This window comes from Pseudomonas sp. MF4836, assembly GCF_002018875.1.
Classification (GTDB): Bacteria; Pseudomonadota; Gammaproteobacteria; order Pseudomonadales; family Pseudomonadaceae; genus Aquipseudomonas.
In genome coordinates this window covers 113,337-171,007 of sequence record NZ_MVOL01000015.1, presented here as the reverse complement: position 1 = coordinate 171,007, position 57,671 = coordinate 113,337, and the positions used below count along the sequence as shown (strand labels likewise).

At 62.2% G+C, this 57,671-nt stretch carries 49 protein-coding genes (2 of these 49 cut by a window edge); 21 read left to right on the top strand and 28 right to left on the bottom strand.

What is annotated here, in order from left to right; all coding sequences use genetic code 11:
* Together hrpA and aceK are read right to left on the bottom strand one after the other, a co-directional pair.
* Positions 1-2,421 carry the 5' portion of an ATP-dependent RNA helicase HrpA gene (gene hrpA, locus MF4836_RS28995; RefSeq protein WP_078473240.1) on the bottom strand. Its footprint begins 1,476 nt before the window's first position, so only the first 2,421 of its 3,897 coding nucleotides appear in the window; its start codon is at positions 2,419-2,421; its stop codon lies off the left edge, out of view.
* A gap of 86 nt (positions 2,422-2,507) precedes the next feature.
* The gene (gene aceK / locus MF4836_RS28990) at positions 2,508-4,226 is read right to left on the bottom strand and encodes a bifunctional isocitrate dehydrogenase kinase/phosphatase (RefSeq protein ID WP_078473239.1); all 1,719 of its coding nucleotides are present in this window, start codon (positions 4,224-4,226) and stop codon (positions 2,508-2,510) included.
* Positions 4,227-4,621: 395 nt separating this feature from the next.
* Between aceK and MF4836_RS28985 the strand changes: the two genes are divergently transcribed.
* Both MF4836_RS28985 and MF4836_RS28980 read left to right on the top strand, forming a co-directional pair.
* Entirely contained in the window at positions 4,622-6,265 is a 1,644-nt protein-coding gene (locus MF4836_RS28985; protein ID WP_443217478.1) for a methyl-accepting chemotaxis protein, read from the top strand.
* 72 nt (positions 6,266-6,337) lie between these two features.
* The gene (locus MF4836_RS28980) at positions 6,338-7,231 is read left to right on the top strand and encodes a DMT family transporter (RefSeq protein WP_078473237.1); all 894 of its coding nucleotides are present in this window, start codon (positions 6,338-6,340) and stop codon (positions 7,229-7,231) included.
* A gap of 45 nt (positions 7,232-7,276) precedes the next feature.
* Here MF4836_RS28980 and MF4836_RS28975 read toward each other — a convergent pair whose 3' ends face one another.
* Together MF4836_RS28975 and MF4836_RS28970 are read right to left on the bottom strand one after the other, a co-directional pair.
* The gene (locus MF4836_RS28975) at positions 7,277-8,452 is read right to left on the bottom strand and encodes an L-rhamnonate dehydratase (protein ID WP_078473236.1); all 1,176 of its coding nucleotides are present in this window, start codon (positions 8,450-8,452) and stop codon (positions 7,277-7,279) included.
* Positions 8,453-8,485: 33 nt separating this feature from the next.
* Positions 8,486-9,811: an MFS transporter gene (locus MF4836_RS28970; RefSeq protein ID WP_078473235.1), complete on the bottom strand. Its 1,326-nt coding sequence runs from the start codon at positions 9,809-9,811 to the stop codon at positions 8,486-8,488.
* Positions 9,812-10,110: 299 nt separating this feature from the next.
* Between MF4836_RS28970 and MF4836_RS28965 the strand changes: the two genes are divergently transcribed.
* The gene (locus tag MF4836_RS28965) at positions 10,111-11,055 is read left to right on the top strand and encodes a LysR family transcriptional regulator (protein WP_078473234.1); all 945 of its coding nucleotides are present in this window, start codon (positions 10,111-10,113) and stop codon (positions 11,053-11,055) included.
* A 37-nt stretch (positions 11,056-11,092) separates the two neighbouring features.
* Here the strand turns inward: MF4836_RS28965 and MF4836_RS28960 are convergent, their stop codons facing one another.
* The 4 genes from MF4836_RS28960 to cysK all read right to left on the bottom strand — a co-directional run bounded on the left by MF4836_RS28960 (position 11,093) and on the right by cysK (position 15,021).
* Complete coding sequence (locus MF4836_RS28960) at positions 11,093-11,488, bottom strand: type 1 fimbrial protein (protein ID WP_078473233.1); 396 nt, start codon at positions 11,486-11,488, stop codon at positions 11,093-11,095.
* A 173-nt stretch (positions 11,489-11,661) separates the two neighbouring features.
* The gene (locus MF4836_RS28955) at positions 11,662-12,525 is read right to left on the bottom strand and encodes a DMT family transporter (RefSeq protein WP_078473232.1); all 864 of its coding nucleotides are present in this window, start codon (positions 12,523-12,525) and stop codon (positions 11,662-11,664) included.
* 346 nt (positions 12,526-12,871) lie between these two features.
* A complete protein-coding gene (locus tag MF4836_RS28950) occupies positions 12,872-13,810 on the bottom strand; it encodes an aspartyl/asparaginyl beta-hydroxylase domain-containing protein (protein ID WP_020300531.1) in 939 nt (312 codons plus the stop codon).
* 236 nt (positions 13,811-14,046) lie between these two features.
* Complete coding sequence (gene cysK / locus MF4836_RS28945) at positions 14,047-15,021, bottom strand: cysteine synthase A (protein ID WP_020300530.1); 975 nt, start codon at positions 15,019-15,021, stop codon at positions 14,047-14,049.
* 222 nt (positions 15,022-15,243) lie between these two features.
* Between cysK and MF4836_RS28940 the strand changes: the two genes are divergently transcribed.
* The 3 genes from MF4836_RS28940 to MF4836_RS28930 are packed head-to-tail and all read left to right on the top strand — an operon-like array spanning position 15,244 to position 18,437.
* Positions 15,244-16,401, top strand: a complete 1,158-nt coding sequence (locus tag MF4836_RS28940; protein WP_078473231.1) for a M20 aminoacylase family protein — start codon at positions 15,244-15,246, stop codon at positions 16,399-16,401.
* Positions 16,402-16,451: 50 nt separating this feature from the next.
* Positions 16,452-18,101 (top strand): sodium:solute symporter family transporter, encoded by a 1,650-nt coding sequence (locus MF4836_RS28935; protein ID WP_078473230.1) that lies wholly within the window; start codon positions 16,452-16,454, stop codon positions 18,099-18,101.
* 27 nt (positions 18,102-18,128) lie between these two features.
* Entirely contained in the window at positions 18,129-18,437 is a 309-nt protein-coding gene (locus MF4836_RS28930) for a DUF485 domain-containing protein (RefSeq protein ID WP_078473229.1), read from the top strand.
* Here MF4836_RS28930 and MF4836_RS28925 read toward each other — a convergent pair whose 3' ends face one another.
* Entirely contained in the window at positions 18,438-19,358 is a 921-nt protein-coding gene (locus MF4836_RS28925; protein WP_078473228.1) for a LysR family transcriptional regulator, read from the bottom strand. It lies immediately after the preceding gene.
* Between the two features lie 147 nt (positions 19,359-19,505).
* On the opposite strand from MF4836_RS28925, the gene MF4836_RS28920 reads away from it, so the two are divergent.
* The 3 genes from MF4836_RS28920 to MF4836_RS28910 all read left to right on the top strand — a co-directional run bounded on the left by MF4836_RS28920 (position 19,506) and on the right by MF4836_RS28910 (position 22,775).
* Positions 19,506-20,582 carry a DUF748 domain-containing protein gene (locus tag MF4836_RS28920; protein WP_078473227.1) on the top strand — a complete coding sequence of 359 codons (1,077 nt, stop codon included), beginning with the start codon at positions 19,506-19,508 and terminating at the stop codon, positions 20,580-20,582.
* Between the two features lie 156 nt (positions 20,583-20,738).
* Positions 20,739-21,584, top strand: coding sequence for an AAA family ATPase (locus tag MF4836_RS28915; RefSeq protein ID WP_078473226.1), 846 nt, complete (start codon positions 20,739-20,741; stop codon positions 21,582-21,584).
* A gap of 12 nt (positions 21,585-21,596) precedes the next feature.
* Positions 21,597-22,775, top strand: coding sequence for a vWA domain-containing protein (locus MF4836_RS28910; RefSeq protein WP_020300523.1), 1,179 nt, complete (start codon positions 21,597-21,599; stop codon positions 22,773-22,775).
* Between the two features lie 156 nt (positions 22,776-22,931).
* Here the strand turns inward: MF4836_RS28910 and MF4836_RS28905 are convergent, their stop codons facing one another.
* Genes MF4836_RS28905 through MF4836_RS28895 form a run of 3 tightly spaced genes read right to left on the bottom strand, consistent with a single transcriptional unit; the run spans position 22,932 to position 25,305 of the window.
* Positions 22,932-23,855: a biotin-dependent carboxyltransferase family protein gene (locus MF4836_RS28905; protein WP_078473225.1), complete on the bottom strand. Its 924-nt coding sequence runs from the start codon at positions 23,853-23,855 to the stop codon at positions 22,932-22,934.
* Positions 23,852-24,556: a 5-oxoprolinase subunit B family protein gene (locus MF4836_RS28900; protein WP_078473224.1), complete on the bottom strand. Its 705-nt coding sequence runs from the start codon at positions 24,554-24,556 to the stop codon at positions 23,852-23,854. The genes MF4836_RS28905 and MF4836_RS28900 overlap by 4 nt, the downstream gene beginning before the upstream one ends.
* Positions 24,553-25,305, bottom strand: a complete 753-nt coding sequence (locus tag MF4836_RS28895) for a 5-oxoprolinase subunit PxpA (protein WP_078473223.1) — start codon at positions 25,303-25,305, stop codon at positions 24,553-24,555. Before MF4836_RS28895 ends, MF4836_RS28900 begins: the two co-directional genes overlap by 4 nt.
* Positions 25,306-25,591: 286 nt before the next feature.
* Here MF4836_RS28895 and MF4836_RS28890 point away from each other — a divergent pair, with 286 nt between their 5' ends.
* The gene (locus tag MF4836_RS28890) at positions 25,592-26,506 is read left to right on the top strand and encodes a LysR family transcriptional regulator (protein WP_078473222.1); all 915 of its coding nucleotides are present in this window, start codon (positions 25,592-25,594) and stop codon (positions 26,504-26,506) included.
* 36 nt (positions 26,507-26,542) lie between these two features.
* Here MF4836_RS28890 and MF4836_RS28885 read toward each other — a convergent pair whose 3' ends face one another.
* The 3 genes from MF4836_RS28885 to MF4836_RS28875 are packed head-to-tail and all read right to left on the bottom strand — an operon-like array spanning position 26,543 to position 28,403.
* Positions 26,543-27,085: a DUF2937 family protein gene (locus tag MF4836_RS28885; RefSeq protein WP_078473221.1), complete on the bottom strand. Its 543-nt coding sequence runs from the start codon at positions 27,083-27,085 to the stop codon at positions 26,543-26,545.
* 11 nt (positions 27,086-27,096) lie between these two features.
* Positions 27,097-27,873 carry a class II glutamine amidotransferase gene (locus MF4836_RS28880; protein ID WP_078473220.1) on the bottom strand — a complete coding sequence of 259 codons (777 nt, stop codon included), beginning with the start codon at positions 27,871-27,873 and terminating at the stop codon, positions 27,097-27,099.
* 32 nt (positions 27,874-27,905) lie between these two features.
* A complete protein-coding gene (locus MF4836_RS28875) occupies positions 27,906-28,403 on the bottom strand; it encodes an MFS transporter (protein ID WP_078473219.1) in 498 nt (165 codons plus the stop codon).
* A 99-nt stretch (positions 28,404-28,502) separates the two neighbouring features.
* Between MF4836_RS28875 and MF4836_RS28870 the strand changes: the two genes are divergently transcribed.
* On the top strand, positions 28,503-30,557 hold the full coding sequence (locus tag MF4836_RS28870) for a S9 family peptidase (protein WP_078473218.1): 2,055 nt from the start codon (positions 28,503-28,505) through the stop codon (positions 30,555-30,557).
* Between the two features lie 102 nt (positions 30,558-30,659).
* Positions 30,660-31,133 (top strand): cyclic nucleotide-binding domain-containing protein, encoded by a 474-nt coding sequence (locus MF4836_RS28865; RefSeq protein ID WP_020300514.1) that lies wholly within the window; start codon positions 30,660-30,662, stop codon positions 31,131-31,133.
* Here the strand turns inward: MF4836_RS28865 and MF4836_RS28860 are convergent.
* Positions 31,130-31,435 (bottom strand): hypothetical protein, encoded by a 306-nt coding sequence (locus MF4836_RS28860; RefSeq protein ID WP_020300513.1) that lies wholly within the window; start codon positions 31,433-31,435, stop codon positions 31,130-31,132. The genes MF4836_RS28865 and MF4836_RS28860 overlap by 4 nt on opposite strands.
* A gap of 76 nt (positions 31,436-31,511) precedes the next feature.
* Here MF4836_RS28860 and MF4836_RS28855 point away from each other — a divergent pair, with 76 nt between their 5' ends.
* The 4 genes from MF4836_RS28855 (at position 31,512) to MF4836_RS28840 (ending at position 33,672) form a co-directional block, all read left to right on the top strand.
* On the top strand, positions 31,512-32,198 hold the full coding sequence (locus tag MF4836_RS28855) for a spermidine synthase (RefSeq protein ID WP_020300512.1): 687 nt from the start codon (positions 31,512-31,514) through the stop codon (positions 32,196-32,198).
* Positions 32,199-32,249: 51 nt separating this feature from the next.
* Positions 32,250-32,612 carry a YajD family HNH nuclease gene (locus tag MF4836_RS28850; RefSeq protein ID WP_020300511.1) on the top strand — a complete coding sequence of 121 codons (363 nt, stop codon included), beginning with the start codon at positions 32,250-32,252 and terminating at the stop codon, positions 32,610-32,612.
* A 133-nt stretch (positions 32,613-32,745) separates the two neighbouring features.
* Positions 32,746-33,213 (top strand): RNA methyltransferase, encoded by a 468-nt coding sequence (locus tag MF4836_RS28845; RefSeq protein WP_007926908.1) that lies wholly within the window; start codon positions 32,746-32,748, stop codon positions 33,211-33,213.
* 81 nt (positions 33,214-33,294) lie between these two features.
* On the top strand, positions 33,295-33,672 hold the full coding sequence (locus tag MF4836_RS28840; RefSeq protein ID WP_020300509.1) for a YgaP family membrane protein: 378 nt from the start codon (positions 33,295-33,297) through the stop codon (positions 33,670-33,672).
* 65 nt (positions 33,673-33,737) lie between these two features.
* Here MF4836_RS28840 and MF4836_RS28835 read toward each other — a convergent pair whose 3' ends face one another.
* Together MF4836_RS28835 and MF4836_RS28830 are read right to left on the bottom strand one after the other, a co-directional pair.
* Positions 33,738-34,976: a hypothetical protein gene (locus tag MF4836_RS28835; RefSeq protein ID WP_078473217.1), complete on the bottom strand. Its 1,239-nt coding sequence runs from the start codon at positions 34,974-34,976 to the stop codon at positions 33,738-33,740.
* Between the two features lie 54 nt (positions 34,977-35,030).
* Complete coding sequence (locus MF4836_RS28830) at positions 35,031-35,480, bottom strand: YcgN family cysteine cluster protein (RefSeq protein WP_020300507.1); 450 nt, start codon at positions 35,478-35,480, stop codon at positions 35,031-35,033.
* Between the two features lie 277 nt (positions 35,481-35,757).
* Between MF4836_RS28830 and MF4836_RS28825 the strand changes: the two genes are divergently transcribed.
* On the top strand, positions 35,758-36,351 hold the full coding sequence (locus MF4836_RS28825) for a nitroreductase family protein (RefSeq protein WP_020300506.1): 594 nt from the start codon (positions 35,758-35,760) through the stop codon (positions 36,349-36,351).
* Positions 36,352-36,511: 160 nt separating this feature from the next.
* Here the strand turns inward: MF4836_RS28825 and MF4836_RS28820 are convergent, their stop codons facing one another.
* From MF4836_RS28820 to MF4836_RS28800, 5 genes are all read right to left on the bottom strand, one after another.
* A complete protein-coding gene (locus tag MF4836_RS28820) occupies positions 36,512-37,444 on the bottom strand; it encodes a D-2-hydroxyacid dehydrogenase (RefSeq protein ID WP_078473216.1) in 933 nt (310 codons plus the stop codon).
* A 126-nt stretch (positions 37,445-37,570) separates the two neighbouring features.
* Positions 37,571-37,864 (bottom strand): YcgL domain-containing protein, encoded by a 294-nt coding sequence (locus tag MF4836_RS28815; protein WP_078473215.1) that lies wholly within the window; start codon positions 37,862-37,864, stop codon positions 37,571-37,573.
* On the bottom strand, positions 37,861-38,994 hold the full coding sequence (rnd, locus tag MF4836_RS28810; RefSeq protein ID WP_078473214.1) for a ribonuclease D: 1,134 nt from the start codon (positions 38,992-38,994) through the stop codon (positions 37,861-37,863). The genes MF4836_RS28815 and rnd overlap by 4 nt, the downstream gene beginning before the upstream one ends.
* A 122-nt stretch (positions 38,995-39,116) precedes the next feature.
* Positions 39,117-39,797, bottom strand: a complete 681-nt coding sequence (locus tag MF4836_RS28805) for a class I SAM-dependent methyltransferase (RefSeq protein ID WP_078473213.1) — start codon at positions 39,795-39,797, stop codon at positions 39,117-39,119.
* Between the two features lie 82 nt (positions 39,798-39,879).
* On the bottom strand, positions 39,880-41,259 hold the full coding sequence (locus MF4836_RS28800) for a glutamine synthetase family protein (RefSeq protein WP_421547798.1): 1,380 nt from the start codon (positions 41,257-41,259) through the stop codon (positions 39,880-39,882).
* Between the two features lie 487 nt (positions 41,260-41,746).
* On the opposite strand from MF4836_RS28800, the gene MF4836_RS28790 reads away from it, so the two are divergent.
* The 4 genes from MF4836_RS28790 to MF4836_RS28775 all read left to right on the top strand — a co-directional run bounded on the left by MF4836_RS28790 (position 41,747) and on the right by MF4836_RS28775 (position 45,912).
* Entirely contained in the window at positions 41,747-42,523 is a 777-nt protein-coding gene (locus MF4836_RS28790; protein WP_078473210.1) for a transporter substrate-binding domain-containing protein, read from the top strand.
* A gap of 171 nt (positions 42,524-42,694) precedes the next feature.
* The gene (locus tag MF4836_RS28785; RefSeq protein ID WP_078473209.1) at positions 42,695-43,879 is read left to right on the top strand and encodes a cyanate transporter; all 1,185 of its coding nucleotides are present in this window, start codon (positions 42,695-42,697) and stop codon (positions 43,877-43,879) included.
* Between the two features lie 16 nt (positions 43,880-43,895).
* Positions 43,896-44,807: a DMT family transporter gene (locus MF4836_RS28780; RefSeq protein WP_078473208.1), complete on the top strand. Its 912-nt coding sequence runs from the start codon at positions 43,896-43,898 to the stop codon at positions 44,805-44,807.
* Positions 44,808-44,973: 166 nt separating this feature from the next.
* Positions 44,974-45,912: a LysR family transcriptional regulator gene (locus MF4836_RS28775; RefSeq protein ID WP_078473254.1), complete on the top strand. Its 939-nt coding sequence runs from the start codon at positions 44,974-44,976 to the stop codon at positions 45,910-45,912.
* 110 nt (positions 45,913-46,022) lie between these two features.
* Here MF4836_RS28775 and MF4836_RS28770 read toward each other — a convergent pair whose 3' ends face one another.
* From MF4836_RS28770 to MF4836_RS28750, 5 genes are all read right to left on the bottom strand, one after another.
* Positions 46,023-48,899, bottom strand: a complete 2,877-nt coding sequence (locus tag MF4836_RS28770) for a two-partner secretion domain-containing protein (protein WP_078473207.1) — start codon at positions 48,897-48,899, stop codon at positions 46,023-46,025.
* A 351-nt stretch (positions 48,900-49,250) separates the two neighbouring features.
* The gene (locus tag MF4836_RS28765) at positions 49,251-52,283 is read right to left on the bottom strand and encodes a two-partner secretion domain-containing protein (protein ID WP_078473206.1); all 3,033 of its coding nucleotides are present in this window, start codon (positions 52,281-52,283) and stop codon (positions 49,251-49,253) included.
* Positions 52,284-52,358: 75 nt separating this feature from the next.
* Positions 52,359-54,002, bottom strand: a complete 1,644-nt coding sequence (locus MF4836_RS28760; RefSeq protein WP_078473205.1) for a ShlB/FhaC/HecB family hemolysin secretion/activation protein — start codon at positions 54,000-54,002, stop codon at positions 52,359-52,361.
* A 1,369-nt stretch (positions 54,003-55,371) separates the two neighbouring features.
* Positions 55,372-56,397 carry a hypothetical protein gene (locus tag MF4836_RS35900; RefSeq protein WP_238596229.1) on the bottom strand — a complete coding sequence of 342 codons (1,026 nt, stop codon included), beginning with the start codon at positions 56,395-56,397 and terminating at the stop codon, positions 55,372-55,374.
* 384 nt (positions 56,398-56,781) lie between these two features.
* Positions 56,782-57,671, bottom strand: the 3' portion of a protein-coding gene (locus tag MF4836_RS28750; RefSeq protein ID WP_078473204.1) for a low temperature requirement protein A. 301 nt of this gene lie beyond the right edge of the window; 890 of the gene's 1,191 nt are visible here — the last part of the coding sequence; the start codon falls outside the window, past its right edge; its stop codon occupies positions 56,782-56,784.

Sequence of the window (57,671 nt, the reverse complement as noted above, 5' to 3'; positions counted from 1 at the left end):
CGCGGTCTGGTGGATTTCCGCCGGCAGCCGCGCATCGTAGAAGGCAAACAGGGTTTCTTCGTCGGCCAGGATGTCGCGGCGCCGGGCCTTGGCTTCCAGTTCGTCGAGCTGCTCCAACAGGCGGGTGTTGGCCGCCAGGCACTTGGCCCGGGACTGGATTTCACCCCGCACCAGGCCTTCACGGATAAACAGCTCGCGCGACACCACCGGGTCCACCGGGCCGTAATGCACCGGACGCCGGCCCACCACAATCAGCCCGAACAGGGTGATTTGCTCGTAGGCCACCACCTGCCCGCGCTTCTTCTCCCAATGGGGTTCGAAGTGGTTTTTCTTGATCAGGTGCCCGGCTAGAGGCTCGATCCAGTCGGGGTCGATCTTGGCCACCATGCGCGCGTACAGCTTGGTGGTTTCTACCAGCTCAGCGGTCATCAGCCATTGCGGACGCTTCTTGCCCAGGCCCGACGACGGGTGAATCCAGAATCGGCGCTGACGGGCGCCGAGGTAATCGCCGTCCTCGGTCTTCTGGCCGATCTGGCTCAGCAGGCCGACCAATACTGCCTTGTGCAGTTTCGGGTAATCGGCCGGCTCTTTATTGAGGCTCAGTTGCAGGTCGCGACAAATCAGGCTCAGTTGCCGATGGGAGTCGCGCCACTCGCGCAGGCGCAAGTAGTTGAGGAAGTTCTTGCGGCACCAGTTGCGCAGCGGGCTGGCGGTCAGGGCCTGGCGCTGCTCTTCGAAACCGCGCCACAGATTGACCAGCCCGGCGAAGTCCGAGTCCACGTCCTTCCATTGCGCATGGGCCTGGTCGGCCGCTTGCTGACGCTCCGGCGGCCGCTCGCGCGGGTCCTGGATCGACATGGCGCTGGCAACGATCAGCACTTCCTGCAAGCTGCCGAGCTTGGCCGCTTCCAGCAGCATGCGGCCCATGCGCGGGTCCACCGGCAAGCGCGCCAGTTGCCGGCCCAACGGCGTCAGCTGGCTGTTGCGGTCGACGGCCGAGAGTTCTTGCAGCAGGTTGAAACCATCGCTGATGGCCTTGCCATCCGGCGGCTCGATAAACGGGAAGTCGGTGATTTCCCCCAGGCGCAGGTGCAGCATCTGCAGGATCACCGCCGCGAGGTTGGTGCGCAGGATCTCCGGGTCGGTAAATTCCGGACGCCCGATAAAGTCTTCTTCGCTGTACAAGCGGATGCAGATACCCGGCTCAACTCGACCGCAACGGCCTTTGCGCTGGTTGGCGCTGGCCTGGGAAATAGCTTCGATCGGCAGGCGCTGGACCTTGGCCCGATAGCTGTAGCGGCTGATGCGTGCGGTGCCGCTGTCGATCACATAGCGGATGCCGGGCACCGTCAGCGAGGTCTCGGCAACGTTGGTCGCCAGCACCACACGCCGCCCCGGGTGCGACTGGAAAATCCGCTGCTGCTCGGCCGGTGACAGCCGCGCATACAAGGGCAGGATTTCAGTGTGCTTGAGCTGGGCCTTGCGCAGCATTTCGGCGGCGTCGCGGATCTCCCGTTCGCCGGGCAGGAACACCAGCACATCCCCGGGGCTGCGGCGCTCGCTGCGCTCATAGGCGGCAATTTCATCCAGGGTGGCGAGAATTGCCTGATCCACCGTCAGGTCGTCTTCGACCCGGTTGCCCTCTTCGTCCTGCTCCAGGGTCAGGGGGCGGTACCAGGTGTCCACCGGGAACGTGCGCCCGGACACCTCGACAATCGGCGCCTTGTCGAAATGCTCGGAGAAGCGCTCCAGGTCGATGGTGGCCGAGGTGATGATGACTTTCAGGTCGGGACGACGCGGCAGCAGGGTCTTCAGGTAGCCCAGCAGGAAGTCGATGTTCAGGCTGCGTTCGTGGGCTTCGTCGACGATGATCGTGTCGTAGCGTTCCAGGTAGCGGTCGTTCTGGGTTTCCGCGAGCAGGATGCCGTCGGTCATCAGTTTGATCAGGGTGTTGGAATCACTCTGGTCCTCGAACCGCACCTGATAACCCACCAGCGACCCCAGGGGCGTGGCCAGTTCTTCGGCGACCCGGCTGGCAACACTGCGCGCCGCGATCCGCCGCGGCTGGGTGTGGCCGATCATGCCGTGCTGGCCGCGGCCGATTTCCAGGCAGATTTTCGGCAACTGGGTGGTTTTGCCCGAGCCGGTTTCGCCGGCGATGATCAACACCTGGTGCTTGAGCAGCGCCGCCTTGATTTCATCGCGCTTGGCGGCAATCGGCAGGCTGTCGTCATAGCGAATCACCGGCAGGCTGGCGCGCCGCGCCGTGACCTGGGCGCAAGACGCCTGCATGCGCTCGACCCACTGCGCGAGCTTGGCCTCGTCGGGCTTCTTGCGCAGCTCGAGCAATTGCCGCCGCAGCCGTTGGCGGTCGGCGAGCATGGCGTGGTCGAGGTTTTTCAGCAGGTGGTCAATAGTCATAGAGCAGCGGCTAGCTTCAAGCGAAAAGCGGCAAGATTAACGCAACGGCCCACTTTTAGCTTGCCGCTTGCAGCGTGTCGCTGACCCTATTCCTCCGCGCCTTTGCGCCGGTAAGGAAAGACATCGATGATTTTTCCGGCACGAATCGCCTCTTGCAGGCCTTTCCAGTAATCGGCGTTGTACAGCTCGCCGTGCAACTGATCGAACAGCTTGCGCTGCGCGAAGTCGGCGAACAGGAACGGCGGGAACTCCTCGGGGAACACGTCCAGCGGGCCGATGGAGTACCAGGGCTCGGAGGCCATCTCGTCTTCCGGGGTGCGCGGGGCCGGGATGTGGCGGAAGTTGGCTTCGGTGAGAAAGCAGATCTCGTCGTAGTCGTAGAACACCACCCGGCCATGGCGGGTCACGCCAAAGTTTTTCAGCAGCATGTCGCCGGGGAAGATATTGGCCGCCGCCAGTTGCTTGATCGCCAGCCCGTAATCTTCGAGGGCCTCGTGCACCTGGGCTTCGTTGGCGTTTTCCAGGTAGAGGTTGAGCGGGGTCATGCGCCGCTCGGTCCAGCAGTGGCGAATCAGCACCGTATCGCCCTCCACCGCCACCGTCGACGCTGCCACTTCCAGCAGTTCGGCGAGGCACGCCGGGTCGAACTTGCTCAGGGGGAAGCGGAAATCGGCGAACTCCTGGGTGTCGGCCATGCGCCCCACGCGGTCGACGCTTTTCACCAGCCGGTACTTCTCGATCACCGTGGCGCGGTCGACGTTCTTCGACGGCGAAAAACGGTCCTTGATGATTTTGAACACCGTGTTGAAACCCGGCAGGGTGAACACGCTCATGACCATGCCGCGCACGCCGGGGGCCATGATGAATTGGTCGTCGGTGTTGGCCAGGTGGTTGATCAGCGCCCGGTAGAACTCCGACTTGCCGTGCTTGTAGAAGCCGATCGAAGTGTAGAGCTCGGCGATGTGCTTGCCCGGCAGGATGCGCTTGAGAAAGCCGATGAACTCTGCCGGCACCGGCACGTCGACCATGAAGTAGGAACGGGTGAAGGAAAAGATGATCGACACATCGGCTTCGTCGGTGATCAACGCGTCGATCTGAATCCCCCGCCCTTCGCGGTGCAGCAGTGGAATCACCAGCGGCCACTGCTCATCCTGGGTGTAGATGCGGCCCACCAGGTACGCGCCTTTATTGCGGTACAGCACCGATGAAAACAGCTCGACCGCCAGCTGCGGGTCCTTGCACACCCAGTCCGGCAGGTTTTCGCGCAGTTGCGCTTGCAGGCGGTTGAGGTCCCCCGCCAGGTCGGCGTAGGGCTCGCTGAAGCTGTAGTCGACAAAGATCTGCTCGAGCATCGCCGACAGCTCGCCATCGGGCTTGTAGATACGGGTTTGCGCGGCCCGGGCCCGGCGCAGGGTGGGCCGGGTGGTGTGGATGAACATGCAGCCGTCGCTGATCAGGTCATGGCTGAACAGCCCGCAGAAGGTCGAGTTGTACCAAGTCTCGGACAGCTCATCGTCAAAGCGCAGGTCAATCAGGCTGATGTAGGCGCTTTTGACCAGGGGCCACTGGCTGACGTCGAGCAAGGCCTTGTCCGCGAAGGCCGCGTGCAGCCGGGCGACGGTTTCGGCGACCTTCTCCTCGTACAGGTTGATCCGTGCCGCCGAGGCCGTCTGTGCCTCCTGCCATTGCGCACGCTCGAAGCGGGCACGGGCGCCGTCGGTGATCTGGCGAAAATGCTCGCGGTAATCGTCGAAGCCCTCAAGGATCATTCGAGCGATATCGGCGGCGGGCCATGGCTGCGGCATAAAGGAGACCTCTGCGGGAATTTTCGAAGCCTGAGCTTAGCCAGTGAAGCCGGTGCAGAGAAGCGCAATTTTTGCGCGCCGAGGCCGGCATCGGTCGGTGATCGGCAACCTGCGCCGAAGTTTTTTTAATCGACCGTTCGGTCAATAAAAGCACCGATCAGTCACCCCTTTCGTGATTAATCGATTCATCTACAGCCCGCCTGCCACCTGCCCTGCGCGGCAAAAAAGTGACGTCAAATTATTCGAGCGCACTTTTCACCGACTTCCAGCCTTGCCCTTTTTGCCGCCTGGAGCGCTCTGCGCCGGCCTTACCAGAATGATGGCACTTTGATATACAGCGCGCCTTGAACCTCTAACAACAAGATCCGAACCGACAAGGGAACACTGTTTTTTCAATGACCAAGGAGCACGTTATGTCTATCAGGAACATCCGCATCGGCCTGCGCGCCAGCTTGAGCTTCGGGGTGCTGGCCAGCCTGTTGATCGTGGTCGGGATGTTTTGCCTGGGCCAGATGGCCGCCCTGCGCGAAAGTGCAAAAGTCATCGAGGAGTCGTGGATGCCAAGCATCGAAAACATCCACGACAGCGCGGCCAATATCGCCGCTATCCGCCTTGAAGCGGTGCGCCTGATCGCCAACGACCAGGCGGCCAGCCACGACAAAAGCAAAGGCATCATCGCCAGCGAGCGCCAGGAACTGCAAAAACGCCTCGTCGACCACCAGGCCCTGCTCAGCAACGACCAGGAGCAGGCCAAGCTCAATGCACTCAAGACCCTGGTCGGTCGCTACCTGCAGATCCTCGACCAGATCATCGCCGAGATCGACGCCGGCCAGTCCGAGCAGGCTTATAAACGCCTCAATAGCGAACTGGCGCCCCAGGGCACAGTGCTCGACCAGGGCCTGGAGGACTTGATCACCTTCAACCAGGAGGGCGCCGACCTGGCCGCCGACAACGCCGCCGCGATGTACGACCGTTCGCTGTGGATTGTCAGCCTGATCATTGGCATCGCCCTGGTTGGCACCCTGCTACTGGCGTGGATGCTGACCCGCAGCATCACCACCCCGCTGGCCCAGGCCCTGGCGGTGGCGCAGACCATCGCCGCCGGCGACTTGAGCCAACCCATCGGCAGCGACGGCACCGATGAACCCGCGCAATTGCTCACCGCCCTGGCCGGAATGCAGGCCAACCTGCGCTCGACCCTGCACGGCATCAGCGAATCGTCGCAGCAACTGGCTTCCGCCGCCGAAGAAATGAGTTCGGTGATGGAGCAGAGCACCCGGGGCCTGCAACTGCAGAACGATGAAATCGAACAGGCCGCCACCGCCGTCACCGAAATGAGCGCGGCAGTGGATGAAGTGGCCGGCAACGCGGTGTCCAGCGCCGAGGCCTCGCAAGCCTCGGACGAGGACAGCAAGCACGGCCATTACCAGGTCAGTGAAACCATCAGTTCGATCCAGCAACTGGTGGACGAAGTGCTCGGTGCCTCGGCCCAGGCCCAGGGCCTGGCGTTGCAAGCCCAGGACATCAGCAAGGTGCTGGAGGTGATTCGCGGCATCGCCGGACAGACCAACCTGCTGGCACTCAACGCCGCCATCGAAGCGGCGCGGGCCGGGGAAGCCGGGCGCGGCTTTGCGGTCGTGGCCGACGAGGTACGCTCGCTGGCCCAGCGCACCCAGGACTCCACCGAAGAAATCGAACAGATGATCACCCGCATCCAGCAAGGCACCGACGCCACGGTCGGCGCCCTGCAAAGCAGCGCCGAGCAGGCCGGGCACACCCTGCAACGGGCCAATAGCGCGGGCAGTGCCCTGGAGAAAATCACCAGCGCGATCTCTCAGATCAGCCAGCGCAACCTGGTGATCGCCAGCGCCGCCGAGCAGCAGGCCCTGGTGGCCCGCGACGTCGACCGCAGCCTGGTGAACATCCGCGACCTCTCGACCCAGACCGCCGCCGGCGCCACCCAGACCTCCGCCGCCAGCCAGGAGCTGTCGCGCCTGGCCATCGACCTCAACGGCCTGGTGACGCGTTTCGTGCTGTAAAAGACCGATTAGGGTTTGCAAGGCCAGGGGCCTCTCGGCACACTCTCGCCCCCATTAGGTGAGAAGTTTGCCGTGAGCCCTGTCGATATCCTGCGCCTGCTGTCATTAGCTGCCATCTGGGGCGCGAGCTTCCTGTTTATGCGAATCATCGCGCCCGTGCTGGGCACGGTGCCCACCGCGTTTTTTCGGGTCTCGATCGCCGCCGGTGGGTTGCTGGTAATCCTGACGCTGATGCGCATCAGCTGGGATTTTCGCGGCAAGTTCAAAATCGTCCTGCTGCTCGGGATGATCAACTCGGGCATCCCCGCCACCATGTATTCAGTGGCCGCCCAGGTGCTGCCGGCCGGTTACTCGGCCATTTTCAACGCCACCACGCCGTTGATGGGCGTGTTGATCGGTGGCCTGTTCTTCCATGAAAAACTCAGCCTGGCGAAGATCGCCGGGGTCTGCCTGGGACTGTTCGGGGTCGGCATCCTGACCCGCGCCGGGCCCATGGCCTTTGACCTGCAACTGTTGCTGGGCGCCCTGTCCTGCCTGCTGGCCACCACCTGCTACGGTTTTGCCGGCTTTCTGGCACGGCGCTGGCTGGACCAGGCCGGTGGCCTCGACAGCCGCCTTGCCGCCCTGGGCAGCATGCTCGGCGCCACCTTGTTGCTGCTGCCGTTGTTCGCCTACAGCACCTTTACCCAACCGCCCGCCAGCTGGGGCGGCTGGAGCGTGTGGCTGTCGCTGCTGGGCCTGGGCCTGGTGTGCACGGCGCTGGCCTACATTCTTTACTTCCGCCTGCTGAGTTCGGTGGGGCCGGTCAAGTCGATGACCGTGACCTTCATGATTCCGCTGTTCGGGGTGTTGTGGGGGGCGTTGCTGCTGGATGAACCGCTGTCCATGGCCCACCTCTATGGCGGGGCGCTGATTGGCGCGGCGTTGTGGCTGGTGTTGCAGCCCACGGTGCTGAGAAAGCCCTGAACCTGCCGCCCTGGGCGCGGCGACAGGTGTCCACGAACGGGCGGCCTACTCGATGATGTTGAAATCACCGAGGTAGTCGTCGGAGATTTCCAGGCCCAGGCCCGGCTTGTGATCGTCGAGCTGGATGTAACCGTTGACCGGCTGCGGCTCACCCTTGAACACGTAATAGAACAGCTCATTGCCGACTTCGACGTCGAACACCGGGAAGAACTCGGCCATTGGCGAAGCGGTGGTGGACATCGTCAGGTGGTAGTTGTGCATCTGCCCGGCATGGGGGATCACCGGCACCGACCAGGCTTCGGCCAGGGCGTTGATTTTACGTGCCGCGGTAATGCCGCCGACCCGGTTGGTGTCGTACTGGATCACGTCCACCGCACGCCGCTCCAGCAGGTCCTTGAAGCCATAGGAGGTGAACTCGTGCTCACCGCCGGAGATCGGCATGATGCCCATCTTCTTCAGTTCGATATAACCCTCGATGTCATCGGCGATCACTGGCTCTTCCAGCCAGCGCGGCTCGAACTCGGCCAGTTTGGGCAACATGCGGCGCGCGTATTCCAGGGTCCAGCCCATGTAGCACTCCAGCATGATGTCGATGTCCGGTCCGGCCAGCTCACGCAGGGCGCGCACTTGCTCGATGTTGCGACGCATGCCGGCCGGGCCGTCCTTGGGGCCGTAGCCGAAGCGCATTTTCAGCGCGGTGAAGCCCTGGTTCAGATAGCCCTGGGCCTCCTCGAGGAACAGGTCGAGGTTGTCGTTGGCGTACAGCTTGGAGGCGTAGGTCCAGATCTTTTCCTTGGTGCGCCCGCCCAGCAGCTTGAACACCGGCTTGTTCACCGCCTTGCCCATGATGTCCCAGATGGCGATATCGATGGCCGAGATCGCCGCCATGCCGATGCCCTTGCGGCCCCAGGCGTGACTCTGGCGGTACATCTTCTGCCAGATGTATTCGTTGTCGAACGGGTCTTCGCCGATTGCGATGGGTGCCAGGTAGGTGTCGATGATTTCCTTGGCCACCCGCGGTGCCAGGGCGCAGTTGCCTATACCGACGAGGCCGGTGTCGGTCTCGACTTCAACCACCAGCCAGCCGTGGAAACGGAACGAGCCCATGGCATCGCCACGCTCGAACAGGATGTCACTGGCGTTGGTGCAGAAGTGCGCCTGGGGCGGGACGACCTTGCCTTTCCACTCGAAAACGCGGGTACGGATCGCTTTGATTTTCATGGATACAGTTCCTTGCTAACGCTTGGGTAGAGTTCAGCCAACCTGGGCTGGTTTGAGCTGTTGGGGAGAGTTCGGGGTAGTGCCGGTGCGCAGTCGAGCCAGCAGGATGGCGCCGAGGATGCCCACCAGGGCCAGGGCAAACATGCCCGCGCGAGGGTCGGCAAACTGGCTTTCCATCACGGTTTTCAGGTTGGGGGCGACAAAGCCGCCCAGGTTGCCGATGGAGTTGATCAGGGCGATCCCGCCAGCGGCGGCGGCACCGCTCAGGTAACCGGTGGGGATGGTCCAGAACAGCGGCTGCACCGCGACGAATCCGGCGGCGGCAAAACAGAACGCCAGCACCACCGGCACCATGCTGTTGCCCAGGGCCGAGGCCGCGATGCCCAGTGCGGCCATGGTCAGCATGCACACCGCCATGCGCCGGTGCTGGCCGCTGCGGTCGGCATAGCGGGTGACCAGGCGCGTGACAACCAGGGCGCAGACCCAGGGGATCGCGGTAATCAGGCCGACACTGAGCCCGACATGGCCATCGAGCAGCCCGGCGATACGGGTCGGCAGGTAGAACACCACACCGTAGACACTCATCTGGATGGTGAAATAGGCCAGGCAGAATTGCAGCACCCGAGGGTTGCGCAAGGCGCTGAGGAAACCGTGGGGGCTGCTGTGTTGTTTCTGGGCGTCCTCTTCGGCCAGGGCGTCTTGCAGCGCCTGCTTCTGCTCAAGGCTCAACCAGCGGGCATCGGCCGGACGGTTGACCAGATAAAAGTAGGCGGCGATGCCAACCACCGAAGCCATCAGGCCTTCGACCACAAACAGCCATTGCCAGTTGGTCAGGCCTAACACGCCATGGAACTCCAGCAACCAGCCCGACAGCGGGCTGCCCAACACCAGCGCCAGCGGCAGGCCGAAATAGAACAGGCCCAGGGCCTGGCCACGGCTTTGCGCGGGGAACCAATAGGTGAGGTAAAGGATGATCCCCGGGAAGAAACCGGCTTCGGCCACCCCCAGCATGAAGCGCAGCACGTAAAAGGTTTCGGCGTTGTGGGCGAACATCATCGCCGCCGACACCAGGCCCCAGGTGACCATGATCCGGCACAGCCAGACCTTGGCGCCCAGGCGGTGCAGCATGTAATTGCTCGGCACCTCGAAGAACGCGTAACCGACGAAAAAGATGCTCGCGCCGAAGGCGAACGCCGCGTCGCCCAGACCGGTATCGGCCTGCAGCGCGGCTTTGGCGAAGCCGACATTGGAGCGATCGATAAACGCCAGGATGTACATCAGGATCAGGAACGGCAGCAAACGCAGCCGGCTTTTGGAGATGGCGCTGGACAACGCCAGGGCAGGATCTGGACGGGTCATTTGAGTGTTCCTTGAGACAGGCCCCGGGCAAGCGCCAGGGCTGGCTTTTTGTAGTTGTTGAGTCGCCCGAAGAAACGCCTCGGTGGCCGGTGCGTCTTGAGCGATGGCGCGACTTTAGCCAGCGCCCGACACAGCGGCTAATCACTTATGCATATCCACCGATAGCCTCAGGTGATAGCAGAAGGCGCTTCCTGCCCACTTAGGGTTATCGGGAGAAACCCCGAACCTGATCATGGTCGCTGGTAGCGCCTGGCATTTGTTGGCAGGCTTGCCGCTGTCCCTTTTGCGAGCCCGGCCCCATGACCCGAATTCCTGATGCCAACGTAATCCACAGTCGCCTGCGCCTGCGCCAATTGCGGCTGATGCTGGCGCTGCAGGAATTCGGCTCGTTGCGCCGGGCGGCCGACAATATCGGCATGACCCAGCCGGCGGCGACCAAGATGCTTCACGAAGCCGAAGACCTGCTGGGGGTCGAGCTGTTCGAGCGCCTGCCCCGAGGCATGCGCCCGACGCCGTTTGGCGAAACAGTGATTTATTACGCGCAGATGGTTTTCGCCGAAGTCAGCGGCATGCGCGAAGAACTGGTGGCCCTGGAGTCCGGCAACCTCGGACGGGTCGCCGTCGGCGCCATTCCGGCGCTGGCCTCGGGCTTGCTGACGCGAACCATCGCCACCTTGAAAAAGAGCCACCCACGCTTGTCCATGAGCATTCAGGTCGACACCAGCGACGTGCTGGTGCAGGCCTTGTTGCAGGATCAACTGGACATCGTGCTCGGCCGGATCCCCGCCGGTGCAAGGGCCGAGGAGCTGCTGTTCGACAGCCTGGGCGAGGAGGAATTGTGCGTGATCGCCGGTGCGCAGAATCCGCTGGCACACAGTACCCGACTGAGCTGGGCCGAGCTGCAGAACGAAACCTGGGTCCTGCAACAGCACCCCAGCCCCATGCGCGCGATCATCAATCAGGTGTTTCACAATGCCCGGGTCGACATCCCCAGCAGCATCGTCGAGACCACCTCGATCATGACCCTGCTGTCACTGGTGCAGCAGACCGACATGATTGGCGTGACCCCGGTCTCGGTGGTCGAGGACTACCCGGGGCGCGATCTGCTGGCGGTACTGCCGATCAGCTTCGAAACGCGCCTGCCGCCCTTTGGCCTGATTACCCGGCGCCATCGCATCCAGTCATCGGCCATGCAGGCGTTCATGCACTCGGTGCGGGTCGAGCAAGCCGGAGCGCGGCCCTAGGGCTTGGCGAAAACCTCCGGCTCATCATCGGCAGGGTTCAAGGCGACGTCAGGGTGATGATGTAGGCGCCGCTGTTGACTGCCTTCCCTGCGCCATCGACCAGGGCGTATTGCTGGCTGTAGTAGCGCTCGGACCGGCCGCTGTCGGCGACCAATTTGACCTTGACCGCCGAGGGCGACAGCGCCGCCGCCGTGGCGACGGGCTGCACGCTGCGCACGCTGAGCGAACCTGCGCGTGCGGCCTGCGGGCACCTGCTCAGGCTGAGGGTTGCACCGCTGTCCTGATGGGCTGAATGGGTATCAGGCGAGCAAGGAGATTCAACGATACTGCCGTAGAAGTGGATGACCCCTTGAGACAAGGGCGTTGCAGCGAAGGTCGGGCCAATGACCCCAAAAAACAACCCGACTGCTGCTGATAGGTGGTTTACGTTCATGCTGCGCCCTCCGTGTGTAGCCACTATGTCGTCAGCTTAGGCGGGCTCTTTAACTTTAAGGATTGTCTTATTTAATTTCATCGGAACGATGAAATCGATAATGCTTTCCGACACCGGGCGAACCCGCGACGCAACCTTGCCCATTGCAGGCAAGGAGCGTCATCGAATGGGTATCAGGTGTTTTTACGGAAGACGAACACCAGCCCGACAATGATCAGCAGCATGCCGAGGATGCTCAGGCTGGCCAGGCGATTGCCGAAGATCAGGTAATCCATGACCGCCGTTACCGCCGGTACCAGGTAAAACAGGCTGGTGACATTGACCAGGTTGCCGCGGGCGATCAGGCGATACAGCAACAGGGTCGCCAGCACCGAAACCACCAGGCCCATCCACAGCACCGGCACGAAAAAGCCCGTCGACTGCTCGAAGTGGAAAGGTTGAAACGGCACGAACACCCCGCACAACAGCAAGCCGGCCAGATACTGCACTGGCAGGGTGCCGAGGGGGTTGTCGGTGATGCGCTTCTGCATGATCGAACCCAGGGTCATGCTCGCCAGCGCCAGCAGGCCGAACAGCATCCCGGCCAGGGACATCCCCGCCAGGCCGATGCCCTGGTACACCACCATGATCAGGCCAGCCAGGCCCAGCGCCAGGCCGAACATCCGGCTCCAGGAGCGCTGGCGCTCCATCAGCACCACGGTGAGGATCGGTTGCACCCCCATGATGGTCGCCATGACCCCGGGGGTGACCTTCAAGTCCAGCGCCAGCAGGTAAAAGATCTGATAGGCCCCCAACAGCACCAGCCCGGTGGCCGCCGCGTACAGCATCGACTGCCGCCCACGGGGCAGCCTGAGTTTGAGCAGTGGAATCAACAGCACCAGCCCACACAGGGCGATGGCGAAACGCAGCAGCAGGAAGGCAAAGGGCGAGGCATGGGCCAGCCCCCATTTGGAGAAGATCGCGCCACTGCTCCAGAGCAGGACGAACAGGCTCGTGGAGGCCGCCGCAAGCGCGGACTTTTTCGAAATGACAAACATGGTGACCACCTGTAATCAGGCAAAAAGCCAACTCAGCCGAGGCTGAAATTCAGTAGTTTTTTCTGGCGGGTACAGGGCACAGCAGTGACTGCTGATCAGCCCCGGACAACAACGCCCGGCGGTGATACGACGGCGTACACCGGCGTGCTACTGACAGGTGGGGGGTAGTGACTGATCTGCGCAGGCTGCTGATTCCCGCACGGCACGACGCCAGCGTTGACCGCTGAATCGACTACCGCATTGATCGGGGAAAGGGGCATGTGCAGATCTTTCTTAAGAGGGAAGGTGAATCGTCTGATGCACCGAGCGCCGACTATAACCAGCGCTCGATAGCCTTTGCAACGCTTTATCCAAACAACCAGTAACCCAGGGCTGCCAGCACCACCACCGCCAGCACCGGACGCATGATCCGATACAGCTTGGGATTGCGGCGTTTCCATTGCTTGACCACGCCACTGAAGCGGTCGCTGAAGTTCTTGCTCCAGGCATAGGCCTGGTTAATCCCGCCGACGCGTTCGTCGTCGAGGTTCTGCGGCGCGGTGGCGCGCCCCAGCAGGCCACTGACCCAACGGTTGACGCGGGTCATCAGGCGGTTGCTCAGCGGACGCTCGATGTCGCAGAACAGGATCACCCGCGTCTGCTCGGTCTCGTTCTTCACCCAGTGCACGTAGGTTTCATCGAACATCACGTCTTCGCCATCGCGCCAGGCATATTCCTGGCCGTCGACGAAAATCCGGCAGGCGTCGGAGTTCGGCGTGGACAGGCCCAGGTGATAACGCAGGGAGCCGGCAAATGGGTCACGGTGCGGGTTGAGGTGGCTGCCGCCTGGCAACAGCGCGAACATCGCGCCCTTGACGTTGGGAATGCGGCTGACCAGCTCCACGGTCTTCGGGCACAGCGCTTCGGCCGAGGGCAGGGGTTTGTCGTACCACTTGAGGTAGAAACGCTTCCAGCCCTTCTTGAAGAACGAACCGAAGCCGGCGTCGTTGTTCTTTTCGGCGGCGCGAATATAACCCTCGTCGAACAGGTGCATGGCTTCGTCGCGGATCACCTGCCAGTTGTCCTTGAGCACGTCCAGTTCCGGGAACTTGCTGCGGTCCAGGTATGGCTTGGAAGGCACGCCGGAAAACAGATACATCAAGGCGTTGTAAGGGGCGAACAGCGCCGAATGGTTGACGAACTGGCGCAATACCGGCAGACGCGCCTTGCCGCGCAAATGCACGTAGAGGGTGCTGCCGATAAACACCAGCAGCACCCCGAACTTGGCAGCGAAGGAAAAGCTCATGCAACAACTCCTTGAAAATAGGCACTTGCGGGGTTGCGTTCACCCGACCTGGCAGCCGGCCATGATAAACACTCCTGGGCCTTGGAAAAACCCGCGCAACCGAACAATCAGCGTTAACGGTCGCGCAACAAAGCGTTAATTAGCATAAGGCCGCCATACCCCGGCTGATGTGGATCAGCACATTGGCAAGGCGGCTGGCCGGTTCGCGTCAGGTGCCGCACCCGGGAAGGCCGGAGTTACTGCTGGTTTTCCTGGTCGGTGAACAGGTCGCTGAACAGCATGCTCGACAGGTAGCGCTCGCCCGAGTCCGGCAGGATCACGACGATGGTCTTGCCCTGCATTTCCGGGGTTTCAGCCATGCGTACCGCCACCGCCATCGCCGCACCGCAGGAAATGCCGCACAAGATCCCCTCTTCCTGCATCAGGCGCAGGGCCATGGCCTTGGACTCTTCGTCGGTCACCAACTCGACCCGGTCGACCATCGACAAATCCAGGTTGCCCGGCACGAAACCGGCACCGATGCCCTGGATTTTGTGGGGGCTGGGCTTGATTTCTTCACCGGCGAGCTTCTGGGTAATCACCGGCGAACCCGCCGGCTCCACCGCCACCGAGATGATCGGCTTGCCCTGGGTCTTCTTGATGTAACGGGACACCCCGCTGATGGTGCCGCCCGTGCCCACGCCGGCCACCAGCACATCCACTGCGCCGTCGGTGTCGTTCCAGATTTCCGGGCCGGTGGTTTTCTCGTGGATTGCCGGGTTGGCCGGGTTATCGAACTGCTGGGGCATGAAGTACTTGGCCGGGTCGCTGGCAAGAATTTCCGCCGCCTTGTCGATTGCGCCTTTCATGCCCTTGGCCGGCTCGGTCAGCACCAGTTCGGCGCCCAGGGCCTTGAGCACCTTGCGCCGCTCGACACTCATGGAGGCCGGCATGGTCAGCATCAACTTGTAGCCCCGCGCCGCCGCGACAAACGCCAGGCCGATACCGGTGTTGCCCGACGTCGGCTCGACAATGGTCATGCCCGGCTTGAGTTTGCCCGAGCTTTCGGCGTCCCAGATCATGTTCGCGCCGATCCGGCACTTCACCGAGTAGCCCGGGTTGCGCCCTTCGATCTTGGCCAGAATGGTCACGCCACGGGGCGCGATGCGGTTGATCTGCACCAAGGGCGTATTACCGATGGAATGGGCGTTGTCAGCAAAAATGCGGCTCATGGCTGGGTCCTTATGCAGCATTGAAGAAGTGCTCAAGGGTATGCCTCGGGCCCATGAGCGTCCAGTCGTAGCCACAGGCCGCGCAAAACCCTGGCCGGGGCTATGCAAGAGACGCATAGCCGGGACTGAAGTTCGCATTGGTCGGGCCAATCGGGTCTGGGCCATGATGCCGCCCAAGAGTTGGCCAGCTCCCCTACCCGCCCCGTCAAAGGAATCATGCAGATGGCTATTGCCCCAGAAATCCAGTCCCTGGCCGACGACATGCGCGCCTGGCGCCAGCAGATCCACAGCCAGCCGGAAATCGCCTTCAACGAACACCAGACCGCCCACTTCGTCGCCACCCTGCTGCGCTCCTGGGGCATCGAAACCCATACCGGCATCGGCCAGACCGGGGTCGTGGGGGTGATTCACGGCGCCCTCGGCCCCGGCCCGAGCATCGCCTTTCGCGCCGACATGGACGCCCTGCCCATCATCGAGGAGGGCCAGCCCGCCTATCGCTCGCAGCATCACGGAGTGTTCCATGGCTGCGGCCACGACGGGCATACCAGCATCCTGCTGGGCACCGCCTGCCTGCTGGCCCGGCAGCGCCAGTTTCGCGGCCAGGTGGTGCTGATATTCCAGCCCGCCGAAGAAATCATCCAGGGCAGCCTGGCCATGCTCGAAGACGGTTTGTTGCAGCGTTTTCCCTTCGATGAGGTGTATTCCCTGCACAACCACCCGACCCTGGCGGCCGGCACCATTGGCGTGCGGGTCGGTGCCCAGCTGGCGTCGGTCGACTTCTTTTCGATCCGTATCACCGGGGTTGGCAGCCATGGCGGCATGCCGCATTTGAGTGTCGACCCGATCGTGATCGGCGCAGCCCTGGTCGGCGCCCTGCAAGGGATCGTCAGCCGCACCATCGACCCGCTGGAAAACGCAGTGATCAGCGTCTGCCGCTTCCAGGCCGGGGAAACCAACAATGTGATCCCCGAATTCGCCGTGCTCGACGGCACCATTCGCACCTTGTCCACCGCCGTTCGGCAACAGGTGGTCGAACGCATGGAGCAAGTCTGCCAGGGGCTGGCCCTGGCCCATGGCTGCCAGATCGACATGAGCCTGGCCAACAGCACCCCGCCGGTGGTCAATAGCCCGCAGCCGACCCGCTATGTGGTGCAGGCGGCGCAGCAGGTGGTGGGGCCGGAAAACCTGATTGAAAACGTGGCGCCGATCATGGCCGGGGACGATGTGTCGGTGTTTCTCCAGGCCCGTCCCGGCTGCCATTTCCTGCTGGGGCAGGACGGCCCCATGTGCCATCACCCGCACTATGACTTCAACGACGACGTGGCTGGTATTGGCGTTGCCATGTTCGAGCAACTGGTACGCCTGCGCCTGGCTGCCTGACACAACAACAACAACAACAACAACAACAACACGCCAGCCCGGAAGCCGCCATGAAGCCCAGAACCCTGTTCGCCTGCCTGCCCCTGCTGTTACTGGCGCCCACCGCCCATGCGGCTTCCGGCACCAGTTATGCCGCCAACTGGCACACCCTGGTGCCCTTCCTGCTGCTGGTGAGCCTGACCCTGGGCGTCACCCGCTGGGCCGGTCGCCGCAGCCGCGGCACAGGAGACTTCTACAACGCCGGCGGCGGCATCAAGCCCTGGCAGAACGGCCTGGCCCTGGCCGGCGACTACATGTCGGCCTCGACCTTTCTTGGCGCGGTGGCGATGCAGGCGATGTATGGCTACGACAGCCTGATCTACGGGGTCGGGACCCTGGTCGGCTGGCCGATCCTGCTGTTTCTGGTGGCCGAGCCCTTGCGCAACCTGGGGCATTACACGCTGTCGGACGTGGTCTCGTTCCGCCTGCAAAAGCGCCCGGTGCATCTGCTGACCGCCGCCAACTCCCTGGTCATCGTGCTGTTCTACCTGGTGGTGCAGATGGTCGGCGCCGGCAAGTTGGTCCAGCTGCTGTTCGGCACGCCGTACCTGGCGTCGGTGGCCATGGTCGGGGTCCTGGTGCTGCTGTACGTGCTGATCGGCGGCATGCTGGCCACCACCTGGGTGCAGATCATCAAGGCGCTGCTGATCCTGGCGATCGGCAGCTTCCTGTGTTTCATGGTCTTGCGCAGCGTGGGTTTCAGCGCCAACCAGTTGCTCGACCGGGTGATCCAAGCCCATCCCCAGGGCCTGTCGGTGCTGGCCCCGAGCAAGCTGATCGCCGACCCGGTGGACGCCATTTCCCTCGGCGTGTCGCTGATTTTCGGCATGGTCGGACTGCCCCATATCCTGATCCGCTTCTTCACCGTCAAGGATGGCGCCGCCGCCCGCCAATCGGCGTTCTACGCCACCTGCATCATTGCCTACTTCTATACCCTGCTGCTGGTGATCGGCGCCGGGGCGGCGATCTTCGTCCTCGGCAACCCGGCGTTTCTCGAAGCCGGCAGCCAGGACCTGATCGGCGGCAACAACATGGCGGCCATGCACCTGGGCAGCTTCTTTGGCGGCCAGTTGTTCCTCGGCCTGATGTCGGCCGTGGCCTTTGCCACCATCCTCGCGGTAGTGGCCGGGCTGACCATCTCCGGCGCCTCGGCGGTCGGCCACGATATCTACACCCACCTGTTCCGCCAGCCCACCAGCAACCCCGAGCGCGAGCTGAAGATCTCCCGGATCGCCAGCGTCACCCTGATTGTCGTCGCCCTGCTGCTGTCGCAATGGGTGCAGCACCTGAACATCAGCTTCCTCGCCGGGCTGGTGTTCGCGATTGCCGCCAGCACCAACTTCCCGATGCTGATCCTGTCGATCTTCTGGCGCGGGCTGACCACGCGCGGGGTGGTCGCCGCCTGCCTCTGCGGGCTCGCCAGCTCCGTGGGCCTGCTGATACTCGGGCCAGCGATCTGGGTCGGAGTGCTGGGGCATGCGGCGCCGGTCTTCCCCTACTCCAACCCCGCCCTGTTCTCCATGAGCCTGGCCTTCCTCGCCGCCTGGGTGGCCTCGGTCACCGATCACAGCCCCTCGGGCGCGGCCGAGCGTGCGCGTTTCGACGCCCAGCACTATCGCTCCCTGACCGGCATCAACGCCCATGCCGCCGTGGCCCACTGAGCCCTGACTGACAACGAGGAAACCGCCATGCCCAGCACCGCCCGCCACTCCGATCACCTGCTGCGTCGCCTGAAGAAACTGCGCACACGGTTCAGCCTGGGCCTGAGCCTGCTGACCCTGGGCGCCTACTTCGGCTTTATCCTGCTGGTGGCTTTTGTCCCGCACTGGCTGACCCTGCCGCTGTCGAGCGAGTCACGCGTGACCAGCGGAATCCTGGTCGGGGTCGGCCTGTACGGGTTCTGCGTCGCGGTCACCGGCTTTTACACCTGGCACGCCAACCGCTACATCGACCCATTGCTCCAAGAGTTGCAGCGCTCGGCCGCTGCCGAAGACTGATCAAACCGGCAGCGCCAACTGCCCCGCATAGCCGGCAAAGATCTTCTGCGCCTCGGCCTTGGCGCTTTCCACCGATGGCGCCAGGGTGCGCCCCGCCAGGCTCACCGAGCCGAAGCGCGCGCTGCGTTGCAAGGGCGGGTCCAGCGGTATTTCGCACAAGCGGCCGCTGCCCAGCGCCTGCCAGAACGCCGGCCGACTGCCGAACACCACGCTGTTTCCGGCCAGGGCCAAGGCCTCCAGATCACTCAGCAGATCGGTTTGAAAGTGCAGGGCGGTCTCGATCGAACACTCGAAATACGCTTCCAGATCCGCCATGGCCCAGGCCGATAACTGGATGCTGCCCAGGGGATACGCCAGCAGTTGTGCCCGCGACACCGGCTCGCCCTGCAACAAGGGGTGCCCGGCACGGCAGAAAAACCCGCTGCGCCAGCACGGCAAGGGGTCGACCTGCAGGTCATGGCGATAAGAAAGCAGCGCCACATCGCCAAAGAAGATATCGATCCGCTCCTCCAGCAACAGCCGCAACAATTCCTCGTAGGTCCCGCCCTTGACGGTCAGCCGCAGCCGGGGGGCGTTGCGCGCGAAATGCTCGAGCAACGGCGCCTTCAGCAGCGCCGCTGCCGTGGGCCCGAAGCCCAGGGCGATCTCGCCATACTCGCCGCGCCGCACCCACTCGATGTCGCGCCGCAGTTCGTTGAGTTCGGCCAGCACCTTGCGTGCACGCTCGGTGAACACCCGGCCGTAGGGCGTCAGCTCGACCCCCGCCGGGCCGCGATCGAACAATTGCACCCCAAGCTCGGCCTCGATCGAGGCAATGCTGCGCGACAGCGCCGGCTGGCTGAGGTTGACCTCGATACTGGCTCGACTGAAGGTCAGGTGCTCCACCAGCCCCAGAACATGACGCAGCTTCCTGGTATCCATAATTACCTTCTTTGGCGAAAGACAAGGCCCGACAGCGCTGCCGACCATCGTACAAAAGCCGCTCGGCGTCCATGCCTCGACAGTTGCTTCGAACGACTGCGAGCCGTGGCAGTCAATCCCTTTAATGACAGATGGAGACTCACGCTCATGAAACGTCGTTACAGTTGGCCGCTATGGACCCTGGCCGCAGTTGTGGTGCTGCTGGTGGCCGTGCACATCGCCCTGCCCTACCTGGTACGCGACTACCTGAACGAGAAGCTGGCGGACATGGGCGACTACCGGGGCCAGATCACCGATGTCGACCTGGCGCTGTGGCGCGGCGCGTATCGGATCAACGGGCTGAAGATCGTCAAGGTCGACGGCAAAGTGCCGGTGCCGTTCGTCGATGCACCGTTGATCGACCTGGCGGTGAGCTGGCATTCGCTGTGGTACGACCATGCCGTGGTGGCCAAGGTGCAGTTCGTCAATCCCGAGCTGAACTTCGTCGACGGCGGCCCCAACAAACAGGCGTCGCAGACCGGTCAGGGCACCGACTGGCGCGCGCAATTGAGCAAGCTGCTGCCGATCACCCTCGACGAAGTGCGGATCGACGACGGCAAGATCAGCTTTCGCAATTTCAACTCCAAGCCACCGGTCAACATGAACGCGACCCAGGTCAATGCCAGCCTGTACAACCTGACCAACGTGGTCGACGTCAAAGGCCGGCGCGATGCCCGCTTCGAAGGCAAGGCCCTGCTGCTGGGCCACGCGCCCCTGGAAAGCAGCGCCACCTTCGACCCCCTGAGCAATTTCGAAGACTTCGAGTTCCGCCTGCGGGCCAAGGACATCGAACTCAAGCGCCTCAACGACTTCGCCTCGGCCTACGGCAAGTTCGACTTCAATGCCGGTCACGGCGATGTGGTGATCGAGGCCGAAGCCACCAAGGGCCAGCTCAAGGGCTATATCAAGCCGCTGCTGCGCGACGTCGAAGTGTTCAATTGGCAACAGGATGTGGAGAACAAGAACAAAAGCATTTTCCGCTCGGTCTGGGAGGCCCTGGTGGGCGCCAGCGAGACCGTGCTCAAGAACCAGAGCAAAAACCAGTTCGCCACCCGGGTCGAGCTCAGCGGCAACGTGCACCAGCAGGACATCAGCGCGTTCCAGGCGTTTTTGCAGATCCTGCGCAATGGTTTTGTCCAGGCATTCAACGCCCGCTACGAGCAACCCAAGCCGTCAGCTGACTGAGCCTGCGCTGACCGAGTCAGCAAGTGACGCCCCATTCAGAGACTGAATGGGGCGTCTGCGTTCACAGTCGACGGGGCGCCGCGCTATAGTCGGCCATCCCGTTTATTGTTCCGGCCTGCCTGTGGCAGCCCGGCGTTACCGTTCGAGGAATTGCAGATGAAGTTCGAAGGCACCCGTGCATACGTCGCCACCGATGACCTGAAGCTGGCGGTCAACGCCGCCATCACCCTGGAGCGGCCGCTGCTGGTCAAGGGCGAACCGGGCACCGGCAAGACCATGCTCGCCGAACAACTGGCCGAGTCCTTCGGCGCACGCCTGATCACCTGGCACATCAAATCCACCACCAAGGCGCACCAGGGCCTGTATGAGTACGACGCGGTCAGCCGCCTGCGCGACTCGCAACTGGGGGTGGACAAGGTCCATGACATCCGCAACTACCTGAAGAAGGGCAAGCTGTGGGAGGCCTTCGAATCCGAAGAGCGGGTGATCCTGCTGATCGACGAGATCGACAAGGCCGACATCGAGTTCCCCAACGACCTGTTGCAGGAACTCGACAAGATGGAGTTCTACGTTTACGAGATCGACGAGACCATCAAGGCCAAGCAGCGGCCGATCATCATCATTACCTCCAACAACGAAAAGGAATTGCCGGACGCCTTCCTGCGCCGCTGCTTCTTCCACTACATCGCCTTCCCCGACCGCACCACCCTGCAGAAAATCGTCGACGTGCACTACCCGGACATCAAGAAAGACCTGGTCAGTGAAGCCCTGGACGTGTTTTTCGACGTGCGCAAAGTCCCCGGCCTGAAGAAAAAACCTTCGACCTCGGAGTTGGTGGACTGGCTGAAACTGCTGATGGCCGACAACATCGGCGAAGCGGTGCTGCGCGAGCGCGATCCGACCAAAGCCATTCCGCCCCTGGCCGGCGCCCTGGTGAAAAACGAGCAGGACGTGCAGTTGCTGGAGCGCCTGGCGTTCATGAGCCGTCGCGGCACCCGCTAAGAGGCTGCTGTCATGTTGCTCAACCTGTTCAATGAAATGCGCGCCGCCAAGGTCCCGGTGTCGGTGCGCGAGCTGCTCGACCTGATCAACGCGCTCAAGCAGCGCGTGACCTTCGCCGACATGGACGAGTTTTATTACCTCGCCCGGGCGATCCTGGTGAAGGACGAGCGCCACTACGACAAGTTCGACCGAGCCTTCGGTGCCTACTTCAATGGCCTGGAAAAGCTCGACGACCACTTGCAGGCGCTGATCCCCGAAGACTGGCTGCGCAAGGAGTTCGAACGCTCCCTGAGCGATGAAGAACGGGCGCAGATCCAGTCCCTGGGTGGTCTCGACAAGCTGATCGAAGAATTCAAGAAGCGCCTGGAAGAACAGAAGGAACGCCACGCCGGCGGCAACAAGTGGATCGGCACCGGCGGCACCAGCCCCTTTGGCTCCGGCGGGTTCAACCCGGAAGGCATCCGCGTCGGCGATGCCGGCAAGCGCCAGGGCAAGGCGGTGAAAGTCTGGGACCAGCGCGACTACAAGAACCTCGATGACTCGGTGGAACTGGGCACGCGCAACATCAAGGTGGCCCTGCGCCGCCTGCGCAAGTTTGCCCGCCAGGGTGCGGCAGACGAGTTGGACATCGATGGCACCATCGACCACACCGCCCGCGATGCGGGGCTGCTGAATATTCAGATGCGCCCGGAACGGCGCAATACCATCAAGCTGTTGCTGCTGTTCGACATCGGCGGCTCGATGGACGCCCACGTGAAGATCTGCGAGGAGCTGTTCTCGGCCTGCAAGACCGAGTTCAAGCACCTGGAGTACTTCTATTTCCACAACTTCATTTATGAATCGGTGTGGAAGAACAACCTGCGTCGCGGCTCGGAACGCACCTCGACCATGGACCTGCTGCACAAATACGGCGCCGACTACAAAGTGATCTTTATCGGCGACGCCGCCATGGCCCCCTACGAAATCACCCAGGCCGGCGGCAGCGTCGAGCATTGGAACGAAGAAGCCGGCTATGTGTGGATGCAGCGCTTCATGGAGAAGTACAAGAAACTCATCTGGATCAACCCTTACCCCAAGGACACCTGGGGTTACACCGCCTCGACCAACATCGTGCGCGATCTGATCGAAGACCGGATGTTCCCCCTGACCCTGCGCGGTCTGGAAGAAGGCATGCGGTTTCTTTCCAAGTAGAGTCGAGGAGCCTGTAGCTGCGTTTCGGACGCTGGCCAGGAAGGACGCCGAGGGGTGTCAGGTAGGTGTCTGCGTTCTGGAGGGCCAGCGTCCGAACGCTGGCCCTTCTATACGCCGTGAAGTGTCAGGCAGAACTGCATCGCGCTTAACCGTACGTTACTGCCCTTCAAGTTTCCGCAAATACGCCACTTGCTGCCGATACGCCGTCTCCTGCACCACCGGGGCCAGGCGCACTTCGTGGCCGGGCAGGCATTGCGCCAGGCGCGCCAGGGCCAGCGGTGTCAACGCCCCCAGGCGCGGGTAGCCGCCGATGGTCTGCCGGTCATTGAGCAAGACGATCGGCTGACCGTCCGGCGGCACCTGGATCGCGCCCAGGGGAATGCCCTCGGAGATCATCGGCCGCCCCTGGTACTGCAACGGCGTCCCCAGCAGGCGCATGCCCATGCGGTCGGCCCGGCTGTCGAGGGTCCAGGGATGATTGAAGGCATCAAACAGGCTCTGCCCGCTGAACTCGCCGATCTGCGCCCCCAGGATCACCTGCAGCGGCGCTGCGGATTGCAGGTCCGGCAGCTGCTCGGCAGTCAGCTCCCGCAACCGGGTCGCGCTCCCCGAATAGCCCAGGCTCGCGCCTGCCGCCAATGGCCGGCCAAACCCGTCCAGCCCGCCCAGCTCCTCACGGACCACACTGGCGCAACTGCCCAGCACCTGCGGCGCATCAAAGCCTCCGGGCGCTGCCAGATAGGCCCGAGCCCCCAGCACCGGCTGGGTCAGGTGCAGGCGTTGGCCCTTTTGCAGAATAAAACTGCGGCCCGGGCTGATCGGCCGCTCATCGATGCAGGCCGTCAGATCCGCACCGGCCAACGCCAGAACGCAGTAGTCCTCGGCCAGCAGGCTGAAGCCGCCCAGGGTCACCTCGATCACCGGTGCATCCAGGGCATTGCCCAGCAGCCAGTTGGCCCAGGACATCGAGACCCAATCCAGCGCCCCGCCCTGGGTCACCCCCAGGTGGCGCACGCCAAAACGCCCGGCGTCCTGCAACAGGCACAACGGGGTGCTGGCTTCGATCGTCAGGCGGCTCATGGCGACACCTCCAGGGACCGATCATCCCCGCCGAGGCGAATGAACTCGGCGGGTTCGACGGCTTCGAAACGCACGCGGTCGCCGGGTTGCATCAGGCTGTAGCCGTCGCGCTCGCGGTCGAACAGTTTGCTTGGGGTACGGCCGATCAGGTTCCAGCCACCGGGGGATACCACCGGGTACGCCGCGGTCTGGCGTTCGGCAATGCCCACGCTGCCCATGGCCACGCGCTTGCGTGGCGTATTCAAGCGCGGCGCCGCCAGCACTTCGTCGACCAGCCCCATAAAGGCAAATCCGGGGGCAAAACCCAGGGCAAACACCTGGTACTCACGCCCGCTGTGCCGAGCAATCACCTCGGCCACCGACAAGCCGCTGCGCCGGGCCAACAGGCTCAGCTCCGGCCCGACGCTCAGGTCGTACCACACCGGCAGCACATGGCACTGCCCGCCCGCCTGGGCATCCGGTTGCAGATCGGTCAACGCGGTGTCGATCAGCTCCCGGGCCTGGGATGGGCTCAAGGCACGCAGGTCGTAATGCACCATCAAGGTGGTGTAGGACGGCACCAGATCGATCAGGTGCCCGGCAAAACTGGCCCGCAGACGCTGGCTGGCAGCCAGCATCCACGGCATGTTGGGTTCGGCGATCACGTCGAACAACCGCACCATCAAGCAGTCGATGGCCACCACTTCGACCCGCGCCTTCATGCTGGGCTCTGCTGGTTCAAGGCCTCGCGGATGCGCTGCACTGCCGCCACCGAACTGGCGTTGTCGCCGTGCACGCACAGGGTATTGGCGCGCAACAGCAAGGCACTGCCATCGCTGGCCTGCAACTCGTCGCCCCGGGCGATGGTCAATGCCTGCTGGATGATGGTTTGCGCTTCATGGTGCACCGCCCCCGGCAACTGCCGCGACACCAGATGCCCGGCGTGGTCGTAGGCGCGGTCGGCGAAGGCTTCGAACCACAGGGTTACGCCATATTCATCGCCCAGGGCCTGGGCCGCGCTGTTGTCGCGGGTGGCCATGAGCATCAACGGCAGCTCCGGGTTGTAGGCCGCTACCGCCTCGATCACTGCCCGCAGCTGGGCCGGGTTGGCCATCATGTCGTTGTACATCGCGCCATGGGGTTTGACGTAGCTCACGCGGCTGCCCTGAGCCCGGCAGATGCCATCCAAAGCACCGATCTGGTAGTGCAGCAGGTCGCGGATTTCCTGCGGGCTGTAGGCCATGGAGCGCCGGCCGAAACCGGCCAGGTCCTGGTACGCCGGGTGGGCGCCGATCTGCACGCCATGGGCCAGGGCCAGGCTCACGGTCTTGCGCATGATGCTCGGGTCCCCGGCATGGAAGCCGCAGGCGATGTTGGCGCAATCGATAAACGGCATGACCTCGGCGTCCAGACCCAGGGTCCAGTTGCCAAAGCTTTCGCCGATGTCGCAATTCAATAACAGGCGGCTCACGGTCGGTGCTCCTGTGGGGTTTTATTCTTTTGACTGCGGGGTACGGCGCTCCGCAGATTATCAGTTAGCAGCCTGGCGTGGCTTGCGGGGGCGCGATGGCGCGGTGCCGGCATTGGCTGTCGACGGGCGTGTCGGAAGCACTCATGGCAAATCTCCCTGTCGATTTTATTGGTATTGTTGTGCGCCACAACGACGCCTATCGTGGGCTGGACGCATTCTTCGACGCAGGCGCCCTACCCGTCCAACTAATAAAAACCGCCTCATGGCATAAGAAAAAGTTGATCGCATGAACCTCAAGTTTCTCGAAACCTTTGTCTGGGTTGCACGGCTGAAAAGCTTTCGCCTGACCGCTGACAAACTGTTCACCACCCAGGCTTCGATCTCCAGCCGTATCGCCGTGCTCGAGGGCGAACTGGGGGTCAAGCTGTTCCTGCGCGACTCGCGCGGGGTGAGCCTGACGCCCGACGGCTTGAAGGTGCTGGACTACGCCGAACAGATGCTCGACACCATGCAGTCGCTCAAGCAGTCGATCGAGGCTCCGTCGAGCAAGGTCGGGCGGATCCGCATCGGGGTCATGGACACCGTGATCCACACCTGGCTCAGCCCCCTGGTGGCGGAAATCATGGACGGTTATCCGCTGGTAGAAATCGAGCTGGTGGCCGATACCTCGCTGAACCTCTGCGATCAACTGCAAAAAGGCTTTCTCGACCTGGCCCTGCAAACCGACCTGCTGCGCCAGGAAAGCATCCGCAGCCTGGAGCTGGCCAGCCACCCGGTGGGCTGGATAGTCGCCAGCCATTCGATCTACAACCGCGAGTACGCCAGCGTCGCCGAACTGGCCCGGGAACGGATCATCACCTACTCGAAAAACTCCCTGCCGCACCAGGATGTGCTGAGCCTGATGCAGGCCAATGGTGTGCTGACGCCACGGCTCAACTGCGTGAACTCGGTGTCGGCGATCACCCGCCTGCTGCGTGATGGCTTCGGTATCGGCGCGTTGCCGCCGGTGCTGGTCAGCGAAGAACTGGCGCGCGGCGAGCTGACCCTACTGCCGATCGAGCAGCGGCCGCCGAACTTGCAGGTGGTGGTGTCGTGGCGAATCGGGGTGGAGCTGGCCGAAAGCGTGGTCGAACTGTGCCAGCAGGTGGTGCAGCGCTACGCCCGGCAGGTGGGCCCGGACCATATGGTCCTGGCCGAGTGAGCCGGCGCCGCTGATGCGACGCCCGGCTCCGCAGGTTTACAGACCGCGCAAGTCGCGCTCTTCGATCGGCCGGCTCTGGCGCAGGCGCTTGCCGCCAAGCACCACCCAGTCGATCAGGCGGAACAGGCACTCGATGCCGAACGACAGCAGCAAGGCGCCGCTCATGCCCCAGATCATCGCCTCCGGGGTCAGCAGGATCTGATAGCTGTAGCCGTTCCAGGTTTCCTTGCGGATATCCGGATCGGCCGCCAGCGCCACCTGCAGCACGCGGATGTACCACGGGCCCTGCATCGCCTGGAACTGCTTGTCCAGCGCCAACTGGCGGTTGAGCATCGCGCTCAGGCTGTCGGCATCGCTGCGGAACACCGGGTCGTCACTGGCGCGGTAATGCGCCACCAGGGCTTGCAGATCACCCTTGAAGAACTGCTGGGCGGTGCCCTGGAAGCCTTGCAGGCCGGTTTGCGCCTCGATCAGGTGGGCTTCGACGCGCTTGGCGTAATCGCTGATAAAACCCGGCACTTGCACGCCAATCAACAGGCCCGCTGCAAACAACACCAGCCGCAGATAACTGAGCAACATAGGGGATGTCCTTATTCGGTCTGGCCGTGGCTGACGCATTCGCCGCGCCGCCACAGGCTCCATTGGCCCGGTTCGTAACGGGTCCAGGTTTCGTTTTCGGTCAGGGGTTCGGTGGCGATCACCGTCACCACGTCATTGGGTGTGGTCTCGGCCTGGAAGTCGACGATCACATCGACATCCTTCAAGCGCGCCGGGCCGAAAGGCGCACGCCGGGTAATCTGCGCGAGCTTGGTCGAGCAATAGCAGAACAGCCAGTCCCCGTCGCTGAGCAGGCAGTTGAACACGCCCTTGCTGCGGTACTCGGCGCAGGCCGCCACCAGCGACGGCAGCAGTTCCTCGACCTCTACCGGTTCAGGGAACGCCGCGCGCACGCGGTTGAGCAGGTCGCAGAACGCCGCTTCGCTGTCGGTATCGCCCACCGGGCGGTAGAAACTCGGCGCCGGCTGGAAGTCGGCCAACTGGCCGTTATGGGCGAAACACCAGTTGCGCCCCCACAGCTCGCGGACAAACGGATGGGTGTTGGACAGGCAGACCTTGCCGACGTTGGCCTGGCGAATATGGCCGATCACCACTTCGCTCTTGATCGGATAGCGTTGCACCAGGTTGGCCACTTCCGACTCGCTGCTGGCCGCCGGGTCCTGGAACAGGCGCAGGCCTCGGCCCTCGTAGAAGGCGATGCCCCAACCATCACGGTGCGGGCCGGTACGGCCGCCGCGCTGCATCAGCCCGGTAAAGCTGAACACGATATCGGTCGGGACATTGGCGCTCATGCCCAATAACTCACACATGCTCGGACTCTCGCTTCAATGCCGGTACAGGCTTACAAACGCGGTTCGACGCGCGACCGCTGGGGACTGCCGGAAACCGGAGGGCGACCATAACGATCGTCGCCGGCGCCGCCAAAGGGTTGATCATCATCACGCTCGGCGGCCTGGGCAGCGGCCTTGGCGGCTTCGTTGCGTTCCTTGCGTGCAGCGGATGCACGTTCGATCGGCCAGCGGATCAGCACAAAGACCAAGTACAGGCCAAAGGCGATCATGCCGTACATGAGCAGGTCGGAAACCGCGCGCCAGGCGTTGTTGCCCACCTTGAACGCCAGGTCCAGGGCGGTGATGGCCACGGCCGGAGCGTACTTTTCCTTGACCGGGTCAATGATGGTCGGGCAGAACAGCAGCACCGCCACCACCACCCGCAGCGGTTCGCGCAGCCAGCGCCACATCCAGCGGGTCATGCGCATGCACACCAGCAGGCAGCCCAAGGCGGCAAAGGCGTAAAGGCCCCAGGCGATCAGATAGTCGTTCTCGGTCATGGTGTCCATGGCAAGGCAGGCAAAGAGGCGCTTATGATAACGGCTTTTCGCATGTCAGGCTGCAACGCCGTCTGCCAAGCCCTCATTTGTCATCCCCGAGAGCCATTCATGCCCCTATCTGCCAACGCCACCAGCGCCCCGATCGCCCACAAGGCCGAAGGTTCTGACCCGTACGCCTGGCTGCAGGAACGCGACACCGACGCGGTGCTCGACTACCTCAAGGCTGAAAACAGCTACCAGGAAAGCGCATTGGCCGACCAGGCCGCGCTGCGCGAGACCCTGTTCCAGGAGATCAAGGGCCGGATCCTCGAAACCGACTTGTCCCTGCCCTCGCCTTGGGGCCCCTACCTGTATTACACACGCACCACCGCCGGCGACGAGTACGCACGGCACTACCGCTGCCCGCGCCCGGCCGACGACAGCCTGAGCGTCGACGAAAGCGCCGAACAGCTGCTGCTCGACCCCAACGAACTGGCCGGCGGCGGGTTCTTTTCCCTGGGCGCCTTCAGCATCAGCCCCGACCACCAGCGCCTGGCCTACAGCCTCGATACCACCGGCGAAGAGGTCTACACCCTGTTCGTCAAGGAGCTGTCCAACGGCAAGCTCAGCGAGCTGGCGTTCGAAGACTGCGACGGCAGCATGACCTGGGCCAACGACAGCCTGACCCTGTTTTTCGGCGAGCTGGACGACACCCATCGCCCGCACAAGCTGTACCGCTATCGCCTGGACGGCACCGCGGCCGAAGAGGTGTTCCACGAGCCGGACGGGCGCTTCTTCCTGCATTGCTACCGCGCAAGCTCCGAGCGCCAGTTGCTGCTGTCCCTGGGCAGCAAGACCACCAGCGAAGTCTGGGCCCTGGATGCCTCGCGGCCGCAAGAGGCCTTCGCCTGCCTGGCGCCACGGGTCGAAGACCATGAATACGATGTCGACCACGGCCTGCTCGACGGCCAGTGGACCTGGTTTATCCGCAGCAACCGCGACGGCATCAACTACGCCCTGTACCAGGCCCCGGACCAGGGCCAGGCACCTGAAGAAGCCGACTGGCAATTGCTCATCCCCCACAGCGACACGGTGATGCTCGATGGCCTGAGCCTGAACGCTGGCGCCATGACCCTGAGCCTGCGCGAAGGCGGCCTGCCGATCATCGAGGTGCACCCCGACGGCCTGCCCGCCTACCGCGTGCAACTGCCGGATGCGGCCTACAGCCTGCATGTGCAGAACACTCTGGAGTTCGTCAGCGATCGCATCCGCCTGCGCTACGAAGCCCTGAACCGTCCGGCGCAGGTGCGCCAGCTGATACTGGCCAGCGGTGCCCAGAGCGTGCTCAAGGAGACTCCGGTACTGGGCGTGTTCGACCCCGAGGCCTATGTCAGCCAGCGCCTGTGGGCCAGCGCTGCGGACGGCACCCAGGTGCCCATCAGCCTGGTGATCAAGCGCGAAGCCCTGGGCCAGCCGACGCCGCTGTACCTGTATGGCTACGGCGCCTACGGCGAGAGCCTCGACCCCTGGTTCTCCCACGCCCGCCTGAGCCTGCTCGACCGCGGCGTGGCCTTTGCCATCGCCCACGTGCGCGGCGGCGGCGAGCTGGGCGAGGCCTGGTATCGCGCCGGCAAGCAGGAACACAAGCAGAACACCTTCAGCGACTTTATCGCCTGCGCCGAACACCTGATCGCCCAAGGCCTGACCAGCCCCGAGCAGTTGGTGATCAGCGGCGGCAGCGCCGGCGGCCTGCTGATCGGCGCGGTGCTCAATCAACGCCCCGAGCTGTTCAAGGCGGCGATTGCCGAGGTGCCGTTCGTCGATGTCCTCAACACCATGCTCGACCCCGAGCTGCCGCTGACCGTCACCGAATACGACGAATGGGGCAACCCCGAGGAGCCCGAGGTCTTCGATCGGATCAAGGCCTACGCGCCCTATGAAAACGTCCGGGCCCAGGCCTACCCGGCGACCCTGGTGATCGCCGGCTACAACGACAGCCGCGTGCAGTACTGGGAAGCCGCGAAATGGGTGGCCAAACTGCGGGCCAGCAAAACCGACGACAACCTGCTGCTGCTCAAGACCGAGTTGGGTGCCGGCCATGGCGGCATGAGCGGGCGTTACCAGGGATTGCGTGACGTAGCACTCGAATATGCATTTGTTTTGAAGATTCTGGGCCTGGCCTGAGGAACTCCCGCCGGCGGCTGTGTCTTACATTGCACCGCCGGCTCCTTGCGCGATCAAGCGCGCCCGGACCCGCTACAGACACAAGAAAAAGACCGTGACGATATGTCTGAACCGACCTTACTGAACAACGAGATTCGCGACTGGCTGATGGATTGCGGCCTGTTCGATCAACTCCTGCCCGCCGACTTCGTAGCGGCGGCCGGCTACTTCAGCATCAGCAGCATCGCCCAGGGTGAAGAAATCTTTCACGAGGGCGATGCCGGCAGCTTCATGTGCATCATCCACTCCGGCCAGGTGGCGGTACAAAAACGCACCAGCGACGGCCAGCCCGTGACCATCGCCACTCTGCGCAGTGGCCGGGCGTTCGGTGAAATGGCGGTGCTCGACGGCGAGCGACGCTCGGCCAGTTGCGTCGCCGCCAGCGATTGCCAGCTGTTGAACCTAGGCAAGGACTCCCTGGAGAAGATGCTCAACGATGCGCCGAAAATCGCCGCCAAGATCATTCGCGCCATCGCCGTGTCGCTGTCCAGGCGCCTGCGCATGGCCGACGGGCAACTGCTCTCGCAACAGTTCTAGCCGCCTGGCGTCTTGCTCTTGTTCTCGCTCTGTTCAAGGCCCGGCAGGGTCTGGTCCTTGGGCGGCTTGGGCATGTCGATTGGCGGCAGCAAGGGCGCGCCGCCATGGGCCCCGGCCTTGGGCGTGCTGGGTGGGGTGACCTGTGGGTAGGGGGTCGGGGTGGCCGTGCCGGGTGCGCCGATCGCCGGCGTCGGGGTCACCGGGACGCTTTGCAGCTCCTCGGCCTGCAGGCCGCTGATCGACAGCGCCGCACTTAGCAAGAGCGCGCCGCGGGCAATGACCGTTAGAATAGTGCGCTTCATCAATGGCTCCATCGCAATTATCAGCCGTCAGGCTACTCCCAACCGGGCCGATTTGCCTTCCTCTAATGAGACCCTCATGAAACGTTTCGTTCTGCTCGACACCACCCCGATTCCTGAAAACGGCGGTGCCCTGTGCCTGTTCGAATACGGCGAGGATTTCGTGATCAAGATCCAGGGCGGTGACGGCGGCCAATTGATGAACACGCGCATGCACGGCTCCGAAGACGCCCTGGCGGAGATCCCCTGCCGCAAGGTCGCCGGACGCCCGGGCTCACGGGTACTGATTGGCGGCCTGGGCATGGGCTTCACCCTGGCCTCGGCCCTCAAGCACCTGGGCAAAAGCGCTGAAGTAGTGGTGGCCGAGCTGGTGCCGGGCGTCGTGGAATGGAACCGCGGCCCCCTGGGGGAAAAATCCGGGCGCCCGCTGCTTGATCCCCGCACCGTGATCCGCCTGGAAGATGTGGCCAAGGTGCTGCAAGCCGAACCCCAGGGTTTCGACGCCATCATGCTCGACGTCGACAACGGCCCCGAAGGCCTGACTCAGAAAGCCAACAGCTGGCTCTATTCCGCCGGCGGCCTCGCGGCCTGCGCCAAGGCCCTGCGACCCAAGGGCGTGCTGGCGGTGTGGTCGGCCAGTGCTGACAAACAGTTTTCCGACAAGCTGCGCAAGGCCGGCTTCAAGGCCGAGGAAGTGCAAGTCTTTGCCCATGGCAACAAGGGCACCCGGCACACCATCTGGATTGCCGAGAAGCTCAAGGGCTGAGCTAAACTTCGTCCATTACCGTCATTAGTCTTCCTAACTAAAGGTGAACCCATGAGTTCGACCAACACCTCCAAACTGGACCGCATCCTCGCCGACGCCCAGCGCGACCGGGAAATGGGTTACCGCGACAAGGCCCTGAAGATGTACCCCCACGTCTGCGGGCGCTGCGCACGCGAGTTCGCCGGCAAGCGCCTGAGCGAACTGACCGTGCACCACCGCGACCACAACCACGACAACAACCCGCAGGACGGTTCCAACTGGGAACTGCTGTGCCTGTACTGCCACGACAACGAGCACTCGCGCTACACCGACCAGCAGTACTTCGGCGACGGTTCCCTGAGTTCCCCGACCATCGCCAAGGCCACCCACAACCCCTTCGCCGCGCTGGCAGGGTTGATGAAGAAAGACGAGTAAGCCGCCCGTCCGGCCGGGCGCCATGCCCGGCCTGCCCTGCAGATTCTTTTATGACGAGGGCGCTTGCTGCCCCCGCCCCCAGACCCGCGTCGATCCCCGTATAATCGCGCTTTTTCTCGAAGGCTCCCCGCTCGTGGCAAACAAAAGGTACAGCTGCATTGGTTTGTATAACCCCAAGTCGCCGGAGAACGTCGGTTCGGTGATGCGCGCCGCCGGCTGCTATGGCGTCGCCTCGGTGTTCTACACCGGCAAGCGCTACGAACGGGCCCGGGACTTTGTCACTGACACCAAGAAAGTGCATCAGGACATCCCGCTGATCGGCATCGACGACCTGAAGAAGATCCTGCCCCTGGGCTGCGTGCCGGTGGCGGTGGAGTTGGTGGAAGGCGCCCGTTCGCTGCCCGAATACACCCACCCGGACCGCGCGCTGTACATTTTCGGCCCGGAGGACGGCTCCCTGGACAAGGACATCCGTGACTGGTGCGAGGACGTGGTGTACATCCCGACCACCGGTTGCATGAACCTCGCCGCCACCGTCAACGTGGTGCTTTACGACCGTCTGGCCAAAGGCAACAACACCCGCTCCGGCCCCAAATTCTGAGCCACCGCCCGCACATTGAATGGAACAAGCGACGCCCTTGTGCAGTCAGCTTTATATCCATTACCCCTCTGGAGACAGATCATGAGCGACAGCAACCGGATTCAACGCATCGACTCCACCCCGTTTCAAACCCTGCCTGAGCAGAACGTCCAGGGCTGGGAGCGTATCGGCTCGCTGGCCGGTGGCGTGGTGATGATGGGCAAGGGCCTGCGCCGTGGCGGCGTATTCGGCCTGATCCAGGTGGCCATCGGCGGGGTCGCCCTGGCTCGTGGCATTACCGGCCACAGCTCGGCAAAAAGCCTGCTGGAGAAAAGCCGTCAGGACATGAACAACGTGCGGGCGAAAATCGAACGCGCAGGCGAAGAGCTGAAAAACCTCAAGGCCAATGCCGAGGCGGCGACCCGTACAGCGACAGTCACCGGCAATGAATCACTGAAGTCCCCCAAAGCCGGGGTTTAAGCCCTGACGCCTGACACCGGCCCCCCGCGCTTGCTGCGTGGGCGCCGGGCTCAGGCTTGGCGGGGTCAGTGCAACAGGTCGGTATCCAGCACAGTCGACGACTCTCCCAGCACGCTTTCACTGATCTGCACAAACTCCTTGGTGCTGACGCTTTCCAGGCGCATCAACGCGCCCAGAACATCATCCAGGGAGCGCTTGTTGCGGGTCTTGAGGCGGATCTCGCGGTCCAGTTCCTGCAGCAGCAACACCGCCTTGGCCACCGTCGCCTCATTCACCTGTTCCCCTCGCAAACTGCTGACGGCGTGGCTGCGCTTGGCCAATCCACGCTCCAGCGTCTGGTAACGCTCATCGCTGATGCCGCCGGCGCGGCGCAGCAGCTCGATCGAGTAGTACTCGGCCAGGCCTTCGCTGATCCAGTCGCTGCGCTCGCTGTCGTTGATCCGCGCAATCACCTGCACCAACTCACGCAACAGCGGGCTGTTGCCACTTTCGCTGATCAGCGGCAGATGGCTGTGCAGGTAGATCGAATCGCGCCCAGCCAGGCTGCCGCGCCACATGGGGTCGGCGGCGCCGACAATCAGCAGTTTGTCCGGGTGCCGTGGAAACAGCGCCTGCACCTGGGGCCAGACAAAGGTCAGCAGGGTCAGGACATCCATGCGGCGCATGCCCTGGCTCAGAGGCGAGGTGACCGTGACCTCGGTTTCCCCCAGGCGTGTGCGGCGGCTGCCAAGGTTGCCGGCCAGCATCCAGCCGCTGGGGCGATCGAACAGGCGTGAGGGGTTGTCGATGCGAAAACGGTTCTTGCCGATGCGTGGCCAGGCGGTTTCGACGCTTTTCCAGCCGCTGGGCAATTCAAACTCCAGCCGCGAAACCAGCTCGATGCCGTCCTGCTGATCGAGCTTGGCCGCCGGCACCAGGCTTTCACCCCGTAACAGCGCCCACTTGGCAGTCATGCGGCTGTCGAAACTGCCCTTTTTCGGGCTGTGGCTGATGCGTACCCGATAACTCAGGCTGGCCTTGCCGCTGGCCGGGCGCCAGACCCCGCGTTGCTCGGCCCCGGCCTGGGGCGCCGTGCCCTGCCATTGGCCGTCGGCCTGGAAGTCGCTGTAATCACCGCTGCGGCCCAGGTCGAAATCCAGGCTGCGCACCGCCGCCCCATCGGCCAGGGTCAGGCGCACTTCGGCCTGATCGCTCTGCGGCAGGAAACGCACGTGGTAATCCAGATCAACTTTCTTCGCCGCCCATACCGGCGCGCTCAACACCAACGCCAGCGCGGCCAGCGACAGCCTTGCCCCAACAGCCATACACACTCCTTCGTGGCTCATGCAGGCCGCAGATCGCAGCCTGGACGCCGGGCATCAGCCGGCGCGAAAAATCAGATGATCTTCCCAATCGTCTTCGGCGACACTGCCTTCGGCGAGCATGCGCCCGGACTGGGAAATACGCTCATGGTGCACGGCATCGCGATCGCCGCAGACCAGATGGTGCCAAAGCGGCAGGTCCTTGGCTTCGCTGACCAGGCGATAACCGCAAGTCGGCGGCAACCATTTGAACTCGTCGGCCTTGCCCGGGGTGAGCTGGATGCAGTCCGGCACCGAGTCGCGGCGGTTGGGGTAATCGGTGCACTGGCAGGTTTTCAGGTCCAGCAGTTTGCAGGCGATACGCGTGTAATAGACGCTGTTGTCGTCCTCGTCCTCAAGCTTTTGCAGGCAGCACAGGCCACAGCCGTCGCACAACGACTCCCACTCCTCCTGATCGAGTTGGTCGAGGGTCTTGCGTATCCAGAAGGGTTCTACTTTGGCGGCCATGGCTCAAGCATCAATATCAGGCAGTGAAAAGGCCGCCAGTCTAGTGCCCGCGGGCCCTGGGGCCAAGCGCTGGCGACTGTCGGTAGATCAAGACTTGTCAGGCGATACGCCGCGCAGTAGCTTTGCGGGTCGTAACGGCCCATGTCCGCGTGCCATTAACGCTCGACGCGTCGCACCCGGTGAATGGCAAAGGGTCAGGAAAACCTCATCGCCCAGCTCAACTGCGCCAGCCGGTTTACCCCACATTCGATTATCACAGCCCGTCAGGAGTCGTTTTATGAGCGCCAACCCACGCGTCGCCGAATATGCCATCCACCCTCAGTTCACCGATCGCTGGTCGCCCCGCGCCTTCACCGGTGAAACCATCCCCGAAGAAACCCTGCTGAGCTTTTTCGAAGCCGCACGCTGGGCGCCATCGGCCTACAACTCGCAGCCATGGCGCTTCCTCTACGCCCGTCGCGACACGCCGAACTGGGAACGTTTCCTGGGCCTGCTCAATGAATTCAACCGTGGCTGGGCGCAACACGCCTCGGCCCTGGTGATCGTGATTTCGAAAACCACCTTCACCGCGCCCGGCGCAACCGAAGAAACCCCGGCCCTGTGGCACACCTTCGACACCGGTTCGGCCTGGGGCCACCTGGCGCTGCAAGCCAGCATCAGCGGCTGGCACACCCACGGCATGGCCGGTTTCGACCAGGAACTGACCCGCAAGGAACTGAAGATCCCCGAAGGCTATGACCTGCACGCCGCCGTGGCCGTGGGCAAGCTGGGCGACAAGGCAACCCTCGCCGAGTACCTGCAAGCCCGCGAAGAACCAAGCCCGCGCCGCCCATTGCGCGAGCTGGCGGCCGAGGGTGAGTTCACCCTGTAAATCGACGCCAACATCCTTCTGGCCATGTCATGTAGCCGCTGACGAGGCACGAGGCTGCGCTGGCCGGTATGCACGCCGTGGAGTGTCAGGCAATGGCGTGTTGTTTGAACGGGCCAGCGCAGCCTGCGGCAGCGGCTACGGTAGCCGCTGCCGGGACGGGTCAATAACCGCGGTTGAAGTCCACTTCACCGCGCAGCGCCTGTTCGCTCTGGTAGGCCCGCAGATTATCGACGAACAACCGCACCATCATCTCCGGTGAAGTCGGCGCCGAGCTGTGGCCCGTCAGCAACAGGCCCCAGGCCGTCCAGAATGGATGGCGCTGCGGCAAGGGCTCCTGACGGCAGACATCAATCACCGCCCCCGCCAGATGGCCCTCCTTGAGCGCCTCTACCAGATCCGCATCGACCACCGCCACGCCGCGTCCGACGTTGATGAACAGGCCGCTGGGCTTGAACTGCTTGAACAGCGCTGCGTCATACAGATCGTGGGTTTCCGGGGTATTGGGCAGCAGGTTGATCACGTAATCGACCTCACCCACCAGGCGTCCCAGGTCCTTGAGCGCCGCCACTTCAACGAACGGCGCCTGCTCCCGGGCTTCACTGGCGATGCCATACAGCTCCACGCCAAACGGCACCAGGAACTGCGCCACGCTCTGGCCGATATCGCCGGTGCCGACGATCAGCACCTTGCGCCCGGCCAGGCTCTGGCCCATGCGGTTATCCCACTTGCGCTCAACCTGGCTGACCAGCCGCGCCAGCACTTCACGCTCGTGACCGAGCATGTAAGTGAGCACGTATTCGGCCATGACCTGGCCAAAAATCCCCACCGCCCGGGTCAGGCGGTAATGACGCGGCAAGCCGTCGGCGAGCAACGGGGTGATTCCGGCCCAGGTCGATTGCAGCCACTGCGGCTGATGGCCCTGGCGCAACAGGGTGGCCAGCAGGTCCGGCTGGCCGAGCCAGATCGGGCAATCGGCGGCCAGGGTCGCCAGTTCGGCGGAGTCACCGCTGGTCAGCACTTGCAGTTCGGGAACGGCCTGGCTCAACAAACGGGCATAAATAGCGTGATCGTGTTCGGCAATCAGAACGCGCATGGTTCAAACCTATCAAAAAGGCGCGGGTGACCGCCGACGGAGTCTTGCTCCATCGCTCGCGGCCACCGCCAGATATTCAATTCCATTATTTCTCGATGCCCTGGACAGAGCATCTACAGGCATCCATCACATCGGGTCATTACGGCGCAGCAACTCTTCGGGCAAATGCTCGATGTATTCGTCTTCGGCCGGCGGCATCTGCAGGTGGTAGCCCTGCTTCTCCAGGTTCTCCAGCACTTGGTGGATATCCTCGCGCGACAGCTTGCGCTCGGGGCTCAGCACCAGGTCGAAGGCGTGAAACGGCTTGCCAAAGGCCAGCAGCAGGTTTTCCGGTACGCGCTCCAGAGCATCGCTCTTGAGCACATACAGGTACATCTCGTTCTTGCGCGGGCTGCGGTAGATGGAGCAGATACGTTTCAAGGCTGTTCTCCGGCGGCGGCCAGGCAGTCGAGCAAGGCCTGGCCCATCAATTCGCGGCGCCAGCCACGCAACGAATCGGGCAATTGGTAAGGACCGTTGGGGTAGCCGCTCTTGAGCAGGCTTTCCAGGGTTTTCTTGCGCAGCATCAGTTCCGGCGCGATGTCCAGGCGTTCGCCTTCGGCCTGGCCGAGGGCGCGCATCTGCTTGAGCAGGGCCGAGGCTTCGATCGGCAAAGGCTCTGGCACCGCCGGCGGCCATTGATCAGGCCCGACACTGCCGGCACGCTTGATCAGGTCCAGCAGGAACTCACCGTCCTGACGCACGGTACGCGGGTGCATGTCTTCGATTTTCGCCAGGGCGCCGAGGTTGTCCGGCTGGCTCTTGGCCAGGGGCCAGAGCGAATGCTCGCGTACGATACGGTTGCGCGGCAGGTCGCGGGCACGGGCCTCGATCTCGCGCCAGGCGCAGAGTTCGCGCAACACGGCGAGTTGGGCCCGGGACAGTTTCCAGGCCAGTTTGGCGTCGCGGTACACCTCGTACGGGTCCACTTCGCGGCGCAGATTGGCCACCAGCTCGGCGCCGTCTTCGAGCACCCAGCTGTATTTATCGGCCGACAATTTGGGCTGCAGTTGTACATACACTTCGGCCAGGTGCACCGCGTCTTCCGCGGCGTAGCTGATCTGAGTTTCCGACAGCGGGCGTTGCAGCCAGTCGGAACGGGTCTCGCCCTTGGGCAGTTCAATCCCCAGGACCGACTGCACCAGGCGCGAATAGCCCATGGAGAAGCCCAGGTTCAGGTAAGCCGCCGCCAGTTGGGTGTCGAACAAAGGTGCCGGCAGGCTGCCAGTCAGGCGCAGCAGGACTTCGAGGTCCTCGCTGCAGGCATGCACCACCTTGACCACGGCTGTGTTCTCCAGCAGCGCCGCGAGGGGCTGCCAATCGTCGATGGTCAACGGGTCGATCAGGTAAGCGCGCTGGCCGTCGCCAATCTGCAACAGGCCGGCGATGGGGTAGAAGGTGTCGACCCGCATGAATTCGGTGTCGAGGGCGACGAATGGCAGCTGCTGCCACTCGGCGCAAAAGCGGCCGAGGCTATCGTTGTCGCGAATCCAGTGAATATCGATGGCCACACGGCTCTCCCTTAAAGAATGGCGCGCAGTATATATCGCCACCGGCAACTTCTGAGCACTGACTCGACGAGGCACGTGCGAAATTGCCTTACAGAGCCCAAGAATAGTCTGAGATAACCGGCTCACCCCTGCTTGCGCAGCACGTAAATCCGTGACGCGGCGCAGCCGGGAATGAAGTCATGGTGGCTCAACACCTCGAAATCGGCCTGCTGGAACTCGGCCTCCAGCTGCACCTTGCCGGCCAGCTGCGGCGCGCCGTCCGGAACCAGGCTGCGGGGCTTTTCGAGGAGCCTTTGCAGGGCGGTGCAACGGCTATCGACCCGCGCCGCGACGATCACCGCATCGCGACTGACCCGGTGCAACTCGCGCAACAGCGCCAGGCGGTGTTCGCCGCTGACAAGGTGTTGGAACAACTGCAGGCAGCAGATGCAATCCACCGCATTGGCCGACAAGCCGATGTTGAACGCCGAACTCTGGAAGGGCTTGACCCGCTTGAGCACGCTGGCCGGGTGATGGGTCTGGGCGTGGTCGAGCATGTCCTGGGAGTTGTCCGCCGCCAGGATCACCCGGTTGCCATGCTCGGCCAACACCGGCCAGAAACGCCCCGCGCCGCACGCCACATCCAGGATCAACCCCGGTTCGCCGGCCATTTTCAGGGCCTGGCGCACCAGCTGCTCGCTGCGCCACAGCGCCAGGCGCCGCCCGGTTTTCAGCGGATGCTGTTGCAGGCAGTCGCGCGCGTGCTCCTGGTCGTAACGCCGGGCGAACTCACGTTCCATGGCCGATGGGGGTTGCGCTGACATGACTCGCGAACTCTTGGTGGGTGCGGGTCGTACCAGATTAACCAGGCGTTCGTGAAAAAAAGGTCGAAAGCCGCGTCCGCCCTTAGGCCTCGTTCAAATACCAGCGCCAGTCCTGCTCGCCGACCTCGCCCATGAACTGCCGATACTCCTCGCGTTTCACTGCCAGGTAGACCCCGAGAAACTCACTGCCAAAGGCATCCCGGGCCCAGGCCGAAGCCTCGAGGGCGCGCAAGGTGGTCAGCCAGTCGGTGGGCAGCAAATGCGTGGCCTGGGCATATCCGTTGCCCTCGACCGGCGCGCCGGGGTCGCTCTGCTCGCGGATGCCGCGGTGAATGCCCGCCAGGATGGCGGCCGCCGCCAGATAGGGGTTGGCGTCGGCGCCGCAGATGCGGTGTTCGATGTGTCGGGAGAACGCCGGCCCGCCCGGCACCCGCAGGCTTACGGTGCGGTTGTCGACGCCCCAGGTGGCGGCCAGCGGCGCATAGCTGTTGCTCTGGAAACGCCGGTAGGAGTTGGCGTTCGGGCAAAACAGCAGCAGCGAGTCGAGCAAGGTGTCGAGCATGCCGCCCACCGCGTGGCGCAGCAGCGGCGTGCCATCGGCCGCCTCGCTGGCGAACAGGTTGTTGCCGTGCCGGTCGGCAATGCTCACGTGCATGTGCATCCCGGTGCCGGCCAGGTCGGCGAACGGTTTGGCCATGAAGCACGCGCGCATCCCGTGCTTGTGGGCCACGCCCTTGACCAGGCGCTTGTAGCGCACTGCCTCGTCCATCGCCTGCAAGGCATCGGCGCGGTGTTCGAGGGTGATCTCCACCTGCCCCGGCGCGTACTCGGAAATCGCCGTGCGCGCCGGAATGCCCTGCAGCTTGCAGGCGCTGTAGAGGTCGGCGAGGAACGGCTCGATCTGCTCCAGCTCGCGCAGGCCATAGACCTGGGTCGCTCGCGGCCGGCCGCCATCGGCATCCCGTGCCGGTTGCGGCCGGCCGTTGCTGTCACGTTGCTGATCCAGCAGGTAGAACTCCAGTTCGGCCGCCATCACCGGGTAATAGCCGTCGGCCTTGAGGCCATCGATGACCTTGACCAGCAACTGCCGCGGGTCGGCCACGGTGGCCGGCAAGCCTTGCTCCGGGTGCATGCTGACCTGCACCGCGGCGGTCGGAATCTGCCGCCAGGGCATGGGCTGCAAACTGCCGCTCAGGGGGTAGGCGCGGCAATCGATATCCCCCACGTCCCAGACCAGGCCGGAGTTTTCCACATCGTCGCCGTTGATAGTCAGGCCCAGGATGGTGCTCGGCAGCGGCCGGCCGCTCTGGTACACCGCCAACAGTTCGTCGCGGTGCAGCAACTTGCCACGCGGGACGCCGTTGTTGTCGAGGATGAACAATTCGAACATCTCGATATCCGGGTGCTGCTGAAGAAAATCCTCGGCTTCTTGCAAGGGGGCAAAAGGAGTGTTGGCAGGCATGGTCATTCTCGTATTGGCGTGTCGGACGCGCGCAGGCAGCGTCGTGCAGACAGCGCTCGCCGCAGCGGGCAAACGGCTATCCGTGGGAGGGATCAACAGGCAATACGAGCATCCGGCGGGCGCGCATGGCGGCAATGCCACAGCGCCCAGAAGGCCAGTTCGGAAGGGAGAGCACAGAGTTTTGGCGCAGTGGCGGGCGTGCAGCGAGGACGGGGCTGACGGCAGGGTGCAGGCGCACCAGGCACAACCTCGGGTTTGATCGCAGCGGGCCAAGCGTCCATAGGAAAAACCGCAGACAACAGATGCCGGGCAGACTCACACGCTGCCATAAGCCGTTAAATCCACACTTGAAGAACCTTGGTTGCAAAATGGCTAAACATTGACCCGCCACTGGCCCTGAGCGGATCGAGACTTGCCCGCGCCGCGCGCTGATGCAAATAATGCCCGCGCCCTCTTCTTCCCCGGCAGCACTCAAGGATCGGACCGCATGCACGCACGTCTTTTACTCTGCTCGTTGCTCACCCTCAGCACCCCGCTCCTGGCCGAGCCCAGCGCCTCGCACCTGGACCAGGTCATCGAACGCGACCACCTGAACGTTTGCACCACCGGCGACTACAAGCCCTACACCTACCTGCGCGACGATGGCAGCTACGAAGGCATCGACATCGCCATGGCCCAGTCTCTGGGAAAAAGTCTGGGCGTGGAGGTGAGGTGGGTGAAAACCAGTTGGAAAACCCTGATGCCGGACTTCCTGGCCAACAAGTGCGACATCGCGGTCGGCGGTATTTCGGTGTCCCTGGAGCGGCAGAAAAAGGCGTTCTTCAGCGACACCCTCGGGGTCGACGGCAAGATCCCCCTGGTACGCTGCGCCGACGTCGCGCGCTACCAGACGGTGGAACAGATCAACCAGCCTTCGGTGCGCCTGATCGAGCCACCGGGCGGCACCAACGAGATCTTCGCCCGCGCCCATTTGCCCAAGGCTGCGCTGACCCTATTCCCGGACAACGTGACGATCTTCGAACAACTGCTGGCGAACAAGGCCGACGTGATGATCACCGACGCCTCGGAGGCGCGCTTCCAGCAAAAGCTCAAGCCGGGCCTGTGTGCGGTCAACCCCGAGCGCTACCTGCAATACAGCGAGAAAGCCTTCCTCCTGCCCCGCGACGATGTGGCCTGGAAAAGCTACGTCGACCAGTGGCTGCACCTGAGCAAGGCCACCGGTTTCTATGACGGCGTGGTCAATCAATGGTTGGCCGCGCCCTGAACCGGAAACACAGCGCATACCTGTAACCGCTGCCGGGTTCATATTTCGACGTTGGGTTCGTGCAGCGGGCTCGACGTCTTATTTAGTTTTTAAATAAGCCGGCCGACTTTCTGATTTGCCCTCTTTTGCCCGGCGCCGCCTAATCAGGCCCTGTTCCCTCAAGGTCTGGTTATGGAAAACGTTCGTGCGACAACCCGCCCCGCCGTCTGGCTGATGCTCAGTGTGGTTCTGGTGGCCCTTAATCTGCGGCCGTCGATGGCGGCCGTCGGCCCATTGCTGTCGGCAATACGCGGCGATATTGCGTTGAGTTTCACCGCCGCTTCGCTGCTGACCATGCTCCCGGTCATGGCCATGGGCCTGGCGATGTTCTTCGGCATGCGCATCAGCCAGCGCCTGGGCGACCAGCGCACCGTGGTCATTTCACTGCTGATCATTGGCCTGGCCACGGTGTCGCGGCTGTTCCTCGATTCCGCCGCCGAGCTGATTCTGAGCGCGGTGCTGGCCGGGGTCGGCATTGCCCTGATCCAGTCGTTGATGCCGGCACTGATCAAGTCACGCTTTACCCACAATGTCTCGCTGTTCATGGGCCTGTACGTCACCTCGATCATGGGCGGCGCCGCCATCGCCGCCTCATTCGGCCCACTGGTGATGAGCCGCAGCGGCAGTTGGCGCCTGGGCCTGGCGATCTGGGCCGGACTGGCGGTGCTGGCCCTGCTGTTCTGGTACGCCCAGCGCTCCGCCATGCCCCGGTTGCCGGCAGCGGCGGCGGGCAATGAGTCGTTCTTCGGCAATCGCCGGGCCTGGTTGCTGGCGATTTTCTTCGGCCTCGGCACGGCGTCCTACACCTGCGTGCTGGCCTGGCTGGCGCCCTATTACGTGGAGCAGGGCTGGAGCGAACAGAACGCCGGTCTGCTGCTGGGCTTTCTCACGGCCATGGAAGTGGTGTCCGGGCTGATCACCCCGGCCATTGCCAACCGCAGCCAGGACCGGCGCCTGGTGCTCAGCGTGTTGTTGCTGCTGATCATCGCCGGCTTCTGCGGCCTGATCCTCAGCCCGCAACACCTGAGCCTGTTGTGGCCTTGCCTGCTGGGCCTGGGCATTGGCGGGCTGTTTCCGATGAGCCTGATCGTGTCCCTCGACCACCTGGAAAACCCGCGCCGCGCCGGGGGCCTGACCGCTTTCGTCCAGGGCATCGGTTACCTGATCGCCGGCCTCTCGCCGCTGCTGGCGGGGATGATCCGCGATCAGCTGGGGAGCTTCGAATGGGCCTGGTGGTCGCTGACCGCGGTCATGGCGCTGATGCTGCTGATGGTGCTGCGCTTCGACCCGCGGCATTACGCCCGGCACATTCACTGACCGACAGGACGCCCCCATGCAACCCACAAGCTTCACCAGCGCCCATATCGGCATGCTGCTCTGGGCCGTGCTGATCGCCGCCTCGTTCTTCGCCGCTGCCCAGGTCGGTCAGGGCATCGACCCGGTGCTGCTGACCGGTCTGCGCCTGCTGTTTTCGGCGTTGATGTTTTTGCCCTTGCTGCTGCCCAAGGGCTCGACACCCATGACCCGCGGCGGGCTGCGTGACCATGGCGTGCTGGGGTTGCTGCTGGCGCTGTACTTTGGCTCGCTGTTCGAAGCCCTGCGCTACACCTCGGCGGTCAACACCGGGACCCTGTTCACCCTGGTGCCGCTACTGACCCTGCTGTTCGAGGGGTTCCTGCTGCCGGGCAACAGCCTCAGGCAGCGGGTGCTGCCGACACTGATCGCAGCGGCCGGGGCCGTGCTGCTGATCGTCAAGGGCAGCGGGCCCAACGCCATGCCTTCGCTGTACGCGATGACGGTTTATGGCCTTGGCTGCCTGGCCATGGCGCTGTACTCGCCCCTGAGCCAACGCTTCAAGGCCGGCCACCTCAAAGGCCGCAGCCCGGCGGCCATGACCTTCTGGAACATGCTGTTCGGGGCGCTGTTTCTGCTGGTCTTCTGCCTGTTCAGCGGTGGCTGGCGCAGCGCCGGGCAACTGACCGCCAATGACCTGCTGTGGCTGATCTACCTGGCCCTGTTCGCCACCCTCGCCACCTTCTGGCTGCTGCACCGGGCCATCGGCGTGATCGCCCCGGCCACGGTGATTTCCTACATCTACCTCAGCACCTTGTTCCTGACCCTGTTCCACTGGGTCTGGCTCGGCCAGCCACCTTTGCCGACCGAGCTGCTCGGTGCCCTGCTGGTGGCGGGGGGCATGCTCGCCCTGATCCTGCTCAGCCGCCGCAGCACGCCCGCCCTGGGCTGAAGCGGCCGTGCACGACTTGCGCAACCCCGCGCAGGTCGTGTTCACGGAAGGTTTTGTCTCTCTGCTGTCCGCCTGCCCCAAAGCAGGCATTTAATCAGCTCCATCGCTGCGTTAGCATCAGACGCCCTTGCGTTCACCCGGCGCCAAGCTCAACGAGATGGATCTGATGCTCAACAGCAACTTGCTTAGAAAGCTCGATATGCAGGACCTCATGGTGTTTATCGCCGTGTACGAGCAGAGCAGCGTCACCGGGGTCTCGGAAAGCCTGTGCGTCAGCCAGTCGACCGTCAGCTATTGCCTGAAAAAACTGCGCAACGCCTTTGAGGACGAACTGTTCATCAACACCCGCACCGGCATGCGTCCCACCTACAAAGCCAGCACCATGTACAGCCATGTGCTGAAGATCCTCGAAAGCATCAACCTCTGCCATTCCGGGGCCCAGGCCTTCGACCCGATCCGCCAGGCCGTGACCTTCAACATCTGCGCGCCGGAGTATTTCGAGCTGCTGATTCTGCCGCGCCTGCTCAAGCAGTTCGATTTCGCCGACCTGCCAGTGACGGTCAATGTGCACAAGCTGGAAACCGACATCCCCGCCGAGGAGCTGCGCAGCGGCCAGTTGGACCTGGTGATCTGCTTCGGACCCAACTTCCACCGCACCCACGCCGACTTCAAGTCGCAGATGCTGCTGGAGGACGAACTGGTGTGCGTGTTCGACAAACGCGCCAGCGCGCCCCAGCACCCGCGCTTCAGCCTGCAGGCGTTTGTCGAGCGCCGTCATGTGTTCCCCACGCCCTGGACGTCGGACAGCAACATGGTCGACGGCTGGCTGGCAAGCCAGGCCCAAAAACGGCAGATCGTCGCCCGGGCCAACAGCTACGGCGCCGCGCTGAAGCTGATTACCGGCACCGACTTCATCCTGACCCTGCCGCGCCGCATCCAGGCACTGCTGGCCAGCGATACCCTGTTCAGCCACTGCTCGCCCCCCAGCGGCCTGCCGGGGTTCACTCTGGATATGCAATGGAGCCCGATCACCGATCAGGACCGGGCCAACACCTGGTTTCGCGAACAGGTGGTGAAGGTGTGTGCCGAGCAGGGGTTGCTCTAGTCCCGGCCCGCTCAGTGGCCAATAGCGGCGTTGAACGGTGGGTTCGGGCACGCCGGTTGTGGCCACGGCGTACCCGAAGTTACAAGCCCGCTACCAGCGGGTTCTCCTCATCAGTGACTGATTACACCTTCGTTGATGCCGGCCAGCGGCAGCTGGGCCAACTCGCTCGAAACCTTGTTATCGGTCAGAGAACCGCGGTTGATACCGACCAGGCTGCCGTAGTTCTGGCCAATGTTCGCGTAGACGATAACGCGGCCCAAGGCTGAAGACTGAGCAATATGGCCCAGGTTCAAGCCGGCCAGACCACCCAGAGAGGCAAACCTACCGCCACGGACCTGGCCACTGCTCAGGGCGTTGATGATCCGGCCCTCGTTCTGTCCAACCAGGCCGCCGACAACGCTATTGTCGCCAGCCAGGACATCACCGCTGGCCATGACGTTCTGAGTAATACCACCGAAGTTATGGCCGATGAGCCCACCAATACGCGCGCCCCGACGACCTGTCACGCCGCCTGATGCCTCGGCCTGCTGGATATCGCTCTCTATGTTTTTGCCAATCAGGCCACCGATATTCGAATCGTTTTGCCCCACAACCGAACCGCTGGCCTTGACCATGAATAACACGCTGTTCTGATTCAAACCGACCAAGCCCCCGACCGTTGCTGAGCCGTAACCCACTACCACGCCGCGAGCCTCAGAATCCCTGATAACGCCGGAATGATTGGAACCGACCAGACCTCCTCCTATGCCGTTGACATAGCCGATTACCGCCGCTGATGAACGAGAGCGCTCAATACGGCCCCCCTGGTTGACACCCACCAGCCCACCAACGCTAAGGCCGCTGTAACTGTCACGACTGGCATCTTGGCCAACCCTGCCAAAGCTGGATGAATCGACAATACTCCCGCCCTTGTTGACGCCAACCAGCCCGCCCATACCGCCCGCCGCTCCCATGGTAAAAACACCTATGGGCGTGCGGACATCGACATTGGCCCAACTGTTGGTCACGGAGCCGGTAGCGACGAGGCTATGGGTGTTCTCCCCTACCAGACCGCCCGCTGCGACGGTGAATTGGTTGCCAGTCACCAACCCCGCCATGGACGAATGATCGATGGTGCCGCCGGAATTGATCCCTACCAGCCCGCCGACAATATTTTTCTGGTGGCTGTTGGCGTCCACCGTAAAGTCGCTGGCACTGACGTTGGCGATACTGCCACTGTTAAGCCCGACCAAACCGCCAATAACACTGACAGAAGCACCGGGGACATACATTGCACCGTTGATACGCATCGAGGCGAGCTGGAGGTTACTGATACTGCCGCTCGACCTGGCGAACAGGCCCCCGTAGGTGCCGTTAGTATCGACGGCAAAGCCGCTGATGGTGTTGCCCAGCCCCTCGAAGACCCCGCTGAATGCCTGCCTTCCATCACCAATGGACTGGAGGTTGCCGTTGCCGTGGATGGCCTGCCCCAGGACATAACGCCCCTGCAGGTTGTTATCGATCGCTTGCAGTTGCGCGGCGTTCTGAATGACGGTGTACTCGGCACCGTTGGCGGCAAACATGGCACCTTTGCCCGCGAGGGTCACCCGACCGCTCGTACCCGAGACAAAGTTGCCAGCGTAATTGAGCACAAGACTGCTGAAGATCCCGGAAAGCTGCACATGACTGTTGAGCTTGATGCTGCCCTTGGCATCGAGCAGGACCTGAGTACCGTCCCCTTGGCCATTCAGGTTTTTATCAAGGTGAATGTCCTTGGCCGACGAAAGGATCAGTCGTTTGCCGCTGTCCCAGACCATAGCGTCGTTTACCACCACGTCGCCCTTGCTACTGGCCAGTTCGATCTCGGTCGTCGCCAGGTTGCGCGACAGCGTATCGACATGAATGGTATTGCTCCCAAGTGTGGAGACTGGATCAACCTTGACCTCGGCAGAGCTGATTTTCCAGGTGCCGGTCTGGCCGTAACCTGCCGTGGTGTTGACCCGAGTGTCTCGTTCCACCTGAGTGATAGCGCCCTTGGTCTCGATCACGCCACCATCGCCCATCCCTATCGCCGCGCTGGCGTTCAATGAACCGCCAACCTTGACCACGCCTACGTCGCCACCGTCCAGGGTGATTTTACCGGCCCTATTCGACAAGGTCAGGGCTTCGATGGCGCCCGTGTTATTGACCACGGTATTGAGCATCGCACCAGCACTTTTGGCCGTCATCAGCACCTGCCCGCCGTCGGCCTTGAGCAGCCCGCCATTGCTCACCAGCGCATCGATCGCAGCGGCATCGACTTTCAGGTCCAACAGGTTGTTGCTGTCAAAGCTGACGGTGAATCCGTCCCCCGCACCCAAGGCTACGCGCCCATTTTGCGCGGTGATGGTGCCCTGGTTGTCAACGGTTCTGCCGATCAGGGCCACGCTACCGCCATCAGCCGCGGTGATGGAGCCTTCGTTGACGACCTTGCCCGTCGAAGTACCTGCAAACGTGTAGTTGCCAGCCGTGAAATCGGCGTTTTTCATGTCCTGGGTCGAGGCCACCAGGCCACCGACATTGACTTGGGCACTCTTGCTGAACACCACACCGTTAGGGTTGATCAGGAACACCTGGCCGTTGGCATTGATCCGGCCCTGGATGTTACTGCCGTTAGCGCCAATCACCCGGTTCAACGCGATGGAGGTCGACTGCGGCTGGTTGAAGGTCACCGTCTGGCCGCCCTCCACACTGAAATCGTTCCAGTTGAGGATCAGCTTGTCAGTGTGCTGATTAATAGACATCTGCTGCTGCTCGTCGTACCTCAGGATATCCGCGGTTCCAGATACCACCGTCTCTCCGCTCGGCAAGGCGAACGCGGAGGGCAGCCCGCCGATTGTCAGAGCACTGGCCACTGCCACAAGCAGGCCTTTGCCACTGCCTGCCCGCCGACAGCGACGTGCGCCTTCGTGGGTCACGTTCCAGCAGCCCTGGGCCTGATTCCACACCCATGCATAAATCTTGTTCATAACCACTCCTTTGATTAATAAAACGCCCTGAGCGGCACTCCCTCTGAGGCCCGGAGGCTTTCAAAAAAGCTGTACAGGCGCACGCAGCAGGCAAAACACAGCCCCGACTGCACACCCCTCAGTGAGTACACAAAAGTAAAAGTGAACTGCGCTGTCCTCTGTGAGATGGCACGCGTTCTGCGCCAACGCATCGGGTGGCAGCGCAATAGCCAGTTGCTTGCGGCCATCAGGGAAGAGGAGAAACAAGGCACGAGATAAAAAGCATCCGCTAGCAACCGTCACTCGATACGCCCAGCACCTGCCAGGCGTACCAAGGGGCTGCAATTGCCCTGCTTTAACGGGAGCTAGCCATCACTCAAGAATGTCACCCTGGTTGATACCAACCGGTGGCACCGAGGCCGCCAAGCCCAATGCGGTGTTATGGACCAGGCTGCCGTAGTTGACGCCAACCAGGCCGCCGTAGGCCTGGTAGTTGCGCGGAACGACGTTGATCTTGCCGTAGGCTACGGACTCCCGAACAGAGCCCAAATTCAAGCCAGCCAAGCCCCCCATGCGCGCATAACTGCCGCCACTCACTTGGCCCGTGGCCAAGGAGTTGCTGATCCACGCATTGTTCTGCCCGACCAGGCCGCCTACAGAACTCTGGTTACCGCCAGCAACATCACCGTGGGCCGATGCAGAAAAAATGGTCGAGGATTTGTTGCTATTGGTGCCCGCCAAACCGCCAACAGCGCTACTGTTACCAGCATTGACCTTACCGTGGGCTTCAACCGATAACAGGTCGCCCTCGTTGTAACCCACCAGCCCACCCACACTGCTTAGAGCTCCGCCATCTACCTTGCCCCAAGCCGCAGCCTCCGAGGTTGTGCCCCAAATGTTGTGCCCGATGAGCCCACCGATATTGGCGCTGTTACCGCCCACAACCGCACCGGTGGCTTCAGCGAATTGGATCGCGCCGCGAATGCTCTTGCCTACCAGGCCACCGACATTGGCGCCGGAGGAATCAACCACCTTGCCGGAGGCCTTGACGTTGACCAGAGTGCCGTAGCTGTTTATGCCCACCAGGCCACCTGCAGCCATACTTCCAAAGCCGCTGACCGTACCCGAGGCGCTGGACTCCGTGATGTAGCCCTCATTGAGGCCCACCAGGCCACCAATAACACTGGCGACATAACCCACTACGTTGACCGAGGAGTGAGACTTCCTAATTTCGCCACCCTGGTTGTACCCCACCAACCCGCCGAAGTTCGGGTCTTTCTTGTAAGTGGTGAAACCGGTCCCGACCGTTCCAGCACTTGACGAGTCGGTAATCAGACCGTTCTTGTTGAGACCTACCAGCCCCCCCATACCGCCAATGGGACTGATCTGCATGGTCCCAAGAACCTGTACGTTGGTGTGGCTATTGGAGATTCTGCCCCTGCCGAACGGATTGGGACTGTTGCTGTTTTCCCCCACCAAGCCACCGACGGCGAGAGTCAAGCCATTACCGCTGACAATACCAGCCACCGATGAACGATCGATGGAGCCGCCGGAGTTGACGCCCACCAGCCCACCCAAATTGTTGTAATTATTGCTGTTGGCGTAGACCCGCTGATTAGTGGCATTGACGTTGCTGATCATCCCGTGGTTCATGCCCACCAGTCCGCCGACATAGCTGAAGCCGGCATTGGAGGTCGTGCCGTAGATGGTCATCCCCGCCAGATTGAGGTTGCTGATGCTGCCGGACGATCGGGCGAACAGACCACCGTAAGGGCCATCGGTATTGACAGTGAAACCGCTGATGGTGTTGCCCAGGCCATCGAACGTTCCGCTGAACTCAGCGCTGCCACCAATGGTCTTGATGCTGCCACTGCCTTTGATGTCGTTGCCCAGTACATACCGGCCACCAAGGCTGCTACCGATCCCCTGCAACTGAGTGGCGTTCTGAATCACACTGTACAGCTGACCCTGCGAGTCGAACGCCGCGCCGCTGCCGGACAGCGTGACCTTGCCACCTTTGCCCTGGATATAGGCGCCGCCGTAATCCAGGCCGAGGCTGCTGTTGGTCCCGGAGAGTTCCAGCGTGCTGTTGAGCGCGATGTCTTGTCCGGCATTGAGCTCGATACGGGTTGCGCCGCCGCTGCCCTTGAGACTGTTGTTGATCTGGATATTCTTATCGGCCGCAATGCTCAAATGATTGCCGCTGGCCCAGGAAACTGCGCCGTCCACCGTAACGTCTCCCCGGCTGCTCAACTCGATATTGGTGGTGGCCAAGTTATGCGCCAGGGTATCGCCATAAACGGTGTTGTTACGTGGAGCGGAGACTGGATTGACCTTGACTTCGGAGGAGCTGATTTTCCAGGTTCCGGTCTTGCCATTGCCCGCGTGGGTATTGACCCGAGCGGCCAGTTGCACCTGGGTGACGGCGCCCTTGGTTTCGACCACGCCACCGTCGCCTATCTCTGTCAGGGCGCTGGCGTTCAATGAGCCGCCGACCACCACCACACCTACGTCGCCACCGTCCAGGGTGATTTTTCCGGCCTTCTTCGACAAGGTCAGGGCCTCGATGGCGCCCGTGTTGTTGACCACGGTATTGAGCATCGCGCCAGCACTTTTGGCGGTCATCAGTACTTGCCCGCCATCGGCCTTGAGCAGCCCGCCATTGCTCGCCAGCGCATTGATCGCAGCGGCATCGACTTTCAGGTCCAACAGGTTGTTGCTGTCGAAGCTGACGGTGAATCCGTCGCCCGCACCCAAGGCTATGCGCCCATTTTTCGCCTTGATGGTGCCTTGGTTGTTAACGACTCTGCCGATCAGGGCCACACTCCCGCCATCAGCCGCGGTGATGGATCCATCGTTGATCATCCTGCCCGTCGAAGTGCCTGCAAACGTGTAGTTGCCAGCCATGAAATCGGCGTTTTTCATGTCCTGGGTCGAGGCCACCAGGCCACCGACATTGACCTGAGCATTGTTGCTGAACATCACACCGTTAGGGTTGATCAGGAACACCTGGCCGTTGGCGTTGATCCGGCCCTGGATATTACTGCCGTTAGCGCCTATGACCCGATTCAACGCGATGGAGGTCGACTTCGGCTGGTTGAAGGTCAGCGTCTGGCCGCCGCCCACATTAAAATCGTTCCAGTTGAGGATCAGCTTGTCAGAGTGCTGATTGATAGACATCTGCTGCTGATTGTCGTACGTCAGAATATTCGCGGTTCCAGATACCACCGTCTCTCCGCTCGGCAAAGCGAACGCTGATGGCAGCCCGCCGATTGTCAGAACACTGGCCACCGCCACGAGCAGGCCTTTGCCACTGCCTGCCCGCCGACGGCGACGTGCGCCTTCGGGGGTCACGTTCCAGCAGCCCAGGGCCTGATTCCACACCAATGCATACACTCTATTCACGTTAACTCCTGTCTTTTCCAATTAACGTCCTGCAGTCCTGCAAGACGGCACCGCCTCCAAAGCGCACACAGGGCTTCAGAAATACTGAGTCGCGACGGCCCAGATCCGAGGCGTACGCTCGGGGCCACTGCCTTCACTGTTGTTATCCAGCGTCCAGGAGCTGGTCACGCTGATCTGCTGCGAGGGCCCGATCCAACTGGCGCCCAGGCCCGCGCCCGAGAGCTGGCGACGGTTGTCTTCACGGGTCCAGGGGTGTTTGTTGACCTCCACCGCGCCGTAGTCGACAAACGCCTTGAGCTGCCAGCGGGGGGCCAGGGCGTAACGCAGCTCCAGGCTCGCCTGCCAGCCCTGGTCACCGCTGCCAGTTCCTTGGGGATAGGCGCGCACATCGAATGGACCGCCAATGCCGAATTTTTCCGAGCTGTCCAGGTTGGACGACGCCCACTGCGCATTGAGCTGGGTATAGAGCTGAAAGCGCGGGCTCAGGTACTGCATCCGCGCGGTGTTGAGATTGATCTTCTGGAAACCGCCGGCCGTACCAGCAGTGAGGCGATCACGCCACTGGTCTTGTGGTCCGTCGAGGCTCAAACGGCCACTGCCATAAGTGAGGTAAAAAATGTTCTGCCCGCCCCCAAGCCATCCGTCCTGATGGTTGCCATTGAGGCTTAGGCTCCAGAGTTCGACATGCTTGCTGCTGCTGGCCTCAAACAGGTCGATGTCGTCCCGCAGCCGCTTGTCTTCGTACTGCAACTGCGCACTGAGGTCGAAGGAACGACTGCGGACCAGGGGCTGAGTGACAAAGAGGCTGCCGATACTGGCTTGACCATGGGCCTCCAGCACCTCGAAGTCCTTGCTCAACTGATAGCTCATGTGTGAGTAAGCCATGCCCAGGCCCGTCGACCAGGGACCTACCGGAAGTTTGTAGGCGGCGCGGTAGTAGCGCTGATCCTCGTCACTGCCGAGCACTCGCAGGTTGAGCTGGTCACCCAGGCGCAAGGGGTTGTTGAGGTTGAAGCTGGCCCCGAGTCGATACTCGCCCGTGTAGAAACCGCCGTAGTTATCCGCCTCCAGGGTACCGCTGGCCCATGGGCCGGGCTGGGCATCGATCAGCAGGTCGGTGGTTCCGCGGTGCGCACCGGTGCTCAAGGTGCCTTTGACCCGCACGCCGGGAAGGTCACTCAGCAGCAGCAGGCTGCGCTCAAGATCGTCGCTGTAGACCGCGGCATCGCTTTTGAGCGACGACAATGGACCGCGAATCACCGAGTCCAGCGCTCGGGACTGGTTGTGCAGTTCGATACGGCCGTAACGGCCCTCCAGGACCTCGATGCGTACGACACCGTCTTCGATCTCCTGGGCCGGCAGGAAGGCCCGGGCCAGCATGTACCCCTGCCCCTGGTAATAGAGGGTTAAACGCTCGGCAGCCGCACGCAACTGGTTCAGGTCCAGCTCCTGCCCTTTCAAGTCCGCCAGCAGGGGTTGCAGCACCTCGCTGCTGAACTGCTGGTTACCGACAATGACAAAATCGTTGACCTGCAAACGAAACCCGGAGGTATCTGGGGCCGTCGCGCTCGGTTGATCGACCGTTGGCAGGTCCAACTCAGGTTCCGTGGTTTGTGGCAACGAAGGCTGCGTCGCTTCGATATCACGCATCACTTGCCCCGCGTTGGGTACATACACCGCCCCCGATGCGGCCCACGGCAACACCAGCAGCAGACCCAAACAGCCTCGGGACCAGCATTGCCTGGGCCCTTCGACACGCCCGCCCCATTGGCCAGTAAATGGCTTGTCCCTGCCAGCCTCAGTCTTGCAACCGAACGCTTCCACTCGTCCTCTCCCCACTGTTTATCGCAATTTGGTAATGACCTGCCGACTGATCTGAGCCATCCGTTGCTTTACAGGCAGGACCTAACCAACCCAGCTTGATGCGCGCGATAAGCCGACCGCAGCGGGATGTCCGACGGCGCTGAACGCTCGACATGACCAGATCCCAACACGTTCAAGATTCAACTGAACAAACACAAAAAGTTAAATAAAAGGCCCACTAGAACCGCATAAACCAAAGCAGCTTTAGTTCACAAAAAACGTTGTACCGCAGACTTAAAAATCTCTTTCCCGAACCATTAGTTTTTATCAACCTCGACGAAAAATGTTACGGACAGACGGCATAACAACGCCCGAACCCACCATGAACTTACGGCCATCCAGATCAAATCTTCTTGTTTGAAAAAATCAATAAAATACCTAAATCGTTACACCTTCCACAGAGCCGAACGTTTTCCATCCTGACCAAACACCAGCTTCAACTTTTCATATACCAGGCGCTTTACTGATGACAACGAGAAATATGCCATCCTCCGTTTACTATATAAAAGAGAGCCATGCAGCCTGAGTAGTCCCAGAAGTCACCGCAAAGACTTAAAAGGCCTATACCCCCTATGATTTAATTTTCAACATCAAACAACATAAGCCCAACCCACAAGACCCGTAGCTTGAATAGCGTGGCGAACCCGACACCCCGAAAAAACATGAACACCTGCCGACCCATAGAGTCTATAAAGCTACTGTTTTTTAATTGACCCATCGGCCTCAAAAAACTCAAAAACTTACCACGGGCCCTATTAAAACAACTTAAAAACAGCTTCTTCCATAAGGATCGTCTTAAACTGGCAAAAACAAAAACCGGACAATGCTTCGAACGATCGTCACCGCCACGAAACATGACGACACCTTCTGACCAATACGTCGCACGTCCTAGCTTGGTTACTCACCGATAACCGATTGAACAACAAATAAAAATTCATCCACAATGGTTAGGATTAGCTCCGCGATGGCAGGCACTTCAGGGTTGGCAACTGCCAAAATATTTAGGGCCGCTAGGGAGTACTGGGAAATACGCTCTTATTCTTCATGAAAAAGAGCTCACTTTCGCCACCACATTAATCACCATCGAGTGCAACCTGCGGTTCCGTTACGCGATATGAAACGCAAACCCGAGTTCGGGGCGTTCAGACGAGTTGACTGCCCCAAACACATGCCGGGCAACATCATCACTTATCGTACAGAGCGCCGAGACCGGGTAAAAACCACCCTACCGATGGTAAAACTCCATGATGATCCCGCCTCTGAACCTCCCTGCTACTGGTCGATCAGTGCGCCAGATCAAGTTGACGTCGAGCTTTTGACTGCGCGAGATCTCGCTGCTCGCTTCGAACATCGTGGCTTCTTGGTTAAAGGGGATGACGGTCTTGTTTCTGAGCAACTGAATGCCCACCGAGTCGAAGGGCTTATTATCAGCCCCATAGGGAATCAGCAAATTCTCGCCAGCATTGACGGCACTTAAGGGAGCAGCCTTCATAAAGGCGTTTATGCTAAACACCGTTTTATCACCACGGCACAATCCTGAAGTATCTTTATTGGCAAAAAGAGTCACTTCACGAGTACTGGCCACATTACCAACGGCGGCGCTTCCGGATGACATAGTACCAAAATCAATATTCTGGGTAGAAAACCCTACCGTGATCGGACACTTTATATATTTTATTAGATGAAGATCTGCAAGGGTAAGCCCCCACATTTTAGCAGGGTCATCCGTGCCTGCATCCATGCCGCTCAACTGAAGTACTTTGTGGCTATTCACCCCTGTAACGACGTCGTCCTGATTATCTCCGGGCGGCGTTTTTTTGACGATGAACAAACTGTAATTGAAGGGAACAAGCACATTAGGACAGTTTTCGGTACAGCTGGGCAAGATGGCCTTCAATTCTATATTACAAGAAGATTGACACGTATAATCCTTCCCATTGTAGGTAACACCCAAGTCAAGATTGAGACCGAGAGGCTCGACGTTTTTGTTAGGATTGAGTATGTACGCCAGCGTATGCGATTGGCCATTAGGGGTGTTTTTACATAAAAACACACCCCTTATTGTGGGCGAGCGCCAGAGCACGGTCCCCTGCGTCGCTTCATTGGGTATATTTATAGTGCCGGGAACGCTCATACGCTCTTGATAATTCCCTGACAAGCTGCAGGTAAATTTGACAACAGGCGCTGCCTGGCTATTCCCTACCAATCCAAATAGCAACAAAAAACTTAATACACTCTGAAGGTTCCTCATAAAAAATACTCAGGCTCAAGCGAAAAGGACGTGACACGCTAATCCTTCCGTGGCCACCTTGATATAAGCCAAGTCTCAACTTCAAAGCCCCTGAAACAGATAGAAAAAATACCAACACAATATCCCCGAGGCATTAAGCCACACTACTTTTTCTATCTATTTCCAGACGTTTTTTAACCCGACGCCATTCAGGGCCGGGCCTTGGAAAATGTGCTACAGACCCATACCGAACGGTTTTCCAGAGGCGCCGCTCGGCGGCTCGATACAGTTAGCCGACGATGAAAAAAAGCACCCGGCGCCCGCGCTTCCGGTTCAGCCCGCCCTTGTTCTGGAATCAACACCAGCCAACGCCGAAATATTTCTGCGCACGCTCAACGCGCCGCCTCAATGCTCCGTGGCCGCCCTGTCATCGCGCAATGCCCGGCTCTCCCAGGCCGCCACCAGCACCATTACCGCCGTGGTCAGCGAGCCCAGGACCAGGGCCGAAAACAGATGATTGAGGGCCGGCGGCAGCAACCCCAACAACAGCACCAGCCCCACCAGGTGCGACAGTGGCGGCAGCACCCGGTCGGCCATGACCCACTTGAACAGCGCGCAACCGAGCAGGAACAACCAGGGCCCGCCGATGATGGCGACGATCCCGGCATCGCTGGCGTGGTCCGGGTGCACCAGCACCAGTTCATCGGCCACCGCGCTGACAATAATCCCGGCGACGATCAGCACGTGCAGGTAGGTGTAGGCGATGCGCGCCTGGCGCCCGGGGTCGTCGGAGTGGGCGATCCGATGGTGGGCGCGCTCGGCGCCGCTGTCGAAATACACCCACCACATGGCGATGCTGCCCAGCACCGCCACCACGAAGGCCAGCAGCCCTTGAACGCTCCAGGCCAGTTCGGCGAAAGTCGCGCCGGTTACCAGCAATGACTCGCCCAAGGCAATGATCACAAACAACCCGCAACGCTCGGCCATGTGATTGCCTTCGACGTTCCAGTCCTTGAGGGTCGAGCGGCCCAAGCCCGGGACCCAGAAGTACAACGAGGGCGAGACCAGTTCGATCAGCAGCGCCAGTGCCCACAGCAACAGGCGCTGATTACCCTGGAGCAGCGCCCCGCCGATCCAGAACAGCGCTGACAACAGCATCCAGGCCAGGATCCGCTGGAAGTTGCGGGTCATGTTCAGCGCCTCGCCGCGTACCGCCCAGATGGCAAACGCGGTACGCCCAACCTGCATGAACACATAGGCGCCGGCAAACAGCAGCCCGCGTTCGCCAAAGGCCT

Excerpts from the sequence above, each read along its gene's own strand:
- aceK (WP_078473239.1), bottom strand. The coding sequence starts at position 4,226 with ATGCCGCAGCCATGGCCCGCCGCCGATATCGCTCGAATGATCCTTGAG.
- MF4836_RS28985 (WP_443217478.1), top strand. The coding sequence starts at position 4,622 with ATGACCAAGGAGCACGTTATGTCTATCAGGAACATCCGCATCGGCCTG.
- MF4836_RS28975 (WP_078473236.1), bottom strand. The coding sequence starts at position 8,452 with ATGAAAATCAAAGCGATCCGTACCCGCGTTTTCGAGTGGAAAGGCAAG.
- MF4836_RS28970 (WP_078473235.1), bottom strand. The coding sequence starts at position 9,811 with ATGACCCGTCCAGATCCTGCCCTGGCGTTGTCCAGCGCCATCTCCAAA.
- MF4836_RS28965 (WP_078473234.1), top strand. The coding sequence starts at position 10,111 with ATGACCCGAATTCCTGATGCCAACGTAATCCACAGTCGCCTGCGCCTG.
- MF4836_RS28960 (WP_078473233.1), bottom strand. The coding sequence starts at position 11,488 with ATGAACGTAAACCACCTATCAGCAGCAGTCGGGTTGTTTTTTGGGGTC.
- MF4836_RS28955 (WP_078473232.1), bottom strand. The coding sequence starts at position 12,525 with ATGTTTGTCATTTCGAAAAAGTCCGCGCTTGCGGCGGCCTCCACGAGC.
- MF4836_RS28950 (WP_020300531.1), bottom strand. The coding sequence starts at position 13,810 with ATGAGCTTTTCCTTCGCTGCCAAGTTCGGGGTGCTGCTGGTGTTTATC.
- cysK (WP_020300530.1), bottom strand. The coding sequence starts at position 15,021 with ATGAGCCGCATTTTTGCTGACAACGCCCATTCCATCGGTAATACGCCC.
- MF4836_RS28940 (WP_078473231.1), top strand. The coding sequence starts at position 15,244 with ATGGCTATTGCCCCAGAAATCCAGTCCCTGGCCGACGACATGCGCGCC.
- MF4836_RS28935 (WP_078473230.1), top strand. The coding sequence starts at position 16,452 with ATGAAGCCCAGAACCCTGTTCGCCTGCCTGCCCCTGCTGTTACTGGCG.
- MF4836_RS28930 (WP_078473229.1), top strand. The coding sequence starts at position 18,129 with ATGCCCAGCACCGCCCGCCACTCCGATCACCTGCTGCGTCGCCTGAAG.
- MF4836_RS28925 (WP_078473228.1), bottom strand. The coding sequence starts at position 19,358 with ATGGATACCAGGAAGCTGCGTCATGTTCTGGGGCTGGTGGAGCACCTG.
- MF4836_RS28920 (WP_078473227.1), top strand. The coding sequence starts at position 19,506 with ATGAAACGTCGTTACAGTTGGCCGCTATGGACCCTGGCCGCAGTTGTG.
- MF4836_RS28915 (WP_078473226.1), top strand. The coding sequence starts at position 20,739 with ATGAAGTTCGAAGGCACCCGTGCATACGTCGCCACCGATGACCTGAAG.
- MF4836_RS28910 (WP_020300523.1), top strand. The coding sequence starts at position 21,597 with ATGTTGCTCAACCTGTTCAATGAAATGCGCGCCGCCAAGGTCCCGGTG.
- MF4836_RS28905 (WP_078473225.1), bottom strand. The coding sequence starts at position 23,855 with ATGAGCCGCCTGACGATCGAAGCCAGCACCCCGTTGTGCCTGTTGCAG.
- MF4836_RS28900 (WP_078473224.1), bottom strand. The coding sequence starts at position 24,556 with ATGAAGGCGCGGGTCGAAGTGGTGGCCATCGACTGCTTGATGGTGCGG.
- MF4836_RS28890 (WP_078473222.1), top strand. The coding sequence starts at position 25,592 with ATGAACCTCAAGTTTCTCGAAACCTTTGTCTGGGTTGCACGGCTGAAA.
- MF4836_RS28885 (WP_078473221.1), bottom strand. The coding sequence starts at position 27,085 with ATGTTGCTCAGTTATCTGCGGCTGGTGTTGTTTGCAGCGGGCCTGTTG.
- MF4836_RS28880 (WP_078473220.1), bottom strand. The coding sequence starts at position 27,873 with ATGTGTGAGTTATTGGGCATGAGCGCCAATGTCCCGACCGATATCGTG.
- MF4836_RS28875 (WP_078473219.1), bottom strand. The coding sequence starts at position 28,403 with ATGGACACCATGACCGAGAACGACTATCTGATCGCCTGGGGCCTTTAC.
- MF4836_RS28870 (WP_078473218.1), top strand. The coding sequence starts at position 28,503 with ATGCCCCTATCTGCCAACGCCACCAGCGCCCCGATCGCCCACAAGGCC.
- MF4836_RS28865 (WP_020300514.1), top strand. The coding sequence starts at position 30,660 with ATGTCTGAACCGACCTTACTGAACAACGAGATTCGCGACTGGCTGATG.
- MF4836_RS28860 (WP_020300513.1), bottom strand. The coding sequence starts at position 31,435 with ATGAAGCGCACTATTCTAACGGTCATTGCCCGCGGCGCGCTCTTGCTA.
- MF4836_RS28855 (WP_020300512.1), top strand. The coding sequence starts at position 31,512 with ATGAAACGTTTCGTTCTGCTCGACACCACCCCGATTCCTGAAAACGGC.
- MF4836_RS28850 (WP_020300511.1), top strand. The coding sequence starts at position 32,250 with ATGAGTTCGACCAACACCTCCAAACTGGACCGCATCCTCGCCGACGCC.
- MF4836_RS28840 (WP_020300509.1), top strand. The coding sequence starts at position 33,295 with ATGAGCGACAGCAACCGGATTCAACGCATCGACTCCACCCCGTTTCAA.
- MF4836_RS28835 (WP_078473217.1), bottom strand. The coding sequence starts at position 34,976 with ATGGCTGTTGGGGCAAGGCTGTCGCTGGCCGCGCTGGCGTTGGTGTTG.
- MF4836_RS28830 (WP_020300507.1), bottom strand. The coding sequence starts at position 35,480 with ATGGCCGCCAAAGTAGAACCCTTCTGGATACGCAAGACCCTCGACCAA.
- MF4836_RS28825 (WP_020300506.1), top strand. The coding sequence starts at position 35,758 with ATGAGCGCCAACCCACGCGTCGCCGAATATGCCATCCACCCTCAGTTC.
- MF4836_RS28820 (WP_078473216.1), bottom strand. The coding sequence starts at position 37,444 with ATGCGCGTTCTGATTGCCGAACACGATCACGCTATTTATGCCCGTTTG.
- MF4836_RS28805 (WP_078473213.1), bottom strand. The coding sequence starts at position 39,797 with ATGTCAGCGCAACCCCCATCGGCCATGGAACGTGAGTTCGCCCGGCGT.
- MF4836_RS28800 (WP_421547798.1), bottom strand. The coding sequence starts at position 41,259 with ATGCCTGCCAACACTCCTTTTGCCCCCTTGCAAGAAGCCGAGGATTTT.
- MF4836_RS28790 (WP_078473210.1), top strand. The coding sequence starts at position 41,747 with ATGCACGCACGTCTTTTACTCTGCTCGTTGCTCACCCTCAGCACCCCG.
- MF4836_RS28785 (WP_078473209.1), top strand. The coding sequence starts at position 42,695 with ATGGAAAACGTTCGTGCGACAACCCGCCCCGCCGTCTGGCTGATGCTC.
- MF4836_RS28780 (WP_078473208.1), top strand. The coding sequence starts at position 43,896 with ATGCAACCCACAAGCTTCACCAGCGCCCATATCGGCATGCTGCTCTGG.
- MF4836_RS28775 (WP_078473254.1), top strand. The coding sequence starts at position 44,974 with ATGCTCAACAGCAACTTGCTTAGAAAGCTCGATATGCAGGACCTCATG.
- MF4836_RS28770 (WP_078473207.1), bottom strand. The coding sequence starts at position 48,899 with ATGAACAAGATTTATGCATGGGTGTGGAATCAGGCCCAGGGCTGCTGG.
- MF4836_RS35900 (WP_238596229.1), bottom strand. The coding sequence starts at position 56,397 with ATGAGGAACCTTCAGAGTGTATTAAGTTTTTTGTTGCTATTTGGATTG.